General features: G+C 60.7%; 52 protein-coding genes and 4 pseudogenes (2 of these 56 only partly in view). 29 read left to right on the top strand and 27 right to left on the bottom strand.

Features of this window, described 5'->3' with window-relative positions; all coding sequences use genetic code 11:
* A protein-coding gene (locus tag FKV68_RS28675; RefSeq protein ID WP_180943883.1) for an aldo/keto reductase crosses the window boundary here: on the top strand, window positions 1-62 show its end. The gene continues 919 nt to the left of window position 1, outside the view; the window shows 62 of its 981 coding nt (coding positions 920-981); its start codon lies off the left edge, out of view; it ends in the stop codon at window positions 60-62.
* Between the two features lie 75 nt (window positions 63-137).
* Here the strand turns inward: FKV68_RS28675 and FKV68_RS28670 are convergent, their stop codons facing one another.
* Complete coding sequence (locus FKV68_RS28670; RefSeq protein ID WP_180943882.1) at window positions 138-1,034, bottom strand: SMP-30/gluconolactonase/LRE family protein; 897 nt, start codon at window positions 1,032-1,034, stop codon at window positions 138-140.
* Window positions 1,035-1,045: 11 nt separating this feature from the next.
* A complete protein-coding gene (locus FKV68_RS28665) occupies window positions 1,046-1,786 on the bottom strand; it encodes a ribonuclease activity regulator RraA (protein ID WP_180943881.1) in 741 nt (246 codons plus the stop codon).
* A 341-nt stretch (window positions 1,787-2,127) separates the two neighbouring features.
* On the opposite strand from FKV68_RS28665, the gene FKV68_RS28660 reads away from it, so the two are divergent.
* The 11 genes and pseudogenes from FKV68_RS28660 to FKV68_RS28610 all read left to right on the top strand — a co-directional run bounded on the left by FKV68_RS28660 (window position 2,128) and on the right by FKV68_RS28610 (window position 12,754).
* The gene (locus FKV68_RS28660) at window positions 2,128-2,916 is read left to right on the top strand and encodes an IclR family transcriptional regulator (RefSeq protein WP_180943880.1); all 789 of its coding nucleotides are present in this window, start codon (window positions 2,128-2,130) and stop codon (window positions 2,914-2,916) included.
* Between the two features lie 35 nt (window positions 2,917-2,951).
* Window positions 2,952-4,148 carry a mandelate racemase/muconate lactonizing enzyme family protein gene (locus FKV68_RS28655; RefSeq protein WP_180943879.1) on the top strand — a complete coding sequence of 399 codons (1,197 nt, stop codon included), beginning with the start codon at window positions 2,952-2,954 and terminating at the stop codon, window positions 4,146-4,148.
* A gap of 427 nt (window positions 4,149-4,575) precedes the next feature.
* A complete protein-coding gene (locus tag FKV68_RS28650; protein WP_245181480.1) occupies window positions 4,576-5,709 on the top strand; it encodes a mannonate dehydratase in 1,134 nt (377 codons plus the stop codon).
* Between the two features lie 37 nt (window positions 5,710-5,746).
* On the top strand, window positions 5,747-6,997 hold the full coding sequence (locus FKV68_RS28645) for an ABC transporter substrate-binding protein (RefSeq protein WP_180943878.1): 1,251 nt from the start codon (window positions 5,747-5,749) through the stop codon (window positions 6,995-6,997).
* A gap of 78 nt (window positions 6,998-7,075) precedes the next feature.
* Entirely contained in the window at window positions 7,076-7,936 is an 861-nt protein-coding gene (locus FKV68_RS28640) for a carbohydrate ABC transporter permease (protein ID WP_245181477.1), read from the top strand.
* Window positions 7,937-7,939: 3 nt separating this feature from the next.
* Window positions 7,940-8,767, top strand: a complete 828-nt coding sequence (locus tag FKV68_RS28635) for a carbohydrate ABC transporter permease (RefSeq protein WP_180943877.1) — start codon at window positions 7,940-7,942, stop codon at window positions 8,765-8,767.
* 28 nt (window positions 8,768-8,795) lie between these two features.
* Complete coding sequence (locus FKV68_RS28630; protein ID WP_180943876.1) at window positions 8,796-9,878, top strand: ABC transporter ATP-binding protein; 1,083 nt, start codon at window positions 8,796-8,798, stop codon at window positions 9,876-9,878.
* A 261-nt stretch (window positions 9,879-10,139) separates the two neighbouring features.
* Entirely contained in the window at window positions 10,140-10,514 is a 375-nt protein-coding gene (locus FKV68_RS28625; RefSeq protein ID WP_180943875.1) for a VOC family protein, read from the top strand.
* A 35-nt stretch (window positions 10,515-10,549) separates the two neighbouring features.
* Window positions 10,550-10,700 (top strand): annotated as a pseudogene (locus FKV68_RS28620) (fumarylacetoacetate hydrolase family protein); the annotation flags it as partial.
* Window positions 10,701-10,814: 114 nt separating this feature from the next.
* Entirely contained in the window at window positions 10,815-11,531 is a 717-nt protein-coding gene (locus FKV68_RS28615) for a FadR/GntR family transcriptional regulator (protein ID WP_180943874.1), read from the top strand.
* A 20-nt stretch (window positions 11,532-11,551) separates the two neighbouring features.
* The gene (locus FKV68_RS28610; protein ID WP_180943873.1) at window positions 11,552-12,754 is read left to right on the top strand and encodes a mandelate racemase/muconate lactonizing enzyme family protein; all 1,203 of its coding nucleotides are present in this window, start codon (window positions 11,552-11,554) and stop codon (window positions 12,752-12,754) included.
* A 320-nt stretch (window positions 12,755-13,074) separates the two neighbouring features.
* Here the strand turns inward: FKV68_RS28610 and FKV68_RS28605 are convergent, their stop codons facing one another.
* From FKV68_RS28605 to FKV68_RS28580, 6 genes are all read right to left on the bottom strand, one after another.
* Window positions 13,075-14,079, bottom strand: coding sequence for a TRAP transporter substrate-binding protein (locus FKV68_RS28605; protein WP_180943872.1), 1,005 nt, complete (start codon window positions 14,077-14,079; stop codon window positions 13,075-13,077).
* Between the two features lie 49 nt (window positions 14,080-14,128).
* Complete coding sequence (locus FKV68_RS28600; protein ID WP_180943871.1) at window positions 14,129-15,406, bottom strand: TRAP transporter large permease; 1,278 nt, start codon at window positions 15,404-15,406, stop codon at window positions 14,129-14,131.
* On the bottom strand, window positions 15,406-15,939 hold the full coding sequence (locus tag FKV68_RS28595; protein WP_180943870.1) for a TRAP transporter small permease: 534 nt from the start codon (window positions 15,937-15,939) through the stop codon (window positions 15,406-15,408). The genes FKV68_RS28600 and FKV68_RS28595 overlap by 1 nt, the downstream gene beginning before the upstream one ends.
* A 20-nt stretch (window positions 15,940-15,959) precedes the next feature.
* Entirely contained in the window at window positions 15,960-17,120 is a 1,161-nt protein-coding gene (locus tag FKV68_RS28590; protein ID WP_245181476.1) for a fumarylacetoacetate hydrolase family protein, read from the bottom strand.
* A 216-nt stretch (window positions 17,121-17,336) separates the two neighbouring features.
* Window positions 17,337-18,044 carry a FadR/GntR family transcriptional regulator gene (locus FKV68_RS28585; RefSeq protein WP_180943868.1) on the bottom strand — a complete coding sequence of 236 codons (708 nt, stop codon included), beginning with the start codon at window positions 18,042-18,044 and terminating at the stop codon, window positions 17,337-17,339.
* Between the two features lie 43 nt (window positions 18,045-18,087).
* Window positions 18,088-19,515: an FAD-binding oxidoreductase gene (locus FKV68_RS28580; protein WP_180943867.1), complete on the bottom strand. Its 1,428-nt coding sequence runs from the start codon at window positions 19,513-19,515 to the stop codon at window positions 18,088-18,090.
* 188 nt (window positions 19,516-19,703) lie between these two features.
* On the opposite strand from FKV68_RS28580, the gene denD reads away from it, so the two are divergent.
* The 3 genes from denD to FKV68_RS28565 are packed head-to-tail and all read left to right on the top strand — an operon-like array spanning window position 19,704 to window position 23,379.
* A complete protein-coding gene (gene denD / locus FKV68_RS28575) occupies window positions 19,704-20,687 on the top strand; it encodes a D-erythronate dehydrogenase (protein WP_180943866.1) in 984 nt (327 codons plus the stop codon).
* The gene (locus tag FKV68_RS28570) at window positions 20,687-21,598 is read left to right on the top strand and encodes an NAD(P)-dependent oxidoreductase (RefSeq protein ID WP_180943865.1); all 912 of its coding nucleotides are present in this window, start codon (window positions 20,687-20,689) and stop codon (window positions 21,596-21,598) included. The genes denD and FKV68_RS28570 overlap by 1 nt, the downstream gene beginning before the upstream one ends.
* Window positions 21,595-23,379, top strand: a complete 1,785-nt coding sequence (locus FKV68_RS28565; RefSeq protein ID WP_180943864.1) for an IlvD/Edd family dehydratase — start codon at window positions 21,595-21,597, stop codon at window positions 23,377-23,379. The genes FKV68_RS28570 and FKV68_RS28565 overlap by 4 nt, the downstream gene beginning before the upstream one ends.
* A gap of 147 nt (window positions 23,380-23,526) precedes the next feature.
* On the opposite strand, the pseudogene FKV68_RS28560 reads toward FKV68_RS28565, so the two are convergent.
* From FKV68_RS28560 to FKV68_RS28535, 6 genes and pseudogenes are all read right to left on the bottom strand, one after another.
* Window positions 23,527-24,317: pseudogene (locus FKV68_RS28560) on the bottom strand (hypothetical protein).
* Between the two features lie 164 nt (window positions 24,318-24,481).
* The gene (locus FKV68_RS28555; protein WP_180943939.1) at window positions 24,482-25,711 is read right to left on the bottom strand and encodes an alpha/beta hydrolase; all 1,230 of its coding nucleotides are present in this window, start codon (window positions 25,709-25,711) and stop codon (window positions 24,482-24,484) included.
* Between the two features lie 254 nt (window positions 25,712-25,965).
* A complete protein-coding gene (locus FKV68_RS28550; protein ID WP_180943863.1) occupies window positions 25,966-27,870 on the bottom strand; it encodes a mechanosensitive ion channel family protein in 1,905 nt (634 codons plus the stop codon).
* Between the two features lie 283 nt (window positions 27,871-28,153).
* Window positions 28,154-29,596 (bottom strand): DUF1254 domain-containing protein, encoded by a 1,443-nt coding sequence (locus FKV68_RS28545; protein ID WP_180943862.1) that lies wholly within the window; start codon window positions 29,594-29,596, stop codon window positions 28,154-28,156.
* A gap of 44 nt (window positions 29,597-29,640) precedes the next feature.
* The gene (locus FKV68_RS28540; protein WP_246452780.1) at window positions 29,641-29,910 is read right to left on the bottom strand and encodes a hypothetical protein; all 270 of its coding nucleotides are present in this window, start codon (window positions 29,908-29,910) and stop codon (window positions 29,641-29,643) included.
* 53 nt (window positions 29,911-29,963) lie between these two features.
* Window positions 29,964-30,601, bottom strand: a pseudogene (locus tag FKV68_RS28535) (DUF2092 domain-containing protein).
* 364 nt (window positions 30,602-30,965) lie between these two features.
* Between FKV68_RS28535 and FKV68_RS28530 the strand changes: the two are divergent.
* From FKV68_RS28530 to FKV68_RS28520, 3 genes are all read left to right on the top strand, one after another.
* Window positions 30,966-31,898 (top strand): AraC family transcriptional regulator, encoded by a 933-nt coding sequence (locus FKV68_RS28530; protein ID WP_180943938.1) that lies wholly within the window; start codon window positions 30,966-30,968, stop codon window positions 31,896-31,898.
* Window positions 31,899-31,994: 96 nt separating this feature from the next.
* Window positions 31,995-32,561 carry a TetR/AcrR family transcriptional regulator gene (locus FKV68_RS28525; protein ID WP_180943860.1) on the top strand — a complete coding sequence of 189 codons (567 nt, stop codon included), beginning with the start codon at window positions 31,995-31,997 and terminating at the stop codon, window positions 32,559-32,561.
* 52 nt (window positions 32,562-32,613) lie between these two features.
* On the top strand, window positions 32,614-33,582 hold the full coding sequence (locus FKV68_RS28520) for a quinone oxidoreductase family protein (RefSeq protein WP_180943859.1): 969 nt from the start codon (window positions 32,614-32,616) through the stop codon (window positions 33,580-33,582).
* A 351-nt stretch (window positions 33,583-33,933) separates the two neighbouring features.
* On the opposite strand, the gene FKV68_RS28515 is transcribed toward FKV68_RS28520, so the two are convergent.
* The 10 genes from FKV68_RS28515 to FKV68_RS28470 all read right to left on the bottom strand — a co-directional run bounded on the left by FKV68_RS28515 (window position 33,934) and on the right by FKV68_RS28470 (window position 43,474).
* Window positions 33,934-34,176, bottom strand: a complete 243-nt coding sequence (locus FKV68_RS28515) for a hypothetical protein (protein ID WP_180943858.1) — start codon at window positions 34,174-34,176, stop codon at window positions 33,934-33,936.
* 81 nt (window positions 34,177-34,257) lie between these two features.
* Window positions 34,258-34,719 carry a hypothetical protein gene (locus FKV68_RS28510; protein WP_180943857.1) on the bottom strand — a complete coding sequence of 154 codons (462 nt, stop codon included), beginning with the start codon at window positions 34,717-34,719 and terminating at the stop codon, window positions 34,258-34,260.
* A gap of 41 nt (window positions 34,720-34,760) precedes the next feature.
* The gene (locus FKV68_RS28505; RefSeq protein WP_245181470.1) at window positions 34,761-35,171 is read right to left on the bottom strand and encodes a glutamate acetyltransferase; all 411 of its coding nucleotides are present in this window, start codon (window positions 35,169-35,171) and stop codon (window positions 34,761-34,763) included.
* A gap of 326 nt (window positions 35,172-35,497) precedes the next feature.
* A complete protein-coding gene (locus FKV68_RS28500; RefSeq protein ID WP_180943855.1) occupies window positions 35,498-36,373 on the bottom strand; it encodes a hypothetical protein in 876 nt (291 codons plus the stop codon).
* Between the two features lie 135 nt (window positions 36,374-36,508).
* Window positions 36,509-37,228, bottom strand: coding sequence for a helix-turn-helix domain-containing protein (locus tag FKV68_RS28495; RefSeq protein ID WP_246452772.1), 720 nt, complete (start codon window positions 37,226-37,228; stop codon window positions 36,509-36,511).
* Between the two features lie 719 nt (window positions 37,229-37,947).
* On the bottom strand, window positions 37,948-38,790 hold the full coding sequence (locus FKV68_RS28490; RefSeq protein ID WP_180943854.1) for a phytanoyl-CoA dioxygenase family protein: 843 nt from the start codon (window positions 38,788-38,790) through the stop codon (window positions 37,948-37,950).
* A 51-nt stretch (window positions 38,791-38,841) separates the two neighbouring features.
* On the bottom strand, window positions 38,842-39,834 hold the full coding sequence (locus FKV68_RS28485) for an ABC transporter permease (protein WP_180943853.1): 993 nt from the start codon (window positions 39,832-39,834) through the stop codon (window positions 38,842-38,844).
* 11 nt (window positions 39,835-39,845) lie between these two features.
* Window positions 39,846-40,850, bottom strand: a complete 1,005-nt coding sequence (locus FKV68_RS28480) for an ABC transporter permease (RefSeq protein ID WP_180943852.1) — start codon at window positions 40,848-40,850, stop codon at window positions 39,846-39,848.
* A gap of 1 nt (window position 40,851) precedes the next feature.
* The gene (locus FKV68_RS28475; RefSeq protein WP_180943851.1) at window positions 40,852-42,345 is read right to left on the bottom strand and encodes a sugar ABC transporter ATP-binding protein; all 1,494 of its coding nucleotides are present in this window, start codon (window positions 42,343-42,345) and stop codon (window positions 40,852-40,854) included.
* 145 nt (window positions 42,346-42,490) lie between these two features.
* On the bottom strand, window positions 42,491-43,474 hold the full coding sequence (locus FKV68_RS28470; protein ID WP_180943850.1) for an ABC transporter substrate-binding protein: 984 nt from the start codon (window positions 43,472-43,474) through the stop codon (window positions 42,491-42,493).
* Between the two features lie 161 nt (window positions 43,475-43,635).
* Between FKV68_RS28470 and FKV68_RS28465 the strand changes: the two genes are divergently transcribed.
* The 6 genes from FKV68_RS28465 (at window position 43,636) to FKV68_RS28440 (ending at window position 49,450) form a co-directional block, all read left to right on the top strand.
* Window positions 43,636-44,730 carry a LacI family DNA-binding transcriptional regulator gene (locus FKV68_RS28465; protein WP_180943849.1) on the top strand — a complete coding sequence of 365 codons (1,095 nt, stop codon included), beginning with the start codon at window positions 43,636-43,638 and terminating at the stop codon, window positions 44,728-44,730.
* Between the two features lie 348 nt (window positions 44,731-45,078).
* On the top strand, window positions 45,079-45,630 hold the full coding sequence (locus FKV68_RS28460; RefSeq protein ID WP_180943848.1) for a TetR/AcrR family transcriptional regulator: 552 nt from the start codon (window positions 45,079-45,081) through the stop codon (window positions 45,628-45,630).
* A gap of 40 nt (window positions 45,631-45,670) precedes the next feature.
* Window positions 45,671-46,774 carry a mandelate racemase/muconate lactonizing enzyme family protein gene (locus tag FKV68_RS28455; protein ID WP_180943847.1) on the top strand — a complete coding sequence of 368 codons (1,104 nt, stop codon included), beginning with the start codon at window positions 45,671-45,673 and terminating at the stop codon, window positions 46,772-46,774.
* Window positions 46,775-46,790: 16 nt separating this feature from the next.
* Window positions 46,791-47,522, top strand: a complete 732-nt coding sequence (locus FKV68_RS28450; protein ID WP_180943846.1) for an SDR family NAD(P)-dependent oxidoreductase — start codon at window positions 46,791-46,793, stop codon at window positions 47,520-47,522.
* On the top strand, window positions 47,519-48,253 hold the full coding sequence (locus FKV68_RS28445; protein ID WP_269808478.1) for an SDR family NAD(P)-dependent oxidoreductase: 735 nt from the start codon (window positions 47,519-47,521) through the stop codon (window positions 48,251-48,253). Before FKV68_RS28450 ends, FKV68_RS28445 begins: the two co-directional genes overlap by 4 nt.
* Window positions 48,254-48,319: 66 nt before the next feature.
* Window positions 48,320-49,450 carry an alcohol dehydrogenase family protein gene (locus FKV68_RS28440; RefSeq protein ID WP_245181468.1) on the top strand — a complete coding sequence of 377 codons (1,131 nt, stop codon included), beginning with the start codon at window positions 48,320-48,322 and terminating at the stop codon, window positions 49,448-49,450.
* Between the two features lie 299 nt (window positions 49,451-49,749).
* On the opposite strand, the pseudogene proX reads toward FKV68_RS28440, so the two are convergent.
* Window positions 49,750-50,679 (bottom strand): annotated as a pseudogene (gene proX / locus FKV68_RS28435) (glycine betaine/L-proline ABC transporter substrate-binding protein ProX).
* Window positions 50,680-51,036: 357 nt separating this feature from the next.
* On the bottom strand, window positions 51,037-51,807 hold the full coding sequence (locus FKV68_RS28430) for a GlxA family transcriptional regulator (protein ID WP_245181466.1): 771 nt from the start codon (window positions 51,805-51,807) through the stop codon (window positions 51,037-51,039).
* Between FKV68_RS28430 and FKV68_RS33445 the strand changes: the two genes are divergently transcribed.
* Window positions 51,806-52,102 carry a hypothetical protein gene (locus FKV68_RS33445; RefSeq protein ID WP_245181464.1) on the top strand — a complete coding sequence of 99 codons (297 nt, stop codon included), beginning with the start codon at window positions 51,806-51,808 and terminating at the stop codon, window positions 52,100-52,102. The genes FKV68_RS28430 and FKV68_RS33445 overlap by 2 nt on opposite strands.
* 80 nt (window positions 52,103-52,182) lie before the next feature.
* Here the strand turns inward: FKV68_RS33445 and FKV68_RS28425 are convergent, their stop codons facing one another.
* Complete coding sequence (locus FKV68_RS28425) at window positions 52,183-53,733, bottom strand: trimethylamine methyltransferase family protein (protein ID WP_180943843.1); 1,551 nt, start codon at window positions 53,731-53,733, stop codon at window positions 52,183-52,185.
* Window positions 53,734-53,898: 165 nt separating this feature from the next.
* Between FKV68_RS28425 and FKV68_RS28420 the strand changes: the two genes are divergently transcribed.
* The 4 genes from FKV68_RS28420 to FKV68_RS28405 form a co-directional block, all read left to right on the top strand.
* Window positions 53,899-54,849, top strand: coding sequence for a LysR substrate-binding domain-containing protein (locus tag FKV68_RS28420; protein WP_180943842.1), 951 nt, complete (start codon window positions 53,899-53,901; stop codon window positions 54,847-54,849).
* A gap of 428 nt (window positions 54,850-55,277) precedes the next feature.
* Window positions 55,278-56,240, top strand: coding sequence for an ABC transporter permease (locus FKV68_RS28415; protein WP_180943841.1), 963 nt, complete (start codon window positions 55,278-55,280; stop codon window positions 56,238-56,240).
* A 10-nt stretch (window positions 56,241-56,250) separates the two neighbouring features.
* Window positions 56,251-57,276 carry a quaternary amine ABC transporter ATP-binding protein gene (locus FKV68_RS28410; RefSeq protein ID WP_180943840.1) on the top strand — a complete coding sequence of 342 codons (1,026 nt, stop codon included), beginning with the start codon at window positions 56,251-56,253 and terminating at the stop codon, window positions 57,274-57,276.
* Window positions 57,277-57,516: 240 nt separating this feature from the next.
* Window positions 57,517-57,671: the 5' end (the start) of a dihydrodipicolinate synthase family protein gene (locus tag FKV68_RS28405; protein WP_180943839.1), read on the top strand. It continues 739 nt past the right edge of the window; only the first 155 of its 894 coding nucleotides appear in the window; its start codon is at window positions 57,517-57,519; the stop codon falls past the right edge of the window.

Below are 57,671 nucleotides of genomic sequence, written 5' to 3'. Positions count from 1 at the left end.
CGGAAGACCTGAAGGAATTGACGGAGCACTATGTGCCCCACAAGATCATGGGCTTCGAATAGAAGAACGGCCGGCCACTCGGGTGGCCGGCCTTCCGCCAGATCGTGAAAGAAACCGGCCTCACGACCGGCTTTTCGTCAGATGTCTTCGTCGAAGAATGGCTCCGGCACGCCTGCAACCGGTGCCCGCATGGCAAACAGGCTGCCGGATGTGGGGAATTGGGCCATTTCCTCCGGAGGTCTGCGGCTCCCCGCTGTCGTCACGAACAGAGTGCGCCTGTCCGGGCCGCCGAAGGCAGGCATCGTGGGGCACTTCACCGGCACAGGATATTCGGCCATCAACTCGCCCGTCGGCGAGAAGCGTCGGACCAAGGCTGCGCCGAAGATCGCCACCCAATAGCAGCCTTCCGCATCTATCGTGCTTCCGTCCGGCCGCGCCGCCGGGTTGTCGGGTATTTCGATCAACACACGTCCGCCTGAAATCGCACCCGCCGATTTGTCGAAATCATGCGCCGTAACCTTCGAAACGGGAGAGTCTACATGGTAAAGCGTCCTGCCGTCCGGCGAGAACGCAAGGCCATTGGAGGTCATGAGCCCCTCCATCAGCGGCGCAAGTCCATTGCTGTCATAGCGGTATAGCTTTGCCGCTTGCTGCCTGCTCTCATCCACCGTGCCCGCATAGAACCGTCCGTCCGGACCGACGCGACCATCGTTGAAGCGGCTCGTTTCGGTGCCTTCCGGGTTATCCGCAAGCTTCAGGATCGGCTTGCCCCGAGAGTCGAGCCGCCAGATGCCGGATCGCAGGCCGGCAATGAACCCACCGCCACGGACAAGGCCGATACAGCCGATCTCTTCGGACTGCATGAAGCGCTGGAGTTCGCCGGTCGCGGGGTCGAAGCGATTGATCGACGGGCCGCGGATGTCGACGAAGTAGAGCACCTGTTCGGTCTCGCTCCAGACCGGGCTTTCACCGAGTTGCGACCGGCAGTCGCACACCAGGCTGAACGTCCCCTCATCGAGTGTCGCTTTTTCCATGGGAGACGGCCTCACTTCGCGTTTTTGTTGCGCAGCCACTCCTCGTATTCGGGCCGTGCGTCGTCATGTAGCGGGTAGTAACGCTTGAGCTCGCCGCCGGCGAGCAGCTTCTCCTTGGAGAATTCCTCCCATTCGTGGTGGGTCGATGCGCGTCTGATCAGCTCTTCCGCATGCGAAACGGGTACGACGACCGCACCGTCGTCATCGGCGATAATGATGTCGCCCGGCATGACGAACACGCCGCCGCAGGAGATCGGCACGTTGACGCCCCAGGGCATGAGATCCGTCTGGGTGTGGAAGTTCGGCGTCAGCCCGCGGATCCACATACCGAGATCGAGGTGCTTGGCGTTCGGATAGTCTCGCAGGCACCCGTCGATCACTACGCCGGCACCGCCCTTACCCTGGAAATAGGTGAGCATCATCTCCCCGAAGATGCCGCTCTTCATGTCGCCGCGCGCATCCACCACCACAACGTCACCCGGCTGGGTGTGGTATAGGACGTGCCTGTGCAACTGCTTTTCCGGCTGGGCGTACTCGTCCGCGTCCTGAAGGTCCTCGCGCTTGGGTACGAACTGCAGGGTGAGCGCCGGCCCACACATCACTTGCCCTTCCCGGCGGGAGATCGGGCCGCAGATATGCGTATTGCGAATGCCCATCTTGCTCAGCTGGCTGGAGGACGTGGCGGCGCCGATTTCCTTGATCGCCTCGACCCATTCGCGCGGCGGCCGTTTGATGTCCTGTGTCTGAATCATGGATGTTTTCCTGTGTTTCGTCTTCGCCGGTCCGGCGGAGAGGCTGAAAAATGTTCATGCGGTTGAAAATCTTGAAGCCGCGGCATCCCCCGCCGGCGCTCCAGCGGTCGGAACGGCAGGCGCGGCTTGGCGTCGCCATCGAACTATTTCAATGTCATCCCTCCTCCGGACTGGCCCCACCAGTCGCATCCGTTCATATTTAAACTGATATTATTCATTTAAGAATGAATGTTGACAAAGACGGTGTCAATGAGGGAATGGTGTCGGTGATGAAAAAATCGGGTATTGCTCCAAATAGGAATTTATTTCATTCGTAGCTGAATGACGGTGAAGGATATTTGATGAGCGACGAAAACAGCCAAGACGACAAGGACAAGAACGGCGTCCCGGTGCTCGAGCGGATGATGGAGATCCTGTCCTCGCTGGAGCTGCAGCCTGCCGGCGAAACCATTCGCGGTCTTTCCGAGCAACTTTCTGTGCCGCGTAGCACGGTCTATCGTATTCTGAACACGCTGCACGCCCACAACGTGGTCCAGCGCCGGCTCGATGGGACTTATGTCCTGGGGCCACGCCTGCTCAGCCTCGCCTCCAAGGTCCGCTCCGAAGCGACGTTCGATCTCTTGGCCGTAGCGCAGCCCGCCATGAAGAAGCTGGCCGACTTGACCGGCGAGGCCAACAAGCTCTCCGTACTCGACAACCAGGCGGTGGTCGTGGTCGCAGCCTTTGCCGGACAGGGCCAATACGCCCTCAATCCGGCAGTCGGACAGGCCTTTCCTCTTCATGCCGGCGCAGCCAGCAAGCTGCTGCTCGCCCATATGACCCCCGAGGCGATAGCCAAGTTCCTCGCAACGCCGCTCCAGAAGTACACGCCCCGCACCATAACGGACCCGGCCAAGCTTTCGACGGAACTCAACCGCATCCGCAAGCAGGGATGGGCAAGCGACCGCGGCGAACACGGCGGCAGCGTCTGGGCGATCGCGGCGCCCATCACGGCACCATCGGGAAGGGTGATTGCGGCATTGAGCATCCCCTACCTGGCTGCCGACAAGGAAAACGACGAGCGCGACAGGCTGCGCGACCTGGTGGTCGAGTCGGCCGCCGAAATTTCCAGCGGTATTCCGGATATCTGAGCATGCCACCGGCCGGTGGCAGGGGGAGGACGAATTTGAAGATCATCGATGTCAAATGCGCGCTTTTCGGGCGCCACCCGGTCGTGCGGCTTGTCACTGACGAGGGTCTGTCCGGCTATGGGCAAATCGAGTTCTGGAAACCCTACGCCAGGGAACACGTCCTGCTCCTGCGCGATATGATCCTCGGCATGGATCCGACCAACGTGGAGCGCGTCATGCTGCGCATACGCCACCGCGGCGCGTTCAAGCCATGGGGCAGCGCCATCAGCGCCATCGAGATGGCCTGCTGGGATCTCGCCGGCAAGGCCGCGGGCATCCCTGTCTACAAACTGCTCGGCGGCAAGGTGCGTGACAGGGTTCGGGTCTATAACGGTGGGGTCCGCTTTCCGATGGCCGGCTGGGGACCGGAGGATTATGCCGCCGACTGCAGGAAGATGATGGCTTCGCCCGAAGGCTTCACCATCATCAAGCAGCCGATCGCATTCCACAGCCCCATGGCTCGCCAGGTACCGGATTTTCACTACGGCGAGGTCACGACAAAGCCGATGCCTGGACTAAGGGATACTGGCTATCTCACGGAGAAGGGCTTTAATCATGTCGTCGCCTGCGTCGAGGCGATGAAGGAGGTTACCGGTGACAAGGTAGGGCTCGCTCTCGATTGCGGCCCAGGCTGGACGCTGCCGGATGCGAAGAAATTCGCAAAGGCCGTGGAGCCGCTCAATCTAATGTGGATCGAGGATATCCTCACCGGCGACCAGTCGCCCTACGTCGGCGCGCCGGCCTACCGCGATCTCACCACAAGCACGTCGACGCCGATCCATACTGGCGAGCAGATCTATCTGCGCCAGAACTTTCGCGAACTCATCGAAACCCGTGCCGTCAATATTCTCGGGCCCGATCCATGCGATGTCGGCGGCATCGCCGAACTGAAGCGCGTCGCGGAATATGCCGAGATCCATGGGCTGCTGTTCGCGCCGCATGGAACGGCCAACGGTCTGCTTGGACTTGCCGCGCTCGTGCAGGTGTCCGCCACCCTCCCCCAGAACTACATCGCCTTCGAAATACCGATGGGCGAACCGGACTGGTGGTACGAAATCGTTGAAGGCCTGCCGAACCCCATCGTCAGGGACGGATTTGTGGACGTCTGGGACAGGCCGGGAATGGGCGTCGACTTTATCGTCGACAAGGCTGTTGTCTATCTCGCGGACGAGGACCGCAACTTCTTCGAATAGAGCGCCGTGCGTTCGACATAAACGCAAGAAAGTGGCTCTAGCGCTTTGATTCTAAGCATCTTATCGGCTTTCATCGACCCGATTTGAACGCGGGATGCCGTACTGCATGTCCCCTTTGACCGTAGCCGATCAAGGGACAAAAACATGCAGAAAATCAAAGTGCTACAGACCTTTGCGTGTCTGACAAGACGGGCGGCGCTGTAGCGCTCGGGGCTTATGCACAACTCCGCATTTACGTGGTGTCGGTTGGCGCCGCGGCAATCCTCCCTTTGCCCGCGAGGACGAGAACGGTCTCGGGTTTTACCGCAGCCTTTTGCGCCGTCACTTTCTCGCCCGATACCGCTTGACAGATCATAAATCGCAACTCATTCTTATTAGAACAGCAAAAGTTCATATTTGAACGATACGGGGTGCAAAGGAGGAATGCATGCCCATCCGAGTTGGGATGACGCTATCGGGCGAACGGCTGAACCGCGACAACGCCAAGTTTGCGCAGCAGCTCGGCATAGAGGACGTCGTCGTTCATCTCGGCCGTTACAGTCGCGTCGAAGACCCGGCTCCCTATCTTGCCGGTGGCCGACCGGGACCAATCCTCGGCGATTGCAGCGCTGAGACGCTCTGGAGCTACGACTACATGAAGAGCGTCGCCGACATGCTCGGCGAGTACGGCCTGAAAATTGCTGCGATGGAGAATTTCGCGCCGAATTTCTGGTCCGACATCCTGCTGGATGGACCGAACAAGGTGCGGCAGATGGATGGACTGAAAAGGCTCATCGAGGATGCCGCCCGCGCCGGGATCAAGATCATCGGCTATAACTTCTCGATTGCCGGTGTCTGGGGCTGGCGGCGCCTGCCAGTCGGCCGCGGTGGTGCCGTGACGTCCGTCTTCGATACGTCGAGCTTCGACGCGCAGGCGCCGATCCCGGACGGCATGGTGTGGAACATGCGCTATCGCCAGGCCGTCGCGGGTGCGCCACCGCTGACGGTTTCCGACGCGGAACTTTGGCAGCGGCTCGAATGGTTCTTGAAGGAACTGGTGCCGGTGGCCGAAGCGGCGGGCGTGCGGCTGGCCGCCCATCCCGACGATCCGCCGGTGGAGACGCTGCGTGGCACCGCGCGCCTCGTCAACCAGCCATCGAAATACGACCGGCTGGCTTCGATTGTCGACAGTTCCGCGAATGCACTGGAATTTTGCATCGGTTCCCTTCAGGAGATGACGACGGGCAACGTCTACGAGGCGACGCGCCGCTTCGCCCGTGCGAAAAAGATCGCCTATGTCCATTTCCGCAACGTGCGCGGCAAGGTTCCCCATTACGAGGAGACCTTCATCGACAACGGCGACGTCGATATGGCCGAGATCATCCGTATCCTGCGGGACGAGGACTTCGACGGCATCATGGTTCCTGACCACGTGCCGGATGTTCACAGCAACGCGCCCTGGCACGCCGGCATGGCCTACACCATCGGCTACATGCGCGCGCTCGTCGCCCAGGCGCATCTGCTCGGCGCGTCGAAGACGCCGGTTTCCATCTCGGACGCGATGACCAGGGAGGCGGTTTGAGCGTCCGTTTCTGACGAATCTAGGGAGGAGAATAACCATGAAACGCATGAGGACGACACTGGCAGCCGGCTTTGCCCTGCTGCTTTCGCAGGCAAGCCTGGCATGCGCAGCAGACCTCGTCTGGTGGACGATGAACTGGAACGAGCAGAAGGCGAAGGATTACGCCGCCGAATTCATGAAGGAGAACCCCGACGTGAAGATCCGCGTCGAGGCGAACGTCGCAGGCGGTCTTCAGAGCCGCATCCTCGTCGCGCTGCAATCCGGCAGCACGCCGGACCTGATCGACGTTCAGAACGGCGCCAACGTTCCGCTCGCCCAGACCGGTAAGCTCGAGCCTCTGCGCGACAAGTTGACGGCGGCCGGCGTTCAGTTCGACAACATTCTCCCCGCAAGCCTCGATACGGCAACCTATGAAGGCCAGCTCTACGGCCTGCCTTTCCAAGCGGAAGCCCATGCACTGATCTACAACAAGGGCGCATTCAAGGAAGCAGGCCTCGACCCGGAAACGCCGCCGCAGACCTGGACGGAGTTCGTCGACTACGCCAAGAAGCTGACCCGTACGAACAGCAAGGGCCAACAGGTCTTCGGTTATGGGGTTTCGGGCGGTGGCGCGGACCAACCCGGCAATGCGTTGTTCCGTTCGCTGCCGTTCATGTGGATGAACGGTGGCGGCATACTCAGCCCGGACAACAAGGATGTCATCGTCAATTCGCCGGCCTCGGTGGAGGGCGTGAGGCTGTATGTCGATCTCTTCACGACCTACAAGGTATCGCCGCCATCGACCCTGGAAAACGACTCCAACGGCCTCCGCCGCCTCTTCCAGGTCGGCAACGTAGCGATGATCCCGGGTGCGACCTCCGACATCGAGCGCATCCGCGCGGCGGCACCAGACATCGAGATCGGTGTCGGTCTGCTCCCCCATCCAGAAGGAAAACAGACCGCCGCCATACTCGGCGGCTGGAACTTCATCATTCCAAAGGATGCGCCGAACAAGGAAGCCGCCATCAAGCTCGCCGCCTTCATGTCGAAGCCCGAGCGCCAGGCCCTCTATACGACGACGTTCCCGGCCGCCATGTCAGGCCTCGACGACAAACGGTTCGCCGACCCGATTATGAAAGCGCATAAGGAGATGCTGAAACAGGCCCGCCCGCAACCGACCATCCCCCAATGGGGACAGATCGGCCAGATCTACTACAACCACCTCCAGGAAGCGCTGCTGCAGAGCAGCACGGTCCAGGAGGCCATGGATTCCGCCGCAAGCGAGATCGAGACGCTGTTGTCGCAGTGAAGCCTGCCAACGGTCCACATGAACTGAGGTGGAGCGCCCTGGCCGATCTGGTGGGGGCGCGCAACATCCGGAATCTCCATGACAATCCGAAATATCAGCCCCGGCGTCTGGTTCATCCTGCCAACCATGCTGCTTCTTGCAGCGCTAATCGTCTATCCGATGCTGTCGACCGCCGAGCTCAGCGTAACGGACGCGAACGGCGCTTTCGCGGGCATGCGGAATTTTAACGTCGCGATCAGCGCGCCATCGACGAGGCTGATCCTCTTCAACACCGCCTACTATGTGATCGGTTCGGTCGTATTCCAGCTTCTGCTGGGCATTCTAGCCGGCATCCTGCTCAATCAGCATTTTGCCGGCCGCTCACTCGTGCGCTCTCTCATGCTGATTCCCTGGGTCGTGCCCGGCATCGTTGCAGCCATGACCTGGGCTTGGATGTTCCATACCGACTACGGCATCATCAACTATATAATGACCCAGGTCGGCGTCATCTCCGAGCCGATCGGCTGGCTGACCAATCCCAACACCGTCATGCCTGCGCTCATCGCGGTGAACGCCTGGAAGATGTTCCCTTTTGTGGCGGTCATGGTACTCGCCGGCCTGCAATCCGTGCCGGAGGAACTTTATGAGGCGGTCCGTGTCGACGGCGCGAATTTCTGGCACGAGATCTGGCATATCATGCTGCCGCAACTGCGGCCGGTGCTCGTCTCGATCACACTGCTCCTGACGATATGGGCGCTGGATGGCATCACGATCATTTACTCCATTACCGGTGGCGGCCCCGCCAACCGCTCGATGATCTTCCCGATCCAGATCTACGTTCAGGCCTTCGAGTATTTCGAATTCAACCGGGCGGCCGCACTTTCGGTGCTCTATTTCCTGTTCATCTCGGTGATCATCGTACTCTACATGCGCGTCTTCGCGGCGCAGGAAAAGGACTGAGCCATGCGCGACAGACGCCGCACACTTCTTATCTCGCTGCCGGTGGCGATGCTGGTTATCGTCGCGGTCTTCCCGTTCCTCTGGATGGCAGTCTCGGCGTTCAAGCCGCTATCGCAGCTTTATACGATCCCGCCGCAATGGCTGCCCGACCCACCGACGTTCGAGAACTTCAAGAACGTTGTCTTCCAGTCGAATATCCCGCGGTATTTTATCAACAGCCTGATCATCTCGATCGGCTCTACCTTCCTGGCGCTCGTCTTCGCGATCTTCGCCGCCTATGGGTTCGCGCGCTTCGATTTCCGCGGCCGGTCGGCGGCGCTAGCTTTCGTGCTGATCGGCCAGCTCCTGCCGACGGCGACCGTTATCGTGCCGCTTTATATCGTCCTGAACTACCTCGGGCTCATCAATACCTATATCGGCCTGATCCTCGTCTATCTCATTCTTACACTGCCGTTGAGCGTCTGGATGCTTACGGGTTATTTCCGGGGGATTCCGAAGGAGCTGGAGGACGCGGCCATCATTGACGGCGCGTCCCAGCTCGGTGTTCTGTTCCGCATCTCGCTGCCGCTCGTCACGCCGGGCATTATCGCGGTGACGCTCTACTCCTTTGTCGCCACCTGGAACGAGTTCGTCTTCGCCCTCTCCTTCGCCACGGAAAAGGAAATGAAGACGCTGCCGATCGGACTGGCGGAGTTCTCGACCGAATTCGATACGGACTGGGGGGCGGTCATGGCCGCATCGTTCGTGATGACGCTGCCGATAGCGCTCATCTTCCTGGTGATGCAACGCATGTTCGTCGGGGGTCTCATGTCCGGCGCCACCAAGGGCTGACGGATAGCAAAGAATTGGAGGATTGATTTTGGCTCAGGTTGCATTGAACGGACTGGTGAAAAGGTACGGCGCCTATCAGGCTCTGCACGAGGTCGATATGACCGTTGAGGACGGCGAGTTCGTCGTGCTGGTTGGCCCCTCAGGCTGCGGAAAATCGACACTGCTCAGGATGATCGCCGGACTGGAGGAGATTTCGGACGGTACGATCAGCATCGGCGGCCGCGTCGTCAATACGGTCCGTCCCAAGGAACGCGACATCGCCATGGTCTTCCAGTCATATGCGCTCTATCCGCATATGACGGTCCGCAAGAACATGAGTTTCGCCCTGAAACTTGCCGGCACGGCCCAACCGGAAATCGACAAGGCAGTGGAGCGGGCGGCCTCGATTCTCGGTCTCGAGCCTTTGCTCGACAGAAAGCCGAAGCAGCTTTCTGGCGGCCAGCGCCAACGGGTCGCCATGGGGCGCGCAATCGTCCGGAACCCTCGGGTCTTTCTGTTCGACGAACCGCTGTCCAACCTAGATGCCAAGCTCAGGGTGCAGATGCGTGCGGAGATCAAGGAACTGCACCAGCGGCTCGGCGCCACCACCGTCTATGTCACTCATGACCAGATCGAAGCCATGACCATGGCGGACAAGATCGTCGTCATGCGTGACGGCCATATCGAACAGGTCGGCCACCCGCTAGACCTTTACGACCGTCCGGCAAATCGCTTCGTGGCCGGCTTTATTGGTTCGCCAGCCATGAATTTCATCGACGGGCGAATAGGTGATTCCGGTACGACCTGCTTTGTCGCATCCGATGGCACGACAATTCCGATTTCCGGCCGGTCAGGCCCATCGAAGGGCGTCGAAACTGTTCTGGCGATCCGTCCGGAGGATTTGACCATCGTACCGGAAAACCATAGTGGGGCCTTTCCCGCTCTTGTGTCGGTCGTGGAGTCCACGGGGCCGGAAACCATCGTAATCATGGCAAGTTGCGGCACGCGTCTCTCCGTCGTCGTGAAGGAACGCTCCCGCCTGAAGATTGGCGAGAAAATCTGGCTGCACGCTGAGCCGAAGAAAATACATTTCTTCGAATCCACGGCAGATGGCCGTAGGATGAATATTTGATACCAAATTAATGTTCGGTAAGGGCGGATGCTTTCCACCATGGCCGGCTCACGCTGCGGGCCAGGCGGGCTCACCCAAAGGCGCGCCGCCACTGGACCCCGCCTCCTTGCCATTAATGGCTGAGACATGCCATTAACGTCTGACCCGCAAAGCGGCCGCAAAGGAGGCGTTGCAGCGCACGCAGACATTGCAAGGTGGGCAGCAGGGAGCATGCGCCGGTTGTCTCTCCGTTAGGTCGGCCCACACACGTCAGGAGAACTCATGTTTGACCACGTCAAATTCGGCGTCAGCGACTATGAAGCCAGCAAGGCGTTCTTCCTCAAGGCACTCGAACCGCTCGGCGTAGCTGTTGTCTCGGAGGGGCCGCCGACGTACGGTGTCGAGCTTAGCTCTGACGGTAAGGTTTCATTGTGCCTATACCAAACCGAGGAGAAGCCTGCGCATCTTCACGTGGCGTTCACGGCCGAGACTCGCCAGCACGTCGAAGCTTTCTATCGCGCGGCTCTGGAGGCGGGTGGCAAAGACAATGGTGCGCCTGGTCTGCGCCCGCACTACCACGCGAACTACTATGCAGCTTTCGTCATTGGTCCCGACGGGCACAACATCGAAGCGGTTTGCCACGAACCTGAGGCCTAACCCTTCCATCGAGGACCTCTGCTTCCAGCGGGAAAAGCCAGCTCATGTCGCTGCGGCCTGGCGACATAGTCTCCACCGGCACGCCTCCGCGGATCGGCATGGACATGAAGCCGCCCCCGCCAGCTGGTGCCCGGCGACGTTGTTGAACTCGGCACACAGAAGCAGACCTTCAGGGCCGACGTCTGATCGAGATGAGATTTGACGGAAGGGGTGGCGCGTCGCCGCCCCAGCCCCTATCCCATTGCTATTGGCTTTTGCGCAAACTTATAATACAGGTTTCCAAAAGTCATAGGATAGAGAATGAGCGAGACGTTACCGACTACTCCGTCTTCCGGCGACCTCGTCGCGGGCGCGGTCTCGCAGATATCCGCCTTCATCCGCGAAAGTCAGCTGAGGCCGGGGGACCGCCTGCCCTCCGAGGCGGCCCTGACGGAGAGCCTCAACGTTTCCCGCACCGTGGTTCGCGAGGCTCTGCGTTCGCTCGCCGCGATGCGACTGATCGATCTCGGCGCCGGCAAGCGGCCCACTGTCGCCGAACTCGACGACAGTTCCATCGCCATGACCTTCCGGCACGGCCTGTTCACCGACCAGATCGATACCCGCCAGATCTATGACGCGCGCCGCACAATCGAGGGACGGACAGCCGCGCTCGCTGCCCTGCTGCGCACCGATAAGGAGGCGGACGAGATCCTCGGACTTGCTCGCGCCATGCAGAACCGCCTCGACCAACCGGCCGTCGTCATGGAAAACGACCTCGCATTTCATCTGGTGATCGCGCGCGCCTCGAAGAACCCCGTCTTCGCCCTCATGATCGGCGCCTTTCAGGGCGTGATCGTCGAGAGCTGGCCGATCGGCTGGAAGGCCCGCGCGACCGACGACGAACGCGAAGCCATGAACCGGCTGCACCTCGACCTCGCCGAGGCGATCGCCGCCGGCGATCCTGAGGCGGCCTCGACCCTCATGGACCGGCATTTCGACCAGAGCCTCAGGGCTCTCGCCCGTGCCGGCCTGACCTGAACCAACAAAGTGGAGTTCACATGAAAATCACAGGTCTCGAAACCGTGCGCGTCGCCGAGCGCGCCAATCTCCTCTGGCTGCTCATGCACACCGACGAAGGCATAACCGGCCTCGGGGAAACCTTCTTTGGCGCGGAGACCGTCGAAGCCTACGTCCACGAATACATCGCGCCCCGCGTGATCGGCCGTGATCCGCTGGAGATCGACCGCCTCGCGGCCGACCTCGTCGGCTATATCGGTTTCCGCTCCTCCGGCGCCGAAGTACGCGGCAACTCCGCCTTCGACATCGCGCTCTGGGACATTTTCGGAAAGGTAACCGGGCAGCCGATCGCCCAGCTTCTCGGCGGCTTCACGCGCCGCGAGATCCGCACCTACAACACCTGCGCCGGCACCGAATACATCAAGAAGGCGACCGGTCAGACGACCTCCAACTACGGTCTTTCGACCGGCAAGGACTATGACGACCTGAACGGTTTTCTGCACCGCGCGGACGAACTGGCGTTGTCGCTGCTCGAAGATGGCATCACAGCCATGAAGATCTGGCCGTTCGACGCGGCCGCCGAAAAGACGCGCGGCCAGTACATCTCGGTCCCCGACCTCAAGCAGGCGCTCGTTCCGTTCGAAAAGATCCGCGCGGCCGTTGGCGACAAGATGGACATCATGGTCGAATTCCACTCCATGTGGCAGTTGCTGCCGGCCATGCAGATCGCCAAGGCGCTCGCTCCCTTCAACACCTTCTGGCATGAAGATCCGATCAAGATGGATAGCCTTTCGAGCCTGAAGCGCTATGCCGAGGTCTCCCCGGCCCCGATCTCGGCGTCCGAAACGCTCGCCACCCGGTGGGGTTTCCGCGACTACCTCGAGACCGGCGCGGCCGGCATCGTCATGCTCGACATATCGTGGTGCGGCGGGCTCTCGGAAGCCCGCAAGATCGCGTCGATGGCCGAAGCCTGGCACCTGCCCGTCGCTCCGCATGACTGCACCGGCCCGGTGGTGCTCTGCGCCTCGACCCATCTGTCGCTCAATGCACCCAATGCGCTGGTCCAGGAAAGCGTGCGCGCCTTCTACAACACCTGGTATCGCGATCTGGTCACCGCACTGCCGGAGGTGAAGAACGGAATGATCACGGTTCCCCCGGGTCCGGGGCTTGGCATGGAGCTTCATCCCGAGATCGAGAAGACGTTCACGGTCAGCCGCCGCATGTCCGACGCCTCGAGCATCTGACGACGGCAAGCCAGTGGAGCGTCGGCGGCAGCTCTTGCTCGCCGCCTTCGCCAGCGCTCCGCTGCTCGGAAGATGCTGTTCAGGCTGAACGACGCGATAGGTATGCCAAAGCCGGCGCCGGCCTCTTCGGGAGATACAACATAAGAAAGAAGCCCGCAGCGGTCTCCGCTGCGGGCTTCTCTATTTGGCGCGGTGCCGAAGACCGCCGCTACAGCGCCGCGCGTCTTATCAGACGCGCCAAGGACGCTGTAGCACTTTGAATTGCCGCATGTTTCAAATCTTAAATCGGCTACGATTTAAGGAGCCATGCAGTAGGGAGACTACTTGCGGATCTCGGTGAGTTCGGCAAGGACTGCGTCCACCACATCAGCACCGATCTCGTCCATGTGCTTCTGGTAGACAACCATCGACTTCTCGCGGATGCGGGCCTGTTCTTCCGGAGACAGGACGTTCACTTCGAGGCCGGCAGCCTTGATCTTCTCCAGCGACTTCTTGTTCAGGTCGGCGATGACCTGACGCTCGACGTCGCGGCCGACGACCGCGCATTCACGAAGGGCCGCCTGCTCTTCCGGGGTGTAGGTGTCGAAGATGGCCTTCGAGAACAGGAAGAGGAACGGCGTGTAGGCGTGGTTGGTCTCGGTGATGTACTTCTGCACTTCGAAGAACTTCGAGGTGTCGATCGTCACATAGGGGTTTTCCTGGGCGTCGATCGTTTTGGTTTCGAGAGCCGAGAACACTTCGCCGAAGGCCATCGGCGTGGCGTTCGCACCAAGGTTCTGGAAGGTGTCGAGGAAGATGTTGTTCTGCATGACGCGAACCTTCAGACCCTCGAAGTCTTCCCACTTGGTGACCGGACGAACGGAGTTCGACAGGTTACGGAAGCCGTTTTCCCAATAAGCAAGGTTGACGAGGCCGACGGCTGCCAGCTTCTCGTCCATCATCTTGCCGAACTTGCCGTCGAGAACCTTGTAGGCTTCCTCGGCATTGGCGAAGAGGAACGGCAGGTCGAAGACGCCGAGGGCCGGCTCGATGCCGACGAGCGGCGACGACGAGGTCACGACAGCTTCCTGAACGCCCGAACGGAGCGCCTGGGTTGCCTGCAGGTCGCCGCCGAGCGCGCCGCCCCAGAAAGCGGTCAGCTTGAGCTTGCCGCCGGACTTTTCGTCCAGGCACTTCTGCATGGCTTCGATGCCGTTGCCGACCGGATGATCGGCGTTGATGCCGTTGGAAACACGGATGTTGCGGTCATTGAATTCCGCGAATGCCGGAGCCGAAGCCGTGCAGGCGAAAGCGATGGCAGTCGTGGCGAGTAGAAGTTTTCTCATATTTTCCTCCCAATGGATTGCTGAGTGAGAAGGTTGGACGTTCCGGCTGTCAATGCAGCCAGCGCGCCGGTACGATGACCAGGTCCGGGAACAGGACCAGGAGAAAGAGTACAATCGCCTGCGCCGCGAGGAACGGCCACACACCCACCGTGACCTTTCCGAGCGGGATACGGCCGACGCCGCTGACGACATTGAGAACGACGCCGACCGGCGGGGTCAGAAGACCAATGCAGTTGTTCATGATGAACAAGACGCCGAAGTAGACCGGGTCGATGCCCGCCTGCTTGATGATCGGCATGAGTACCGGCGTCAGGATTAGGATTGTCGGCGTCAGGTCCAGAGCGGTGCCGACGATCAGCACCAGGATCATGATTACGAACATTAGCAGGATCGGACGGTCGATCAGCGGTTCGATCAAGCCGGTGATCTCGCCCGGAATGTTCGCGGCGGTGATCAACCAGGCGGAAACCAGCGCGGCGCACACCAGGAACATGATCACGGACGTCGTCTTCGCTGCCTGCAGGATCACGCGCGGAAGCTCTTTCCACGTCAGCTCACGGTAGATGAACAGGCCGACGAAGAGCGCGTAGGCCGCGGCGATCACGGCCGCTTCCGTGGGGGTGACCATGCCCGCCTTGATGCCGCCGAGAATGATGACCGGCATGCCGAGCGCCCAGAGTGCCCGGCCGGTCACATGGAGGCGTTCCTTCATCGAAGCGCGCGGAAGCGCCTCGACCTTGTCCTTGCGCACCACGATCAGCCAGGTGGCGATCAACGCAAAGCCCATCATGAGGCCGGGAACGATGCCCGCCATGAAGAGTTGCGTGATCGAAACGTTGGCGGCGACGCCGAAGACGATGAAAGCCATGGACGGCGGAATGACCGGGGCAATGATGCCGCCGGCGGCGATGAGGCCGGCGGAACGCGGGACATTGTAGCCCGCCTTGGCCATCATCGGAATGAGGATGGCGGCGAGCGCGGCGGTGTCCGCGGCCGCGGAGCCGGAAATGCTGGCCATGATCAGCGCGGCGACGATCGCCACGATGCCGAGACCGCCACGAATGTGGCCAACGCAGGCGATGGCGAAATCGATGATGCGGCGCGACAGGCCACCGGCGTTCATCAGTTCGCCCGCCAGAATGAAGAAGGGAATCGCGAGCAGGGTGAAGGTGTCAGCCCCGGCGATCATGTTCTGGGCGATGATCTGGGTGTTGAACATCCCCATGTACCACATGAGCACGACGCCGCAGAACATTAGCGAAAATGCAACCGGCACCCCGATCGCCATGGCTCCGAGCAGGGAACCAACAAAAACGAAAAGGGTCATCAGCTACGCTCCGCCATCTGTTCGAGAGTGAGGTTTTCGCCAGCGAAAGCCTCAATTTCTTCCTGGGTCACGCGACCGGTGAGGAGACGAACAAGACGTTCAAGCGCTATGATCACGCAGCCGGCGCCGCTAAAGAAGCCGATGCCGTAGACGAAGCCCATCGACAGGCCGGTCACAGGCGCCTTCATGCTCCAGTTGATCGGCAACTGCTTCCAGGTGCCCCAGAAGAAGATCGCCGAACAGCCGATGATCACCAGGTTGCTCAGGATCATGCAGACGATGCGGCCCTTGCGGCCGAGAACCGCGACCAGCGTTTCAACGCCCAGGTGCCCGTGTTCGCGGAACGTCACGACGGCGCCTATGAAGGTTACCCAGACGAAGAAATAACGCGCCAGCTCGTCCGACACCGTAAGGCCGGAATTCATCGCGTAACGCATGACGACGTTCACGAAAACCATGATCGCCATTCCTGACATGAGGACGATCAGCAGGATTTCGAGAACCCTGTAGAATAGATCAATTGCCTTTTGCACTCGTTCCTCTCCCGGTTGCTTTACAAGAGGCCGCGCTTGGCAAGATTTCGAATGAGGGCGCCGACCCCGAAGGTCCATTCCGGGCAGGCATCGCAGCGATCAACCCAGTTCACCAGACGCCCAAGCTTCGGCGTCGATATTTCCACCCGATCGCCCAGTTCGTGCGTGAAGCCCTGTCCGGCGCCACGGCGATCCTTGACCGGCGCGAACATCGTGCCGAGGAAGAGCACCGCTCCGTCCGGATACTGGTGATTGCGATTGCGCAGTTGCGACACCAGGTTTTCCGGGCTGCGGCTGATCGCTTCCATCGGGCTTTCGCCGGCCATCTCGAAACCGTCCTCGCCCTTGACCAGCAGCGAGACGCGAACCTTGCGCAGGTCGTCGATGGTGAAGCTCTCGTCGAACAGGCGAATGAACGGGCCGATCGCGCAGGACGCATTGTTGTCCTTCGCCTTGCCGAGCAGCAGGGCAGAACGGCCTTCGACATCACGAAGGTTCACGTCGTTGCCGAGCGTCGCGCCGAGGATCGTGCCGTCAGAACGGACTGCGAGCACGACTTCGGGCTCGGGATTATTCCACTGCGAGATCGGATGAATTCCGACCGTGTCGCCACAGCCGACTGACGACATGGGCTGCGACTTCGTAAAGATTTCGGCGTCGGGGCCGATTCCGACTTCGAGATACTGCGACCAGAGGTTCATGTCCTGCAGCAGCGCCTTGACCTTCGCCGCCTGCTCCGAACCGGCGACGAGACCGCGCAAGCTGTCGCCGAGCACCGGCGCCAGCCGTTCGCGGATTTCGAGTGCCCGGGAGGAATCGCCCTTGGCCTGCTCCTCGATCACGCGCTCGAGCATGCTGTCGGCGAAGGTGACGCCGGCCGCCTTGATCGACTGAAGGTCGATCGGCGCCAGAAGCTCGCCCGCCTTGCCGGAGAGGAAATCATCAAGAGAGCCTAGATCGGCAAGACCGGTCGCGGATTTCAGCCTGCCGACCAGCCCATCCTGCTCGAACAGGAAGGAAACGGTGGCGGCGATCGTTGTCAGGTCAAGCAAGCGCCCCTCGCGCAGCAGCACCGGGCAAGGGCCATCGACGGCCTTCGACCACACACGCCCGACCAGAACGGCCTGCGCTGCGTCTTCCGGCAAGATTGCGGCCGCGGATAGTGAATGCCTGGAAACCAAGTCCATCCTCCCTTTTCGAATGTCTCCCAGGCAGCGACCTCCCGCTGCCTTGCCTTATTGTCTGGATGTCTGACAACATCGCTCAATCGTTTTAATCGGACTCCGTCGCACTGTCCAGCGTCCAAATGACGGCTTGTTCAGAAAGCCACCACGATTGAGATTCTCACCACCGAAGACTCTCGACCGTTCGGGGCTCGATATTGATAAAATGCGTCCTTAATAGGCCTCAAGCGTCAGGTCGAGTCGCCTCGCCGCCCCCAGTATATGCATCCTCATTGCCTCCCTCGCCCGCTTCGGATCCCGGCTGGCAATGGCATCGCGCACGACGATATGCTCCTCGATCGTCACCTCGACGATCTCCTCAAGAACTGCGACCGCCCGCGCTGCGTCGATCGCCAGACTGATCCGCTCCGCGATGAAGCCAAGGAAGACCGAGAAGTACTCGTTTCCAGTGGCGGCCGCGACCGCGCGATGAAACGCAAGGTCGGCGACGATGCCTTCCGCCGTCCACTTTTCCGCGCCGCTCATACTGGTTAGCGCATCGTCGATACGCGCGAGATCGTCGGCCGTATGGTGCAGCGCGGCCAGGCCCGCAGCCTCGATCTCCAGCGGCACCCGCAACTGAAAAAGGTCGCGGAAACTTTGGCGGTTGGCCAGATCATCCTGCTCGATGCGGATCGGCCGTGCGTGGGGCTCGGTGACGAAGGCGCCGACACCCTGGCGCGTCTCGACCAGTCCTTCGTTGCGCAACTGGGCAATCGCCTCGCGCACCACGGACCGGCTCACGCCCAGTGCCTTGGCCAGAAAGTGTTCGGTCGGCAGCTTTTCGCCGGGGCGCATCCGGCCTTCGGTGATGTCGCGCGCAATCTGAGCCGCAATGCGTGCCGGCAGATGCTCGCTTCGCCTGATATGTCCGAATTCCATCGTCTTTACGCCCGCCTCCTCCGCGTCACGTGGGGTTTGTCTCTCAATCCCTCGCGAAACTCAATTGGCAACCGGGATTCATCCGAAGATCCGGATCGATCGCCGTCTTCGCCGCGGTCAGCAGCTTGCGCCGAACCTCGGACAGACGCGTGTCGAAGTCGGACTTCTTCAAGCGACCGATGCCGTGCTCGGCGCTGATCGAGCCGTGATAGCGGTCGAGCACTTCGTTGATGATCTTCTTGGCCTTGTAGATCCGCGTATCGATCTCACTGCGCGGCAGGTCACCCGGCGGCAGCACATTCAGGTGCACGTTGCCGTCGCCGACGTGGCCGTAGGAGACGCAGACGCATTCCGGAAGCGCGTCGTAGACGGCCTTCTCAGCATCACGCACGAAATCGGCGAGCCGCGAAAGCGGAACAGAGACATCGGTGCGCAAGTGCGGACCGCGCTTCGCCTGCCCCTCGTTCATGCCCTCGCGGAAAAGCCACAGATTGCGCGCCTGCGCCTTCGACGTGGCGACCACGCCGTCGACCACGAGACCGTCGCCCATGACACCTTCGAGGAAACGTTCCATCAGATCCGACACGTCGACCAGCCCCGAGCCCGAGATTTCGAGCAGCGCATAGGCGGTGTGGTCCCCCGACATCGGCATGGCAAGGTCCGGCATCGCCTCGCGCGCAAGTGTGAATGCGAGCGGCGGCATGAACTCGAAGGCCGACAGAAGGTCGCAGCAGTCGCGACGGGCGCGGCGGTAGAGCGCGATCACGTCGTCGAGCGCATTCAATCCCAGGAGCGCGGTGGCCGCCTGATCCGGCATCGGCGTAAGTTTCACCGCGACTGCCGTGATGATCCCGAGCGTACCTTCAGCGCCGATGAACAACTGCTTCAGATCAATGCCGCGATTGTCCTTGCGCAGCGTCGACAACCCGTCGAACACCGAACCGTCGGGCAGGACGACTTCCAGCCCCAGCACCAGTTCGCGCGTCATGCCGTAGCGCAAGACATTGATGCCGCCGGCATTAGTGGAGACATTGCCGCCGATTCGGCAGGACCCCTGCGCACCGAGCGCCAGCGGGAAGAACATTCCAGCTTGCTCGACCTTGTCCTTGAATTCGGACAGAATGGCGCCCGCCTCGACGACAGCGGAAAAATCGTCGACGTCAAGCCGGCGGATGGCATTCATGCGCTCGAGGCTGAGCACGACCTGGGTTTCCGGCGCATCCGGCGTAGCTCCCAGCACGAGGCCAGTGTTGCCGCCCTGCGGCACGATCGCGACGCCGAGTTCGGCGCAGACGCGCACCGCCTTCGAGACGTCGTCGGTGGAGCGCGGACGAAGGACCGCGATCGCTCCGGTGGTCACATCGCCGTGCCAGTCGCGACAATAGCGCGCTATCTCTTCCCCGAGGAGAACCAGGTCCGCCCCGAGGGCTTCCACGAATCTCTCCTGATATGACTGGATGCTCACGCTCACGTGTCCCTCCCGGCCGCGGCGCTCCAGGGACCCAGCCGAAACTGTGACGACCTGTGCGGGATGCCAACTATTCTGTTTTCAAACGCATCATATAAGGTTATCCGACAACCTTACAATGTCTTTTTTTCGGCTGAATGGTTCGCATCTTTGTCGGAGGGTGGGAACGAAAGCATGGAGGAGGTAATCACATGCACATTCTGATCATCGGCGCCGCCGGCATGGTGGGTCGCAAGCTCGCGGCACGGCTTGCAAAGGACGGAAACCTCGACGGCCGCGCCATCGACATGATGACGCTGGTCGACGTCGTCACCCCGGAAGCCCCAGCGGCTTTCACCGGCAAGGCCGTCCTCGAAACCGTCGACCTTTCGTCTGTCGGCGAAGCCGAGCGCCTCGTCGCCAGACGACCGGACGTGATCTTCCACCTCGCCGCCATCGTGTCGGGCGAAGCCGAACTCGACTTCGACAAGGGCTACCGAATCAACCTCGACGGGACCCGTTACCTGTTCGACGCGATCCGCATCGCCCACGGCCAGGACGGCTACAAGCCGCGCGTCGTCTTCACCTCGTCGATCGCCGTCTTCGGCGCTCCCCTGCCCTATCCGATCCCGGACGAGTTCCACACCACGCCGCTGACCAGCTACGGCACCCAGAAGGCGATCTGCGAACTCTTGCTGTCGGACTATTCGCGTCGCGGTTTCTTCGACGGCATCGGGATCCGCCTTCCGACTATCTGCATCCGTCCGGGTAAGCCGAACAAGGCTGCCTCCGGCTTCTTCTCCAACATCCTGCGCGAGCCGCTGGTCGGTCAGGAAGCCGTACTTCCGGTGTCCGAGGATGTCCGCCACTGGCACGCCTCGCCGCGCTCGGCCGTCGGTTTCCTGATCCACGGCGCGACCATCGACGTCGAAAAGGTCGGCCCGCGCCGCAACCTTTCCATGCCGGGCCTCAGCGCCACCGTTGGCGAACAGATCGAGGCTCTGCGCCGCGTCGCCGGCGAGAAGGCCGTGTCGCTCATCCGCCGCGAGCCCGACGAGATGATCATGCGCATGTGCGCCGGCTGGGCGCCCGGCTTCGAAGCCAAACGCGCGATCGAACTCGGCTTCACCGCTGAAAAATCCTTCGACGAGATCATCAAGGTCCACATAGAGGACGAACTGGGAGGCAAGTTCTGATGACCGCGGACAGAGGGACTGCATCCCGCCGCATTGCCTTTCTCGGCACCGGGCTTATGGGCGCGCCGATGGCGCGTCGCCTGCTGAAGGCAGGTTTTCCCGTCACGGTCTGGAACCGTGACGCCTCCAAGGCCGAAGCCCTGGCGGCCGACGGTGCGAGCCTCGCGGCCACGGCCGCCGACGCTGCACGTGATGCCGACATCGTCTTCACCATGCTGAGTGACGGAAACGCGGTCGGCCAGGTTCTGTTCGAAACCGGCGTCGCGGAAGTCCTGAAGGCCGGCGCGATCGTCGTCGATTCCTCGTCGATCGCCCCGCCGGTCGCCCGCGATCACGCCGCCCACCTCGCTGAGCTCGACGTCGCCCACGTCGATGCGCCGGTTTCCGGCGGCGTCGTCGGGGCCGAAGCCGGGACGCTTGCCATCATGGCCGGCGGCCAGGCCGAGGTTATCGCCGGCCTTACGGACGTCTTTGCCGCGCTAGGCCGCGTCACGCATGTCGGTCCTGCCGGCGCCGGCCAGATCTGCAAGCTGGCCAACCAGCAGATTGTCGCCATCACGATCGGCGCGGTTGCCGAGGCGATGATCCTCGTGGAAGCCAGCGGCGCGGATCGCGGCAGGTTCCGCGACGCCATTCGCGGCGGCTTCGCCGAGAGCCGGATTCTTGACCTGCACGGCGCCCGCATGGTCAACCGCACCTTTGCTCCCGGCGGTCCCTCCCGGCTGCAATTGAAGGATCTGGATGCGGTTGCCGCCATGGCCGACCTCCTGGATCTGGAATTGCCGTTGACGGCCATGGTACGCAACGAATTCCGTGACTTCGTCGCCGATGGCGGCGGCGAAAAGGATCACAGCGCGCTTCTCTTGCATCTGGAGAAGGTCAACGGGAGCGAACGGAAGGAAGATCAATGACCGACGACAACAAGGCCACCCGACGGCTGCGCTCACAGGACTGGTTCGATAACCCCGAGCACCTGGACCTGACCGCGCTCTACCTGGAGCGCTTCATGAACTACGGCACCACGCCGGAAGAGCTGCGGTCCGGCAAACCGATTATCGGCATCGCGCAGTCGGGCAGCGACCTTAATCCCTGCAACCGCCACCACCTGGAACTGGCGAAGCGCCTGCGCGACGGCATCCGCGATGCGGGCGGCATTCCGATCGAATTCCCGACCCATCCGCTGTTCGAGAACTGCAAGAGGCCGACCGCCGCGCTCGACCGCAATCTCGCCTATCTCGGACTGGTCGAGATCCTCTACGGCTATCCGCTCGACGGCGTGATCCTGACCACCGGCTGCGACAAGACCACCCCGTCTGCACTGATGGCCGCCTCGACTGTCGACATTCCGGCAATTGTCTTCTCCGGCGGACCGATGCTCGACGGCTGGAACGACGGCGATCTCGTCGGCTCCGGCACCGTGATCTGGCGTTCGCGCCGCAAGTATGCCGCCGGCGAAATAACCCGCGAGCAGTTCCTCGAAGCGGCCCTCGATTCGGCTCCCTCGGTCGGCCATTGCAACACCATGGGCACGGCGTCCACGATGAATGCCATGGCCGAAGCGCTCGGCATGTCACTGACCGGCTGTGCGGCGATTCCGGCAGCCTACCGCGAGCGCGGCCAGATGGCCTATCGCACCGGCCGCCGCGCCGTCGAGCTCGTATTGGACGACGTCAAGCCGTCCGACATCCTGACGCGCGAGGCATTCCTGAACGCGATCAAGGTCAACTCCGCCATCGGCGGCTCGACCAATGCCCAGCCGCACCTGATGGCAATGGCCAAGCACGCGGGCGTGACGCTCAAGCCGGACGATTGGCAGGTTCATGGCTATGACATACCCCTCCTCGCCAATGTCCAGCCGGCGGGTGCCTATCTCGGCGAACGTTTCCACCGTGCCGGCGGTGTGCCCGCCATCATGTGGGAACTGCTCAGGGCCGGCAAGATCGACGGCGGCTGTCCGACGGTGACCGGCAAGACCATGGCAGAAAACCTCGAAGGCCGCGAATCCGACGACCGTGAAGTGATCAGGGCTTTTGGCGAGCCGCTGCGCGAACGCGCGGGCTTCCTCGTCCTCAAGGGTAATCTCTTCGACTTCGCAATCATGAAGATGAGCGTCGTTTCTGACAGCTTCCGCCAGCGCTACCTGCAGGAGCCGGGACGCGAGGGCGTGTTCGAGGGTCGCGCCATCGTCTTCGACGGGTCAGAGGACTACCACAAGCGGATCAATGACCCCTCCCTCGACATCGACGAGAACTGCATCCTGGTGATCCGCGGAGCCGGTCCCAAGGGCTGGCCGGGCTCGGCCGAAGTGGTCAACATGCAGCCGCCGGATCACCTGCTGAAACGCGGCATCATGAGCCTTCCGACGATCGGCGACGGCCGCCAGTCCGGCACGGCCGACAGCCCGTCGATCCTGAACGCCTCGCCCGAAAGCGCGGCCGGCGGCGGCCTCGCCTGGGTACGCACAGGCGACACCATCCGCATCGACTTCAACGAAGGCCTCTGCGACATGTTGGTGGACGGTGCCGAGATCGAGCGCCGCAAGGCCGAGGGTATTCCGAAGGTACCGGGTGACGCCACCCCCTGGCAGATGATCTACCGCCAGACCGTGACGGAGCTCGCCGACGGCGCGACGATCCGGGATGCGGAGGCTTTCCGCCAGATCTCCAAGACCCCGCCGCGGCACAACCACTGACGATCTCGCGATCGCACGGGGCACCCCCCCGTGCGATCGCCACTTCCAATCGACACCTTTTTTTGCTGTTTGTCTTGCCCGGTGGACACCCCATCTGCCAATGGCGCCTCAAGCATGAACAGCGCCGGGCGAGGATACGGGTAATTCCTAAAAGCGTAGCACGAGCCCGAGAACAGGTCCCTGCTGGACGACATCGAAGACGAATCCGTCATCGCTGTAATCCACTCCTAATGCACGGTAGCCGGCAACGGCGGATACGCTGTTGCTGAACCGATAGCCGACCGCTGCGGCTACGTCCCAATCGAGATCGGCGCCACCGGCACCGACGAGCCCCCATCCGGTGAGGTAGATTCGGGTGTGAGCGAATAGGTACCGCGAAAGCCGGCCAGACCGTCCACCCAGGTGGCATCGTCTTTTCTGGAGCGCCCATCGAGAATACCGCCGTGGAAGGAAAGCTCACTCTCAACGGACCACACGCGCAGGCCACCGACGATGTCAAACTGCGCTGCACCGCTCTCGAAGACAGAGTATCCTGCGCCGAGCAGCCCGGCGAAGGTCTCGGATGTGAGCTCGACGTCCGCGGCAAGAACGCCTGTTGGTGTTCCGTCCTGCCCTGAAATCTTCGTATAGATCACATCACCGAAGATGCTGTACGGACCGTTGCGGGCTTCGCCTGTCGCCATCGCACCGAACTCGAGATGGTCGAAGAGGTCGCTGAAGCTGGCATCGACATCCACCGCCGGCAGCCCGAACTGCGCTACGTCTCCTGACAATCCGGCCGCCCAGAAATAGGGAGCAAAGGAAAAGCTCCATCCGCTTTCGGTGGTCGTCTGCTGAACCTCCGGCGTCATCGGGGAATAGATGTCCGCGGCCCTGGCGCTTCCGGCAACGAGGCAAGTTCCAATTGCGGCGAGCGTACGAATGACGCAAATCTTCATGATATCTCCCAATAGCGGTCGCTGTCGCGACCGATCTCGCTTCGCGGCCCCGGTTCAGACCCGGTTGAGGACCGCCGGTTGGTCAAATGCACAATGGATGCCGTTTGCTGTCGGGCTATCGGCTACAGTCTCCAGACGTCGCACTGCTTCTTTTCCGGCACTCGCTAGCGGCCATGTTTGCTCCCATCGGCGGGGCCGACGAGTGCCTCGATATGGTGAGCGTAGTTCTGCCGGGTGTTTTGATCGACTATTGCAGCCGGCGCCGAAACCACCAGGCCCGCGGCGGTTCCAACGGTCTGCGCAGCCCCGGCTGTCGCGGCCACGATGTGATCGCCAAGGCCGAGCCTGCTGTCGGTCAAAGTCTGGCCGTCGGAGAGACGGTTACCAATCAGTTGGACGATCTCAGGCGATTCCGCGAACTTGGTGTGATGGAGACTGTCACCCTCCTTGATCTTGGTGAGATCGATGACGGAGATGTTGTTCGCCGCCAGTTCCTCTTTGTAGGGCGATTGCTCCGGATCGATCGCTCCCAACCGGGAGACATTGCCCCAGACGCGACGAGAAACTGCGAGCGCACGGTCGTCACGAGAGACGAAGAGCGTAAAGCGCGGTCGTCGCTTGCCCATGTCGGCAATCTGCGATCTGAAAACGTCGACGTCGACGTCAGGCGCTGCCAACATGACGTTCTTGAACTTGGCCGGAAGTCCGTCATTGCGGATGGCCATCTGGCGCAAGGATTCCAGCGCCAGCCAGTTGCCCATGGAATGGGCCAGAATCGAGACTTCCTTGACCTCGGAATCATGAGCCAGGTACTGGAACAAACGTTCTACCGCGTTTCGCGTATAGTTGGTGCTCTCGCGATCGTAGCCATAGGCAAGCAGACTCCCGCGTGACGGCCACGTCGCGAGCACCGGCACACTGTGCGCGCCCGAATCGTGCATGATCTGCGCGAAACGGAAGACTGCATCCTCGAAATGGTTGTTGAACCCGTGGATAAAGACGAGGACGCTGCCGTCCGGGCTCTTGCGCACATGACTGCTCAACCACTTCTCGGCGGCAATGCGCTCGATCTCCTCGGCCTTGACCGTCGCGAAATCCGTCGCGGCATTAGGCGGCAGCTTGCGTGGCCAGGCGACTTCGCCCGCCTTACGGACGGTGCCTGGCGGAATCGACACCGTGATGTCCGCGAAGGTCGGGCTGGGCGCGCGCTCGCCGCTGAACATCTCGCCCGGTGTTTCTGCCCGGCCTCGGGTCGTCGTGACCAGCATCTCAACTTGTGCGGCTGATGGAACGGCCGCTACCGGCTCCAGCACCCCAGTCGGTCGACCTGCGCATGCAGCGAGCAACGCCAGGCTCAAGCCCACGACACCCGGCAAGTGCAGCCATGCCCCCATAGAAGAGGCTCGGCAAGCGGTGAAGATCGTGCCTACGCGGGTGCGTTCGGCAGCGACTGTTTCCGAAGTCGATTCCAGAGTCACGCTTCCCCCTGACCCTCACGGCCACAACGCTCGATTACAGCGTTACAGGAAGCGCAATCGCGTCGCTTGCCATTTGATGCCACGCCGGCTTCCGAAATCCGCCAATTCAAATCATCTGCCCAACCGTGGATAATCGCAGGAGCCGATCGCTGCAGTTCTCCCCGCCTTCGTCAGCCCGGACTTGGCGTTGCGGTCGTTCCTGGAAGCTGACGCGCCGCGAGAGCGGCGGCTGTGTCCTTGTCATCTCCGCTGACTTGGACCGTCGGCTGGGCGAAGTCGATCCCGTTGTCACGGAAGGCCTGCATCAGCATTGCGTAAGCCTTTCGACGGATCATCGTCTGTTCTCCTGGCTTGCAGGTAAAGGCTACGCCGAGTTCGATGCCGTATTCGCCGATCTGCTCCACGCCCTTGAGCTTGAGTGGCTCGATAAAGAACGAGCCGAATTCCGGATCCCCCTGCAACTGCCTGCCGATATCCTTGATGAGTTGGCGCACGCGATCGAGGTCGGTTTTGAAGGGGACACGGATGCGGAACTTATCGACGGTCCAGTCGCGGCTCGCATTCTTGATCGCACCAAGCGAACCGAAGGGTACGGTGAAGATGGGGCCACGGTGGTGTCGCAGTCGCACGGAACGAAGGCTGAAGGATTCCACGACACCCGTGTAGCTTCCCGCCTCGATGTATTCGCCGACGCGGAATGCATCATCCAGAAGGTAGAAAATGCCGCTGACAATGTCCTTGACGAGGGTCTGTGAGCCGAAGCCGATTGCAACGCCGAAGACGCCCGCGCCTGCGATTAATGGGCCGATTTCAACCCCCATCTGCGAAAGCACTGTAAGAACGGCTACAGAGAGAAGCCCCGCCGCCAGGCCGTTGCGGAAAACGGGCAGCAAGGTGCGAAGCCGGCTTTGTCGTGCGGCCTCATTCGGTGTGAGCGCTGCTTCATCGCCGCGATCACTGAGCTTGCGGGTAATATAAGCATTCGCCAGTTGCCAAGAGAGGTCGATGAGCAGCAGGATGACGATGCTGTTGAATGCCCCGCCGATGATCGTCTGGGCCAGGGTCATGTGACCGGCGAGGAACTGGAAATTATGTCGCCAGACGAATCCGACCCAATCGACCGCCGCGATAATAACGATCGCCCGCGTGCCCCGCGCGAGCAGCACGGTCTTAGGGTCTGAAGCACGCTCTCCATCTCCGCGTGATGCCGCCCACACATGGACCACACTGTCGGTTGCCGACAAGGCGCGCGGCACAACGATGAGCATTATTCCAAGCCAGAACAGCGCCACGAAGCCACCGCACCAGAGCAGCCAGAGCAAGACGGCTCCGGTGATCCCGATTGCACGGGCGGCGCGGCTCTGCGGGGGCTGTCCGTCGTCCGGGCCGTTGCGCCAAATTCCGTCGATGGAGATCAGCAACAGCAGGACCGAAAATCCAATTGCCAGAACTGAACGGACATCGGGGTCAACGCTGAGTCGCTCGCACACAGCCGAGAACGCCACCGCCACGAAGGCCACCGCAGCGAACATGCGGACTCGTGAATAGGCCCGAGCCGATAGTACCGACATAAACAATGCGAGCCGGCAAAGCACGATCACGAATCGATAGGCGATCATTGCGAGGAGAGCATGGAACACGACCACGCGTGACAGCGGCGGCCACGCGAAAAGGAGAAAGAGGACGGCAACTGTCGCCGTGAATGCCAATAGCGGCAAGAACTCCGCGTGGACTCGCGTCAAAGGGCGCTTGGGCAAAGGGGAGTCTCGCACTGCGCGGCGGACGAACCACTCAGCGCCAAAAGCAATGCCTGCAATGATGCCGAGCATGAGTACTGCAGGTGCCAGACCGCTGCTGCGCGCCTCTTGCCGTAGCCCGGACGCGACGCGGGAGAGTTCATTGCCTACGCGCGGCACTGCAGAGAGCAGTGCGTTAAGACGGCTACGCGAGCGCCCTTCCCACTCTTCGATCAGCAGCACTGGAGCCGCATTCTCGAGAGCTTTCTCTGTCGTTACTTGTGCACGCAATGTTGCCGCACCAGACAGACAGAAACACAAGACCAGCAATGGCAACAAGAACCGAACGAAGGACATAGAGCTTCACCGCAACGGGATGGCAGACCTGGAGATGCCAAGGTTGATTCAAGCTCGACTCGCCAGTGGCGCAAGCTCGATATTCCGAGACTCTATAGGTAATCCCTTCCTCTTGGCAGCCGGTGAGGCATGTGACCTGCGGCAGAGACATGATCTACCGCGTTCGCCGGCGCGCAGAAAAGCCCGCGAACGAGGCGGTTAGGAGCCGCCTCAGTTCCCGGGTGCAACTGATCATCCAGAGTGGATGCGGACCTTCTTAGCGATATCAGCTCACCTTTCTGACTGGCGGTATCGTCCAGGACCCATCGATGATGGAGGGATTGCTCTCGTTAGGCCAATACAGGCGCATCATGAGGATAAAATTTCCCTTGGGCGCTGGCAGCCAGTTTGATTCCATGTCCGGTCCGGGGGATTCATGCTGGATCAACAGGTCGATCGAGCCATCCGGATTGGCCTTGAGCGGTTGCCTTGCGCTGATCGAGTAACGATTCAGGGGATTGTCGACAAAGAAGTAGTCCGCATCATACATGGTCAAAGACCAGAAACCTGCGACCGGCGGTGTAAGACCCTTCTTGAATGTCAGTGCGTATTTCTCGGATCCATTGTATGCCCGCTTGATCACGCCGCTGTCGGCTTTCCGCGAGGTGGGGTAGATCGCATCCTGCGGCCGGTTTGCCCCGAGTCCGATCGCGGTGATCAAGGCGCGCTGGACATAGTTGGTGCCGTAGATACCGGTCTTCGTCGTGAAGCCCCAGCCATCGATGTCCTGAACGTCGCCATCGCTGAATTTGAAATGCATCATGATGCGGGCAAAGCCGACCTGCGGCACGCGCTTCGCAAAGGCTGGATCGAACTTGGTCCTGTCGAAGTCCTGGCCAGGAACAATGCCCAATTCCGCGAGCTTGGCGACCACAGGCGCATCCGCTGCGGTAGGCGGATTTCGTTTCAGGAGCTCGGCGAACAGCGTAAAGTATTCGATGGCATCCATATTGTTGACTTGCTCGCGAACGGCGGTCTTCATGTCGATCGCCGGATCTGCCTTGCCCTTGGGTGCCGTCCAGTCCTTCCCCCATGCGCTCAAGGGATAGAGCTTCACTTCATCCTGCAGCTTGTGGACTTCGGCGTAGTCTTCCGGGGTACCAGTGCAGTAGATGCGCCCAAGCAACCAGACGATGCTTGTCGGAGACTTGTATTGCTTAACACCCTCCGGGAGCGTGCCTTCCCATCCGGGACCTGTGACCACGAAAGTCTGCGCCCCTGTGCCCGTCGTCCGCTTTCCGGGAACGTCGAACACGGTCGTCCAGCCATCGAGCATCGGAAACAAGGCATAGCGATCTTTCAGGTCTGGCAGGCTAACCACCCAGGGCTCATCACCCACGTCAAAGAAGGCGGTCGTGTAGAGCGTATCGGCATTGGGCGCCGTCACGTCACGGAACTTGGCGTCCGGGTATTGGCGCAGCTTGATGACGTGCCCCATCGGGCCGCGGCTTCCTTCCGGCTCGGCGACGTTGGTGATCACGCGTCTGGTGATCTCCATTGTCACAAGAGGATAGGCATAGATGTAGGCCTCCACGGCCAATGCGAACTCGTCGAGACCCTCTGGCAAATTCGCTACCAGCCCATCGCGGGCGGTCGCCGGCGAAACTATGGAGCCAGCTGCCATCAGGCCGAGACCGGCCACCGTCAAGTCACGGCGCGTAATGTTCATTCTATCCCTCCGAAAAAATCGATTTGTGACGAAATGCGTCCAGTTCAGTCGATGTAGACGACGACGTAACGGTCGCCATAAGGTTGGTAGTAAGCCCCGCCACAACGCCACACGACAGCGCCGCTGACGCTGGTCCTGACGCAGCCGGCAGGAAGAGCGGCGACATACACCGAGGAGCGGCGGATGACGCGGCGCGTGGTACGGCGGGCGACACCAGCAACGCTGCCGGGTGTTAATGGTCGCCCGACGATCGCCTGCGCCTCGGATACGAACGAGCCGAATTGCATGGGAATGAGATCGCCTGCCGCGAGCATGGCTAGACAAGCTATTACAACTGAAAGGGCTTTGCGGTGCAGCTTGCGCATCTTCATTGGTCAGCCTCCAGCGAAAGTTCGCCGGTTACATCGGCGTGACCGTGTTCGAGCTTGGCGGCGTCCGCTGGCGGCGTGAAGTTAAACTGGGCGGCTTCGAGCCCATCCCACTTCCAGTTGCTGAGCCGCAGCGAATACTGCGGCGCCCCCGTCACCCATTTGGTCGTGATGACATATTTGAGGGGCAACGGTTTACTGCCTTTGCTGATCCAGATTTGCCAGTCGACGAGATCCGCTCTGAAGGCGAGATGGTCACATTCGACCCGTTGACGAAGGCCGTTCCAACTACGGTTCCGTCGGTCACGCCGTCGCTGAGGACGGCATAGGGGTCGCTCGCCAACAGATCGGCCCCCGGAGCATCAAGTCCGGTAGCGGCGCGAAGCTCCTCCGTCGCGTCTTCAACGCCGGGACCGGGACTTTGCAGTTGCGCGTAAGCGTTCCCGACTTTGTCATGGAGCGATATGGTCTTGCCGTCAAATATCACCTCCGCCTCGGCAAAAGGCCCCATGCGCTTCATCCGGAAACCCTTCGCGCGGTCGAGTACAATGGAGCCGGATGCGCTGTACTGGATCTTCTGGCCCTGAAGGTTGAGGACTTCCTGATCCGCATCGTAGTCGACCCGAAGTGTCGGCATCGATTTGAGATTTTCGCTCATCGCAGCCAGAATCCGATCGGCCTCCGGATCGATCCTGTCTTGCGCGGCAGCCGTCCACGCAGCCGCGCTGACTGCGACCGTCAGAACTAGCATGCACCGGCGCCGTGCCGCACCAGACCATCTCGGTATGGGTCCACTCATCTGCTCACCTAAAGAACCAAGTTCTCGCACCGACCCAAACGCCGGAGAACACTTGCTAGCTACGGACAACTTTATCGCGAAGACCTTCCAAAGAAGTTGCATACTGCTATAGTGCGCGAACTTCGTCTTGCCTTTTCATGCCAACTTTGTTCCCCGGATGTTGAATCCCGCACCCTCGATCAGAATCAGGACGTTCCTGACAATTGCGCCCTATCTGGCTAAACGCGACGTCTCGGCGATCGAGTTCTGCGAACGCGTCGGCATCTCGCCAAACGTGTTCCAGAACGCGGATGGCTGGCTTCCCCGCGCCGAGTGTTTTCGTATGGCAAACGAGTTGGCGAATGTTGCGGGGGACCCGTTCGCGGGCGCGCATGTCGGCTTCATGACCGAACTCTGCGATCTCGGCGTGTGGGGGCAATCCGTTCTGGCAGCAGAGAACGTGGCCGCTGCATGCGCGGTCGCAACCGCCAACGCGCCGACGATTCACCGCGGATCGGAGGTGCGCTTGCTTGCAGAAGGCAAAACGGCTCGAATCGTCTTCCGCTTTGCTGACCGTTACGAGTTCGATCCCCGGCAGTTCATCTTCGGGAGCCTCGCGGTACTACGAAAAGTGCCGCTCATGGCGGGCGAACCCTCCGGAATAAGGGTTCGATTGACGGCGTCGAAGACGCAAGAAACCCAAGCGCTTGAGGAATTTCTGGGACCCAACATCGAACTGGGATGCGAGCATGACATGATCGAATTTGACCGTGAGTTGCTCGATCTCCCTCTCAAACATGCAACAAATCGGCCTTCGAAGGTGACAACCGCGTTAAACACGACGGTCGAGGCGGCAAAGCTGCTCAGCAGCAGGCTCTCCGATGATCAGGAACTTAAACTGGCTGCACTTGCACGAAGCGTTGGAGTATCGACCCGGACCTTGCAGAGGCGCCTGAAGTTTTGCGGCGTCGATTTCGAGGAGTTGCTCGACGAGACTCGTCGCAGTGAGGCGATCCGATTGATCGGCGAAGGCGTTCATAGCATGACCGAGATCGGCTTCAGGGTAGGCTACAGCGATCCCGCCCATTTCACGCGCGCGTTCAAGCGCTGGACGGGAATATCGCCATCCGGCTTCCGAGCAATGAAACGTCGGTAGCCCGATTCTCCGGTGCATTCCGCTGATGTCACAGCCTCCTCCGCAAATCGTAACTCTATTCTTGACAGATCAGTCCAATATTCCTAGATGACGTCCATGGCACGGACCAAGGAATTCGACAGAGATCGCGCACTGGATGCAGCAATCGGCGTGTTTCGCGAACATGGCTTCGAAGGCACGTCCACGGAGATGCTCGTCCGGGCAATGAAGATCGGCAGGCAGAGCCTCTACGACACCTTCGGCGACAAATGGAAACTCTATTGTCTTGCCGTGGAACGCTATTCGGCCGGAGAGGTCAACGCTCACATCGCCATGCTGCGCAGCCAACCACACGCCCTGGATGGTTTAAGGGCGATGATGGAGCGCGTCGCCGAAATTGCCGCGCAGGCCTGCCTCGGTGTCAGCTCGATCTGCGAATTCGGCCAGAGCCGGCCGGAACTGACGGCACTTCAATATGCCGCAGACCGTCGACTGAAGGAGGCCGCGCGCGAGCGTATAGGCGAGGCCCAGGCGACGGGGGATGTGGAAAAAACACTGTCTGCCGAGGAGGTCGCGAATTTCCTCTTTGCTAGTATCGCTGGCATGCGGATCGCCGCTCGCGGCGGGGCAAGCCGCGAGCATTTGCGATCCCTTGCGCGGCTGGCCCTTCGCGCAATCACATAGGCGAAAAAATTTTGACCGTTTTTGGAATGATCCGTCAAGAAAGGAGTACGCAATGAAGGCCGTGGTTATGAATGAGATCGGCGGACCCGACACGATGAAATATGTCGATCAGCCGGAGCCGTTAGTGACACCGGGACATGTCCTGGTCGACATCGCCGCTGCCGGCGTGAACTTCATGGACATAGGTGTGCGCCAGGGCATGGCCTGGAATGACATGCCGAATCCAAAGATTCTCGGTGTTGAAGGTGCCGGTCGGGTGCTCGCCATCGGCGAGGGGGTGAACGACTTTACAGTCGGCGACCGCGTCGCTTGGGTCTATGCGCCGGGAAGCTATGCGGAGCGCCACTCGATACCGGCGACGTCCCTTGTGAAGGTTCCCGATGCCATCGATGATAGGACAGCCGCGTCGGTGATGATGCAGGGACTGACGGCTAGCCATTTCGCCACCGATTTCTATTCCGTGCAGCCGGGCGACATCGCTCTTGTTCATGCGGCCGCCGGTGGGGTTGGCCTGCTGCTAACGCAGATCATCAGGATGCGTGGCGGTCGCGTGATTGGTCGGGTTTCGTCCGAAGACAAGATCGCGGTCGCCAAGCACGCCGGCGCAGAGCATGTCATCGTCGATATCAAAGGGCAATTCGCCGATCAGGTTCTGCGGCTGACCGGTGGCGAAGGAGTTAACGTCGTCTATGACGGCTCCGGCCCCACAACCTTCAACGGATCGCTGGCCGCAATTCGCCGCTCCGGCACGTTTTGCTGGTATGGGCCGGTGCTCGGCGGTCCAGGACCGCTCGACATCATGAGCCTGCCGAAGAGCATCAAAATTGGATATGCGACCTTCTTCGATCATATCCACACGGCCGAACTCTTCCGCGCTCGCACGCACCAACTTTTCCGCTGGATCGAGGAAGGGTCGCTGAAGGTGAGCATCGGCGGGATTTACCCTCTTGCCGACGCTGCTCGCGCCCATGCCGACATGGCCAGCCGCGGGACGACCGGCAAGTTGATCTTAACCCCGTGAGACGGGGCTATGCCAAGTCGCCTGCGGCCGCCCCTTTAACCGGTCAGCGGTGCGCGAACTGGTTCCGGCTACGCCTTCGCCTCGTATGCCCATTGGTTGGGTCGGGGCTCGGCCCTCTCCCCTCTAAAGGGAAAATCCAGCCTCCCCGCCCTTCCGTCGCTTGCCTTCAGTTCACTCGTGCAGTATCGACGCGGATCCTCATGCGCGGAGGTTGAGCCGGGCTAAGCGCCACTGTGCAGAAGCAGGTAGCAATAAACAGGCGCATGTAAGCATCGAGGAGCCGCGCGGAGACAACTCCGCGCGGCCGAGTGGAATGCCGACCGTGGCGGGTCGGCACGTCGGTTGAATATTCTAGTCCTGGACTTTGAACGCGGACGTCTCTCCCGAGAACGTGCAGGTGGCGGTCCAATCCATCGCAAAAGTTCCTTCTTCAGGCGTCGCCGTGATATGGTATTTGTCGCCTTTCTTCGGGCGCTTCTCCGAGCCGAATTTTCCGCAGGCGAAATCTTTCTCGCCGCCGCTTCCGGTCCCATCTTTCAGCAGTTCGTCTCCGCCGTTGGCAGTCTTAACGGAGACGTTTTCCCAATTGGGCATGATTCCTACCTCCATCTGGTATCGACTATGACGTGGATTTGCAATGCCGTGGACCCCCGGCAGAAACGGTCTTGGTGCGCCCTATTTTCCGTCGCGGGCTTCGACCCAGGACCTGTCCGTCGGCGGCGGCAAGGGACCTTTGGGTTTGCCGGTCTGGCCCCAGGCGGTCATCTTCGGAAAGCTTGGTCCAATCAGCTTCTTATAGGACTGGACAAAGCTCAGGCCGCTGGCGCCCGGAGCCGCCGAAAGGCAGGCATAGACGTAGACGCCGCCGGAGTACCCTTCGGAAAAGATCGTCAGGTTCTTGTTTAGATCGCGCGCGGTCAGGTAGAAGTCGTCACCCTTGCTGCCAATGACGGGCTGGCCTTCGTCCCCGAAGGCTGCGCCGTGGGCCACGATGAACAGATCCTCGGTCGGGTGAAGATCAGGAATGTCCTTGTCGAATACTTTGTACCATTCGCCGAAAACATGGTGATTGCCTTTGGCGGCGTCACGGGCAATGTCCTCGACCATGGGATCGTCAGTGCAGGCTGCAATAATCATCGGTATCCTCCATTGACTTGGATGTTGAATGGGTCTGCGGCTCAGAGGGAGATGCGCAGGTAGTAGGGCTGGTCGCTCGGTGGGCCGTAGCCGCCGAAAAGCTCTGCGATCCTGGATGCTGCTTGCTTGTCCGACAGGTTCAGTGATGCCGAAAGGAAGGTCGAAGCGATGCTGAAATTCTCCGAACCTCGCCCCTCAGCCACGTTCAGGCAGGTCAGGTAAAGGTGGATCTCGGCGGGGTTGCCTTGATCCAGGATGAGGCAGTTGAATGCCGTCGGTTCCCCATACTTGCTGAGATAGGAACTGATCGGCTTCGCCAGACCGGCCTGGGCCTTACCTCCACCTGCGGCATTGGCGCAGATCGACGCAAGGGCGCCGGGCAAATCGCCAACGGGCATTGTGCGGTTCAGCGTTTGCGACGTCGTCGCGCTTTCCACCTGGTTCGGTACCATCTGCACGGCATTCTGCCATGTGCGAGGGTCCAGGTTTCGAGACGGGTCTTCAGACAGTTTTTGGATCAGGGCAGAGCAGATCCTCTCCGCTTGGAGTGGATCGCTGCTCTTGGGTCCGATCACCGAAAAAAGACCCGCAGCTGTTTTCGCGAATGGGTTCATGTCGGTTCCTTCCGGGGACGGCAGCGAAGAGCACCAGGCAGCGCGACAGAGCATCGGCACCCAGCAGAGTTTTGCCGGATAGCCTCATCGCCTTGGCGAAGCGGGGGCGCTTCGAACCGCACCGTGGTTCGATGAGCTGCGTTAATCGCGATTGAGGTCCGAGCTCAGACCTGCGGCGTGATGTCGTTCTGCGGAGTCGAGCCGCCGTTGAAGAAGTTCTTGGCCTTCTTGAACTGCTCGGTGGAGTTCTTGTTCACGAGCTCCTGGAAGTTCTTGTAGTCTGGGCCGTCCTTGCGGATGCGACGGGTTTGAACGATGTTGGTGATCTCGGTATAGTCCATGTCGACATTGACGTATTGTGTCGACGAGCAGGAGGATTTCAGCTCGAGGAAGTACTCCTTGAACTCGATCTGCCGCAAGACGATCGCGCCGTAGTCGAAGTATCCGCCGGCCCCGTTATCGAGAAGATAGCTTTGATAGGTGCATGTCAGCGCCTTGTATTGCTGCGCCTTGCTGCTGGCACTGAAGGTCAGGTTGCCCATTTGCGTCAGGAAGGACTGGAAGTCCGTCAGCAAAGATGCACCGTCCGAGATGAGCGCCTTGGCAATCAGGGACAGAAACGTGCCCGAAACAGACGTGCCGACAAATTTGTTCGAGTAGGCTTTCTGCTTCTGCGCTCCGATCGAGAGATCGGGAATGTTACCGACGACGTCCGACCAGGTGTTTATGTCGAGTTTTTTCGAGTCGATATTGGGATAGTGGGTATGCATATAGTCGTGGATGAGGCCGCCCATCGCCAGCAGATTGTCCTGGTTTTCATTCATGATGCTGCTCCACTTCGAGTCATTGGTTTTCTGGCCAATGAGGTGGAACTGGACTGTGCCTTGGTCGTTGGCGATCTGCTCGTCGCTGGGCGCCTGAGCATCGGTCTGGGCAAGCATCAGAGGCTTGGCATAAAAGAAGGTGCGTGCTGCGTCGTAGCTCTTGTTCGAATAACTCTGTTCATGTTCCTGGACATTCACTGCGGATACGCTCGGCATACTTGCCTCCTACGGTGAGATTTGAACGTTGCTCCGAGAGTCTCCGGGTTTCCCCCATAAAACTAATGGGTGTATTAATCCCTTCGAATGCTCTCATTAGCTGTATATCAGGTTGTTTCGGTCTCCACCTTTGCCTCAGACAGGCTTTTCTCTGCGGAATGCCATTTTGCGGTAGAGGAGCGGCGGGAGGCCATGAACGGACTTGAACGCCGTCGAGAAGTTGTTGCTGTTCTCGTAACCCAGCGTTTCGGCAATCTTGCTGACGCTTTCGTTGCCGCTGCGCAAGCGCCTGGCCGCCTCGGCCATCCGATAGTGGCGTAGCCAGGTGATGGGCCCGCAGCCAAAGGAAGTTTCAAAGCGGTTAACGAGCGTTGTCCTGTTGGTGCCGACTATCCGCGCCAGCTCGCTCAACGGAATCTGCCGAGCGACGCGCTGCACCAGCAGATCACATGACTTCTGCACGAGCGGGTCGGCGGAGAAGAACAGCGCAGCAGACCGTCGCTCGATCTGAGCGACGCAGGCTCCAAGCCGGCTTACCACTTCCTGCTCTATCAGCGGCCACAGCAGGTAGTCCAAAAATCCGCTGGCGAAAATCGCGCTGCGATGCAGGCCGGTTTCAGAAACGAGTGCCAGTTGCATGAGTTCGGGAGGGAGTTTTAAAGGCTGGTGCTCGTGTTGATGCGGCTGGCGGCAATCGACGATAAGGATTTGGGCCGAACGCCCCGGTCGCAACATTCGGTGATCGATCACATCGACCTGCCGCAATGAATTTGCGATTTGCGACAGAGAATTTGCCGCTCCTGGATCCGAGCCAAGATACGCAGCCAAAAAGGAAGCATGCACCTCGAAGAGCACCTTGAGAATGTGGCCTGCCGAAGGCTTGACCCAGGGCTGATTGGACGGTCGGGGGCGCCGGAGCCCCAGCTTGCTTGGAGGGTGTAAGCGCGGAGATACGCCGGGATCTTTGCAATCGAAGCGTCTGAGATGGAAGAGAATATCAACCGTTGGGTGAACAAACCAATACGCTACTTGCGCGCCTGTCTCGGCGATGAGATTGGAGCCGCGTGGTAAGGGTGGGCAAAAGGTCCGGTAGCGCCGATTACGCGGAAGCCGTCAGCCAAGGCTCATCAGGCGTCACTACAGCGCCGCACGTCTTGTCGGACCTCCAAGGGCCGCTGTAGCACTTCGAATTTACTACCTGTTTTTGTCCTTAAACCGAGGTCGGCTTAAGGAGACATGCAGTAGAACTGTAATCATCGTATAGCGGCAACGAACTCCGCGCGCCGGCGCGGCCTCGCTCGGGGACGCGGGCAAGCGTCGTCGAGTTGCCCCTGAAAGGATACACCTTGAGCTGGGGACTGCAGCGCCGCCAGTGCCCAACGACACGCGCGACGATCAGTGCAACGCGCCGCAGCACCAGCGAAACCGCAGATGCGCCGTCCGGGCCTCCTGCATGTTTCCTTAAATCGTAGTCGATTTAAGGATAAAAACATGCAGCAATTCAAAGTGCTACAGCATTCTTTGCGCGTCTGATAAGACGCGCGGCGCTGTAATGACAGACATTACGAGGCGTGTCAGGTGGGCGTCGAACCCATGACCAAACCTTCAATATCATGCTTCTGCGTGACCGGGATCAATTCTTCGACAACCCTGCAGACCAGGTGTTTCTTCACCGTCTCCGGCAAGGTGTCGTAATAGTCCTTGGTCACCATCATGTCGTGCAATTCCGCGTGGCCTGCGCCGGGAGCATCGGCGCCGAGAACCAGGACGGGGCGGGCGATCGGGGAACCGTGTTCCGTCCCGCGATGGATGGTGAGAGCGGAGCGGCACGAAATATCGCCGAGCTTCGGGTATTTGCGGGCCGCGAGCTCCTGAAACTCCGGCCACCTCTCCTTGGGCGGAAACATCTCGTGTTTCCATTCCCGACCGTCGAGCCACTGTGTGCCTGGAGCGATCTCGAACGGGCCCATGTCCTCGGTGACGTCCACGCCCGTCAGATTGAAGGCAAGCGAGGTGATGCGGCGCTCGACATAGGTATCGGGCGGCGAAGGGAAGTCGCGATGCCACGGCTGGTATTTGGCGCCCTGAAACGGCACGTCGAAACCGATCTCGACGATCTGGTAGTCGGGGCCGAGGACCGTTTCGCACATACCGACGACCCAGGGATGGGTAACGAGATCGACGAAGCCGGAAAAATCCTGCGGATGGATCTCGACATACCAACGTCGCGGGCCGCGACCGACGGCGCCGCCTGGCCGCTGGATGGCAGACCAGAAAGCCGTCATCATGTCTTCGCGCATCGCCTCCGCCCATTCGCGCGAGAAGGCGCTCTTCAGCGCGGTGATGCCGTCCCGCTGCAGGGCCTCGACGCAGGCGGCGAGGTCATAGTCGGCGCCTCGTGTAATTGCCGTTTGCATTGTATCTCCTCTTCGTTTGGACCCACCCGACACGGGGGACATCGGTGCCGATTACATCTCAGGCCCTTCCTCGCGGCGCGACATCAATCGTGCCTGAAGCACGACGACGATGAGCAGGAACCCGCCACGGATGACGGATTGCCAATAGGCCGAGAGCGAAATCCAGCCGAGACCGTTCTCGAAATTCAGGATGTTGAACACCATCGCCAGCAGCAGCGCGCCGGCCAGCGTCGCTCCGACGGAACCGGATCCACCGGTCAGCAGCGTGCCGCCGACCACCACGGATGCGATCGCAAAGAGTTCCCAACCGACACCCTCAGTCGGTTGGCCGGCGCCGAACTGCGAGGCAAGAATGACTCCGGCAAGGCCGGCAAGCGCGCCGGAGCCGAGATAAACGGCGATGAGCGTTCGCCTGACCTTGAGACCCATCAGCGCCGCCGTCGCCTCGCCGTCTCCTATCGCCAGCACGTGGCGGCCGATGGGCAAGCGCTCCAGCACCAGCCACCCCGCGACATAGGCGAGAAGGCCAATCCAGGCCGGGATGGGAAAGCCCAAGAAATCGCCTTGGCCGATCTCCGTGAAGCCGCTGTCGTAGGAAACCGAAACCGACTGATTGCCGGCAAGCAGCAAGGCGGTCCCGTAGGCCGCGAGCATGGTCGCGAGCGTCGCGATGAAGGGCTGGATGCGCATGGCGGTGACGATGAAGCCGTTCAGCGCGCCGACAGCAAGACCCGCCGCGATACCGCCGACGAGACCTGTCGCCCAGTGATGGGGCGACAGAAGCGCCGCGATGACGCTCGCCATGGCCGCCGTTCCGCCGACGGAGAGATCGATGCCCCCGGTCATGATGACAAACGCCATGCCGAGCGCGATCAGGGCGAACATCGAATTGTAACGCAGGAAGCTCAGGATGTTATATAGAGACAGGAAATTGTCGTAGCGCAGCGCCCCGAACAGGATCAGGCCGAGCAGCGCCAGGACGACGCCGAGGCGGGCCATGTCGCCGGGGGACCTGAGCGCAAGAGCCTTGAGCAACGCGTTCACCCACTCCTCCTTCACGACTTGCCGGCGCGCTGCTGGATGAACACCGCGAGCACGATCAGGGCCGCCTTGACGATCAGTGCGGCGGCATCAGGGACACCGTTTGCAAGCAGGGTGTAGCGCACGAGCTGGATGACCAGCGCGCCGATCACCGTACCGATGATGTTCGCCCGGCCGCCGGTCAGTAGCGTGCCGCCGACGGCGACTGCGGCGACCGCATCGAGCTCCATGCCGAGGCCTACAAGGTTGGCGTCGCTTGCGGAATTGCGCGCGACAACGATCAGGCCGGCCACTCCCGCAAGCGCGCCGCTGATCATGTAGACGAGCAGCTTGACGCGGTGCACGGGCATGCCGGTCAGTCGGGCTGCCTTCTCGTTGCCGCCGACCGCGATGATCTGCCGTCCGAAGACCGTGTAGCGGATCGCCGCCCAGGCGATCGCCGCGATCGCAGCCATCAGGATCACCTGCGCGGGAATGCCGCCGATCCGCCCCATTGCGATGAACTGGAACCCTTCGTTTCTGAAGACCTGCAGGTTACCGTTGGTCATGACCTGGGCGATGCCGCGCCCGGCGATAAAGAGCACGAGGGTCGCGATGATCGGCTGGATTGCGAAACGGGTGACCAGGAACCCATTGAACAGGCCGAAGAGTCCGGTGACGGCGACAGGTAGAACGAGCGCAAGTGCCGCGGCGACCGGCATGTTGGAAACCGGAAAGAGCGTTCCCATGAAGATCATCGGTGCAAGGGCGCCGGCAATCGCCATCAGCGAGCCGACGGAGAGATCGATGCCGCCGGTCGCGATCACCAACGTCATGCCGATCGCGACGATCACGATGGTCGCGACCTGGGTGAGATTGACGTTGAGCGTCTGCAGCGACAGGAAGTTCGGCGTGAAGACGGCGTTGAACAGGATCAGCGCCAGGAAAGCGACGAACGTGCCGTAGCGCCCGGCCAAACTGAAGAAACGTTTGCCCGAGGGGACGGTGTTCGCGCCGGCCTGCGTCTCGATCGTCGTCATGCTATTCCACCTGGTGCGCCATGGCGGCGAAAAGCGCCGCCTCGCTCAAGTCCTTGCGTGGGAGGACGGCGACCGAGGCTCCGTCGCTGAGGACGGTGACCTGGTCGGCTGCGGCCAACAGTTCCTCGAGTTCCGACGAAATCATCAGGACGCCCAGCCCTTCATCGGCGAGCCGGCGTAAGAGGCGAAGGATTTCGGACTTGGCACCGATGTCGATGCCGCGGGTCGGCTCGTCGACGATCAGGAGCTTCGGATCCGTGCAGAGCCATCGGCCAAGCAGGACCTTCTGCTGGTTCCCGCCGGAGAGTTCCTTGATCGGCTGGTCGGGGGAGACGCATTTGATCCCGAGCGCGGAGATATAGCGCTCGACGATTGCTTCCTGGCGCGCACGGTCGATGATGCCGGCGCGGTTCAATTTCGGCAAAAGCGCGAGTGTCATGTTTTCGCGGATGCTCATGTCGGGGATGATGCCGTCGACCTTCCGGTCTTCGGAGACAAGCCCGATGCCATCGGCAATGGCGTCCGCGGGCTGGCGATACGAGCGCGGTTCGCCATTGTACCGGATTTCGCCCCGTTCGATCCGATCGGCGCCGAAGATCAGATTGGCGGTTTCTGTTCGGCCGGAGCCGAGCAAGCCGGCAAGGCCTGAGATCTCCCCTTCGCGAACGGTAAGACTGACATCCCGGACACGGACGCCTGAGCCGGCATGCTCCACCGACAATCGCACGGATCTCTGCGTGCTTTCGTCGGCGTCCTTCGCGATCGCTTCGAAAGCCGCGAGTTCTTTTCCAAGCATGTGCCGCACCAGGGCCAGCTTCGGCATGTCCGCCATTGCGCTCGTGGCGACGGTCTTCCCGTCACGCATGATCGTCACTCGGTCGCAGATCCGGTAGAGCTCGTCGAGGCGATGGCCGATGAAGATGACCGACACGCCGCTGCGTTTCAGCGTTCGGATCGTGTCGAAAAGAATGGCCACTTCCCGTTCATCGAGGGACGAGGTTGGCTCGTCCATGATGACCAGCCGCGCGTTTTGCGTGACGGCCCGCGCGATCGCCACCATCTGACGGGTGGCGGCGCTGAAGCGTGCGACTGGCGCCTCGACATCGATCTCCAGATTGAAGGTTCGCAGGACCGCAGTCGCACCCTCTCGCATCGCCCGGCGATCGATTAAGCCGTACCGGCGCGGTTCACGCGACAGATAGATGTTCTCCGCAACGGATCGTTGCGGAGCGAGGTTGATCTCTTGGTAGATGGTCGCAATGCCCTGGGCCTGGCTCTGCGCCGGCATGGAGAAGGAGACCTCGTTTCCGCCAAAGAGAATCGAGCCTTCGTCCCGCCGGTAGGCGCCGGTGAGAATCTTGATCAATGTCGACTTGCCGGCGCCGTTCTGGCCGACAAGCGCCATCACCTCCGCCTGCCCCACCTCGAGCGACGCCGAGCGTAGCGCGGGAATGCCGTTGAATGACTTGGAAATGCCCTGCATGGACAGAAGCATTAGTCCCTCCGGATGCCACTCTGTCTTCTGCCGCCGACCGTCGATAACTGCCGCCTGGGCATAGCTGATTGTATCACGCCGAGCTTCCATTACACCTCGCCAATGGCAGGAGCGGCGTTGCCGCCCCGGCCAGAGAAGGCATGTGTCAGTAAGCGTTGGCGAGTTCGGCAGCCGCGTTGGAGGAGTCGTAGAACTTGTCCTCGTTTATGACCCAGGGATCGATCTTCTCACCCTTGGCAAAGCGCAGCATCGTCTCGAAAGCCTTGGGTCCGAAGCGCGGGTTGCACTCGACGACCGCGGCGATCTTTCCGTCGATTACGGCTTGAACCGCCTCCTTGCCGCCGTCGATCGACAGGACCAATACGTCCTTGCCCGGGACCTTGCCGGCCGCTTCGATGGCGGCAATGGCGCCGATCGCCATCTCGTCATTATGTGCATACACGATATCGGCATCCGGGTGCGCCTGCAGCAGGGCTTCGGCGACCTGTCTGCCCTTGTCACGTGCGAAGTCGCCCGTCTGAGAGGCAACAATCTCGAAACCACCTGCCGCCTTGATGGCTTCGTCGAATCCTTTCTTGCGGTCATTGGCGGGTGACGAGCCGGTCGTCCCTTCAAGCTCGATGATCTTGGACTTGCCATTGGCATTCTTGACCAGCCACTCGGCAACGCGCTTTCCTTCCTCGATGAAATCCGAGCCGATGAATGTGACGTAGTCCTCGCCGGCCTTGGCAAGGGCCGGGTCGACGCTGCGGTCGAGCAGGATGACAGGAATGCCGGCCTTCTTGGCGGCCATAACCGCCGGGATCAGGGGCTTTTCTTCGCGCGGCGCGAGGAAGATCAGATCGACGCCTTGGGCGATCATCGAGTTGACGTCGGCCACCTGCTTGGCGGCGGATCCCGCGGCATCGGTATAGACCAGTTGATGGCCGAGCTTCTCAGCCTCCGCTTTCATGCTGTTGGTCTGGGCGATGCGCCAGGGATTGTTGGACTCCGTTTGTGCGAAGCCGACCTTGTAGGTCTCCTTCTGTGCCAGCATCGGCAGTTCAGCGAAGGCGACCGTGCCGGCAACGGCAATTGCGCCGGCCGCCGTAGCGGCAAGCATGAAGGCGCGACGTGAAATCCTGTTCATCGTGAGTTCTCCTCCCGGTTTGCCGGTACTCCTCTACCGGATGCGAGCACTTTGTGCTTCACATGGGCAAACCTTGCGCTAATAATATTAGCAGTCAAGGCTAAAGTTATTAGCACTTGCAAAAAATCAATGCGGCGCTGCAGCGCCGGCAGGGGACCGAAATGGCAAAAGACAACGGACGCAACGTGACGCGGAAGGAAACGAGCGGCGGCCGGCCGACGATGACGGACGTGGCGCGCATCGCCGGCGTGTCGCAGTCAAGCGTGTCCCTTGTCCTCAACGACATGTCTGGTGCCCGCATCTCGGCTGAAACCAGGGAGCGTGTGCGCGAAGCGGCACAAAAGATCGGTTACAGGCTGCCGAGTACCCGTCAGGACCCGGCCCAGGCACCGGCGATCGAGAAGGACACGATCGCCTTCATTGTCGACGAGATATCGACGAGCCCGCATCCGGTGGTCAGTCTCGACGGGATTCGCGACTATGCCTTCGAGCAGGGCCTGCTCGTCTCCGCCCATGCGACCCGATCCAATCCTGACCTGGAGAGCGCGGTGCTCCGCGCCGTCCTGCGCGACCCGGCGATCGCTGGCGTGATCTACGCAACCATCTTCACCCGCAAGGTGAGCGTGCCGCCCGAACTCGAAAACGTTCCGACAGTGCTGTTGAACTGCTACGCCGAGCCGCGCCAGCATATGGCGATAGTACCGGGCGAGGTCGCCGGCGGCTTCGCGGCAACGGCGCATCTGACGTCACTGGGGCATCGACGTATAGGCTTCATCAACGGCGAACCGTGGATGGACGCAGCGGTCGACCGCCTCAAAGGCTACAAGCAGGCGCTTGCCACGGCCGACATCGCCTTCAATGAGACGTTGGTGCGCGACGGCGACTGGCTGCCGCTGCGCGGTTACCAGGCGGGCCTGGACCTGCTCGCCATGGAAAATCCCCCGACCGCGATCTTGTGCGGTAATGATCTGATGGCGATCGGAGTCCTCGAGGCAGCTTCCGAGCGCGGCCTCCGCGTACCCGAGGACCTGTCGGTGATGGGCTATGACGATCAGGAACTCGCGCGCTACACGCATCCGCCGCTTTCGACACTGGTGCTGCCGAACTACGAGATGGGTCAGAGGGCAGCGGAAATTCTGATCGATATGGCGATCCACGGAAAAAGGCCGCGTCCCATGACGATCAAGGTCGATGGGCCGCTGGTCCAGCGGGGGACGACCGCGATGATCTCGCACGTGGCTGCACGCCGCCTCTGACGCAGCCGAGCCGGACGTCTGAGTCACGCACAGCTATCCTCCTCCAGGCCCATGACTGACGCACGGACTTTGCGGATTTCGGGCGCATGACGGTTTCGCTTCTTCCACCTTGGACGCGGACAACATCCGTGCCGGACGACCGCCGGCGGGAGTTCCCGCCGGCGTAAAGTTCCCTGGCAAAAATCGAAGCGGCAGTATGGGCCGGCAACACGGCCTTGCGCAGCGGGTGGCGTGACCGTTTCAAGTCGCCGAGTAAAAACCAAGCCGAATTCTGGAGTTCGTTTTTCCTACCGATGGGGGTCGTTTTTATATCCGGCAAGGTAGAGCGTTCACTCTACCATTGGCGGCATGAACACGACCAAACAGAAGATCGCAAGTGACCTCGACCGGCAGTTTGCCGAACAGGGTTTTGCCGAGCAAGGCGTGGAAGCGCTGCGGGCGGGAGCCGACGTGTCCCTGAGGACGCTCTACAAGTATTTTCCAAGCCGCGAAGCCATGGTGGTGGGAGCGCTGGAGCACCGTGACAAGACCTATTTCGATTGGCTCGCGGGTGGGCCTGAGAACGGCATCGATCATGTCCTTTATCCGATCATCCGTCTCGGAGACTGGTTGAGCGAAGTGGCCAACACCGGTTGTCTTTTTCTGAATGCCTTGGCAGAGCATCCCGACAGCGTCGCAATCCGCGCGATCGTCACGGATCACAAGGCACGGCTCGCCGATGAGTTTCGGGTACGCCTCCAAACCATCGCGCCCGACAGAGATATCGAGCAACTCGCCGAAACACTGTTCCTTCTTCACGAAGGCATGACGCAGACGGCACGCCTGCACGGGCGGGATCGGGCAACGGCCGCGGCCCTTCGAGCGGCGAAAGCAGCCCTTGCGGCCGAAGATATCGCCTGAATTCCTTTCCACCAACTCTGAGACCGTGGGAGCCAGACATATGAAGATCAAGGAAATCCATATCTATAGTCACGACCTGCCCGTGAAGAACGGCCCCTATACGATGGCGAATGCAAAGGTCTGGTCGTTGAAGACGACACTGGCCCGCCTCGTGGGCGAAGATGGAACGGAAGGTTGGGGTGAAACCTGCCCTGTTGGCCCGACCTACGCCGAATCCCATGCCAGTGGTGCGCTCGCCGCACTCATAGAAATGGCTCCGGGACTGGTAGGCTCGGAAGTCTGGCCGCTGTCTCTCCAGCGCAAGATGGACAGCCTGCTGAACGGGCATAACTACGCCAAGGCAGCGATCGACATGGCCGCCCACGATCTCATCGGTAAGAAGCTCGGTTTGAGTGTTGCCCAGCTGCTGGGCGGTGTGGCAACCGATAAGGTGCCTTCCTATTACGCGACAGGTGTCGGCACTCCGGATGACATTGCCCGCATTGCCCGCGAAAAGATGGAAGAAGGCTATCCGCGTCTGCAGGTTAAGGTGGGCGGCCGTCCGGTCGAGGTTGATATCGAGGTCGTCCGCAAGGTGTGGGACGTTATCAAGGGATCGGGCATGCGCTTGGCGGTCGACGCCAATCGCGGCTGGACCACGCGCGACGCGCTTCGCATAAGCCGTGAATGCCCGGATGTTCCGTTCATCATGGAGCAGCCGTGCAACACGATTGAAGACCTCCAGAAAATCCGGCCGCAGGTGCACCACGGCATCTACATGGACGAAAATAGCATCAACCTGAGCACCGTGATTACAGCGGTCGGCACCGGCCTTGTCGACGGCTTCGGCATGAAGGTGACACGCATTGGCGGGCTGCACAATTTCGCGACTTTCCGTGACATCTGCGCTGCCCGCAACCTTCCGCACACCTGTGACGACGCCTGGGGTGGGGACATTCTCGCTGCCGCCTGCGTACAGGCAGGTGCAACCATTGCCCCCAAACTCTGCGAGGGTGTGTGGATCGCGGCTCCTTATATCGAGGGCAATTACGACAGCAAGAACGGTATCCGTATCGAAGGCGGTCACATTGCGCTTCCGAAGGGCCCGGGCCTCGGAGTGACACCCGATGCAGGCATCTTCGGTAACCCGGTCGCAAGCTTCTGAACCAGTGGAGTGTAAGATGAGATTTTCTGGGAAGATCGCTCTTGTAACCGGTGCCGCCGGTGGCATCGGCGCTGCCATCGTGAAGCAACTTCGAGCCGAGGGAGCTCGAGTGGCCGTTGCCGACCGGGATGTGTCTGGCGTTGAGGCCGATGCCAAATTGCCGGGCAACCTGCTGGAAGCAGCCTATGCCGACGGCTTGCCGCAGGCGGCCTTCGACGCGCTCGGCGGCCTCGACATCGTCATCAACAATGCCGGCGTGATCACCCGCGGCAAAGTGACGGAAACGGCCGATGCCGACTGGGACCTGTCGGTGGGCGTCAATGTCCAGGCGCCGTTCCGGATCTGCCGCGCCGCGATCCCGCTGCTTGCCGCCCGTGGCGGTGGCGCAATCGTCAACACCGCTTCCTGCTGGGGCCTTCGCCCCGGCCCGAACCATGCGGTCTATTGTATGACCAAGGCGGCAATCGCCTCCCTGACCCAGTGCATGGGCATGGACCACGCGCACCAGAATATTCGCATCAACGCCGTCTGCCCGAATGAGGTCAATACGCCTATGCTGCGCACCGGCTTCATCAAGCGCGGCTTTGATCCGGATACAGCGGTTGCGGAACTCGGCAAAACCGTGCCGCTCGGCCGCATCGCCGAGCCGGATGATATCGCCGATGTCGTGCTCTTCCTTGCTTCCGATGCCGCGCGCTACATGTGCGGCTCGCTGGTTGAGGTCAACGGCGGAAAGGCGGTGGCCTGATGCGGTTCGAAGGTAAGGTTGCGCTGGTTACGGGTGGCCGTTCCGGCATCGGCCGGGCGATCGCGTTCAGGCTCCGGGACGACGGCGCTCGCGTATTCACCGCCCAGCGGGGAGCGGACGTGGAATTCGAGGGCATTCCGGCGGATTTCGCCGATCCGGGTTCCGCCGGAATGACCGTGGAAGCTGTGGTGGCCAAGGCCGGGCGGCTTGATGTGCTCGTCAATAATGCGGGCATGATGCAGGAAGCACTGGTCGAGGACATGTCGCTTGCCGACTGGGAGCGGAACATCGCCGTCAACCTCACCACTCCCTTCATGCTGATCAGGGCCGCGATGCCGCATCTCAAGGCGTCAAAAGGCGCCATCGTCAATATCGGCTCCATCGAAGGGCTGGGATCGAACCCGAAGCACGCAGCCTATTGCGCGTCGAAGGCGGGCCTGCATGGGTTGACCCGCGCTGTTGCTATCGATCACGGGGTCGAGGGCGTCCGCTGCAATGCAGTCGCCCCCGGCTGGATCGACACGGACCTGAACGTAGATTTCATCGAGAGCATGCCGGACCCGGCGGCCTTCCGTCGCGAGATCGGCCGGATTCATCCGGTCGGACGCACCGGCAAGCCAGAAGAGGTCGCAGCGCTTGTCGCCTGGCTCGCCTCGCCGGAGGCAGGCTTCGTCACCGGCCAGGTCTGGACCATCGATGGCGGTCGCCTGGCAAAGCTCAGCCTGCCCTGAACGGATTATGGATGACAGCGAAAGCCATCATCGTCTTGAACGAATTCAACGCAGGATATCAGTGACATGAATGAGCTCGGCAAAGAGGGTGCGGTCAGCAGCAAATCCGAAATTCCCACCACCATGAAGGGTGTGGTTCTGGTTGGCCATGGTGGTTTCGACAAACTGGAATTCCGCACCGACCTCCCGGTTCCGACACCTGCTGCGGGCGAAGTGCTGATCCGGGTTTCTGCCGCAAGCGTCAACAATACGGACATCAACACCCGCATCGGCTGGTATTCGAAGGCGGTCACAAGCGGCACCGATTCCGGTGCAAGGCAGGGCTTTGCGTCTGCCCAGAATGATGACGCGAGCTGGTCAGGCGTTCCGCTTGTGTTTCCGCGCATCCAGGGCGCTGATTGCTGCGGACATATCGCCGCCGTCGGCGAAGGCGTGAGCCCTGATCGCATTGGCGAGCGGGTCATTGTTCGAAATCTTCTCCGCACCTATGTCGATTACCGGCCCTTCGAGTGCTGGACATTCGGCTCGGAATGCGACGGCGGGTTCGCCCAGTACACCAAGGCCCCATCGCGCGAGACGTTCAAGGTCGATTGCGACTGGAGCGATAATGAACTCGCGACGATGCCTTGCGCCTATTCCACGGCTGAAGGACTGCTGCATCGGGCAAACGTGCAGGCTGGCGAGCATGTCGTCATCACCGGCGCTTCCGGCGGTGTCGGCTCCGCAGCCGTTCAACTGGCCAAGCGGCGTGGTGCCTATGTGACTGCAATTGCAGGACGAGAGAAGGCACGGTTGTTGCTGGAACTCGGCGCGGATCAGGTCGTTGGGCGTGACGAAGACCTGGTCGCCAACCTTGGCAAGGAGACGGTGAATGCAGCGATCGATGTCGCGGCTGGCCCCGGCTTCCCGGCTTTGCTGGATGTTCTCAAGAAGGGTGGCCGTTATGCCGTTGCTGGCGCGATTGCGGGCCCACTTGTCGAACTCGACATTCGCACTCTTTATCTGAAGGACCTGACCTTCTTCGGCTGCACTTTCCAGGAGGACATCGTCTTCGAAAACCTCGTCTCCTACATCGAGCGTGGTGAAATCCGTCCCATTGTGGCGAAGACCTATCCGCTGGAGCAGATTGCCAAGGCTCAGCAGGAATTTCTATCGAAATCCATCGTCGGTAAGATCGTGCTGGAAATCCCTGCCTGACGGTCGAATTGCTGGCTCGCCGTTCGCCACGGAAAGATTGAGACAAGCATGATTGACGTGCGACGGAGGCGCAGCCAATTCCGGGACGCGCGAGGGGTCTCGCCTCGAAGGATATCTTTGAGAATTCTCCGGTTACGACACTGAAGCGTGAGAGCGGGAATTGGACCTGCAGTATCACTGCGCGGCAGCGTCACTGTCCCAAAGCTATCCTTGCCTCATACCAGTGCGGAGCTACCCCCGTTGGGACCGCCAAATAAGGACAGTGACGCTGCCGCACGAATGCGACAGCGTTTAGGCCATTAGTTCGTGGCTTTGGCTTCCGCGATCCACTTGTCCCAGTCGGCCTTGTGGGCGGCGATCCAGTCCGTGGCATGCTTCATGATCTGCTCGTTGGATTTTTCACCGTCGGCCACCAGCTTGTTCTCGGCGTTGATGTCCTCGACTGGGATATGAACCAGCTCGAAGAACCTCTTGGCCGACGGATTGGCGTTCACGAAGGCAGTGTTGGCGATGACCATCTGGTCATTGACAGGGAAACCAAGGTTACCAAGACCTTCGACCGTGGTATTGCCAGTCTGGCCATCGGGAAGCGACGTTTCCTTGACATTGAGCCACACGACATCCTGACCCGGCTTCAGCACCGCCGAGACCCAGAGGGGCGTCCACGTGTAATACAGCACAGGCTTGCCTTCCTTCACCCGCTCGATCGCATCGGGGATGATCGTGAAGTAACCACCCTGCTGGTGTTCCACCGTGTCTCGAAGACCGTAGGCGTCGAGATGGTGTTCGATGACGCGCTCACAGCCTCAGCCGGGCTCACAGCCGTAGAGGTCTGCCTTGCCGTTGCCATTGGTGTCGAAAAGCTTCGCTTTCGCCGGGTCTTTCAAGTCCTCAAGGTACTTGATGCCCTCAGCATTTGCCGTCACCTTGTCGATCAGGTAGCCCTGGAGACTGTTGGATGAGAGCTTTCCGAGCCGGACAAGCTTCTCGTCGCCGCCGGCTTCCTTCCAGAAGGCTTCATGCAGCGGCTCCCAGTGGGCGGCATAGAATGAAAGGTCGCCGTTGCCGACGGCAATATGCGCGAGCTGGACCTGGGTCTGGGTCGGCTCGGCCACGTCGTAACCGAGTTCTTTGAGGCCCTCCGACACAACAAAGGTCTGAAAAAGTTCTTCCGTGATGCCGTTCCAGGCGGGTTTCACTTGATCAGCCGCCGACGCGACGCTCGTCATCGCCAGTAACGATGCGACAAAAGCGGCATTAGTCTTAATCGCCATGATGTCAGTTCCCCTTTTTGATTGACGTTCACCTCCGAAGCCGCACAGCGCTCACCGTCTCAACGCCCTGCGTCAAGCCTATCCTCCCGAGGAATGTTGAGATTGGTAACACATGTATTTCAAACGCCACGCCGCAAAAAAGTAGACCGTCGGGTGACTTTAATGCACTGATCCGATTGAGTTGTTGCGCCCGAAATCACGCAAGGCGACAGCCTCGCGCATTCGCCTCGCGGCTGCCCTCGGACAGGCATTTTCATTGCACTCGCAACCAAGTGCCCCCGCGGCCGTTACCTAGCCGTGGTCCACGCGTTTTCACACAGACTCCGCGTGCCGCGCTTTCTTCGGTGACCACATTCGCTTCATACGTGAAAGCCTCGTTCGGGTGGGGCTGCACCCGAATTGAAGGCGGTAGCATTTTGCGAAGTGAGTGGCCGAAACAAAACCGCAGGCCACGGCGATTTCGACGATCGGTTTGTTCGTCGACTCCACGAGCTGCCTGCCGCGGTCAAGTCTCAACTTGACATAATACTTGTGGGGAGAGGTACCGAGATAGGTATCGAAAAGGCGCTCCAGCTGCCGCCGGGAGATCCCTAACGTATCGGTTATTTGCTCGAGTGAAAGCGGCTCCTCTAGATATCTCTCCATTAACTTGATCGCCTGGGGCAGCTTGTCGCTCGTACAATATGCGTTCCAGGGAAACCAGCCGGTCTGACGATGCGTGCGGTCCCTGGCTCCTTCCGCAACATTGCGTTTGCAGATCTCCGTTGTCAGGTGTGGACCGAGGGTCCGCTCGAGAAGCGCTATCGCGAGATCGAACGACGAAGTTTCGCCGGCACAACTCCAAATGCCGGCATCACCAGTATAGATGGCGTCAGTCACCCGCGGCCCGTTGAAGGTCTCTGAAAAGGCAGCCATCCTCTCCCAATGGATCGTGCACTCGGTATTCTTGAGCGCACCCATTTCGGCGAGAAGCCATGATGCCGTGCCAATGGCGACCACCGGAATGTTCTGCCGGATGCAAAGACGTATCGAGCCAGCCAATTCCCGCGGCGCGCCAGGCTCGACGACGCCGTCAGCAACCATGACCACCATCTTCGTGCTGTCGGAGAGCGGTATTTTCGGCATGACCTCCGAAAAGCTTAGGGGGGCAGGCATCGCCAGTCCAAGGCTGCAGATTTCGGAAACACCTGACCTGCTGGCAAACGTCCAGCGAAACCTCTGCCTGCCCAATATCGCATTCGCCTTCTCGAAGGGCGCGAGAAAGGAAGAAAGACTTAAGAGCGAGAAGCCGGGAAACAGAAGTATCGCGATCGCCCCCGTTTCGTCGCGGTCGACCGAAGTGGATTCGCTTGGGGTGATCGCCCGGTCCGCCGAGTGAGCAAACACCCCTTCCGTCCATTCCTCATATGCCATTTCTCTCCTCACCAGTCACAGCGCAGCAGGGGTTTGGGCGACGCTTCAGTGATCCTCATTCAGCGCGTCGACAGCGGGGATCTCGCGACTCCGGCGTTCGATGTAGGCGCGCAGCTCTTCGTCGACAGCTTGATCGAGCTTGGGTTCCTGGTACTCGGATAGCAGATAGCGGGCCTGCTCAAGTGCGCGTTGCTTAATGTCCTTGGAGCCGTCGGCGATCCACTGTTCGATCGAGTTGTTGTCGAAGAGCTTCGGGATGAAGAACGCTTTTTCGAAGTTCGCCTGGGTGTGCGGATGACCGAGGTAATGGCCGCCGGGACCGACATCACGAATGGCGGCGAGCGCTTCATCGAAGTCATCCCACTTGATGCCTTCGGCCATGCGGTAGCCCATCGCGCAAACTTCCGAGTCCACCATGAATTTTGCGATGGAGCAGTGCATTCCGGCCTCGTTCCATCCAGCCGAATGCCAGATGTAGTTCGCCCCGGACATCAGGACGGCCATCATCGTCATGGCACTTTCATAACCCGACTGCGCGTCGAACATTTTCGCGCCGCCAAGCAGGTTCGAAGTTCGCCAGGGAACGTTGTAGTGCCGGGCCATCTGGCCAATCATGAAGTTCATGAGAGAAATCTCTGGCGTTCCGGCCATAGGGGCACCCGACTGCATCGAAACGGTCGACAAGTAGTGCCCATAGATCGCGGGGCAGCCGCGGCGCACGACTTGGGTATATGCGAGCGCGGACAGGGCTTCAGCGTTGAGCTGCGCGACGGCGGCGGCCGTGGACGCAGGCGTGTTTGCGCCACCCAAGACGAACGGAGAGCAGAGAACCGGCTGGTTGCGGCGATTGAACGCGCGCATGGCTCCCAGCATGGTCTGGTCCCACACCAGCGGAGAGTTGCCGTTGCAGTTGCCGGTGGCGACGGCATGCGTTTCCAGGAAGTCCGCGCCGAACAGGATGGCGCACATGTCGAGCACGTCCTCGGCATTCTTGGGCGACGTCGTCATCCCCATGAACATCTTGTCCGAGTACTTCATCGATGAATAGGTGATGTGAAGATGGCGGTGAGCCACCACGATGTCCATCGGCTCGACAATGTGATGTGCGGACGAGTGCAGCGCCGGCATCATGTGCGCCAGCTTGTGGAAGGTGCCGAGGTCGGCGATCGTCGGCCCGCGGCGGACATCGTCGAGGTCCCGCATATACGGCGCGCCTGTCATTGGTACAAAGATCGACTCCTTGCCTCCCAGTTCAACGTTGTTGTCGGGGTTGCGGGCATGATATTTGATCTCCGGCGGGATCGTTTTGATGAGATCCATCACGAGCGCCCGGTCCAGATGGACGCGCTCGCCACGGACGTCCGCGCCGGCGCGCTTCCAGTCCTCCAGCGCGATCGGATCGCGGAATACGACGCCGATTTCCTCGAGGATGTCCATGGACGCGTTGTGAATGCGCTGGATCTGCTCCTCGTTCATGGGCGCCATATCGGGAAGCCCACGTTTCAGGGTTGGCAACATCTGGAATTTCGGGGTGGTCCGAAGTACACGACGGGCGTCTCGACCGCCCCTTCTTGCCGCGTTCGCTTGCACGTTCATAGCGCCTGTTCTCCCTGCAATGTGTGATGTGCGGAAAGGTCGACGTCGCGCACGGACTAGACTAATGACCGAGCGGTCTGGAATAACCAAATGCAAAAGTCTCACGCGGCAGTTGACTATTATGCTAGCGTGCGGCGTTCCTGCCGATCCGGGAGTTGGGCCAAAATGGTTCGTAGGTTCTACGACCTGCCGTCACTAACAACGCTTGCCGTCTTCGAGGCGTCGGCGCGCCATTTAAGTTTCAAGCTGGCCGCAAGCGAATTGAACGTGACGCCTGGCGCGATCAGCAGGCAGGTGAAGGCGATCGAAGAAGAGGTTGGCGTGCCTTTGTTCGCGCGGAACGCAAAGGGCGTCGCGCTCACCCCGGCAGGGGAAGAGCTCTACAGTGTTTTGGCGAGCGGTTTCTCCAAAGCATCGGACGTCGTACGCGCCATCAAACGCGGCGACCAGGTCCGCAATGTAACGATTGCCTGCAGCGATGCGTTCGCGACCATGTGGCTGATCCCGAGAATGCCCGACTTCTGGCGGCGATACCCGGACATTGCTGTCGACCATCTGATTTCCGACAATTCCAAGGATTATCGGCGCGCCGAGGTGGAACTGCGGATACGCTACGGTTTCGGTGCATGGCTTGACGAGACGGCCGAGCTTCTGTTCGACGATGTGATTTACCCGGTCTGCGGGCCGGGATTTGCGGCGGAACATGAGGGCGTGACCGCCGTAGAGCTCGGGGAACTGCCCCATTTGCATGTGGATTGGGTTGATCCGGATTGGGCGGGATGGGAAGAGGTGCTGTTGCGTGCTGGGATTCCACATGCTCTGAGCAGCGGTCGCAGGTTCAGCAAATTCAGCGTCGCGGTGCAGGCTGCCATGGCAGACCAAGGCGTCGCTGTAGGTTGGGATCGTCTGGTCCGCCACCTCATTGACGAGGGGAAGCTGGTAAGGCTCACGGAGTTGGTGATCCCGGCACCAGGTGCGTACTACCTGACGGCGAACAACAACCGCGAGCTATCGGCCGCGGCTTGTGTTCTTCGGGATTGGCTCGGTGAGATGGCCGCGCAGGAACGTAAGATCGCGCCCGACGAAATGGCGCCGGCCAAACGACAGGGTTGGTGAGCCAAGCTTCGACACGTCAGAAGTGGCTCTTAGGCTCGACCGATTGGCACCTTGATACACCCTTCATGTGGACCGGATTTTGTTGTCATCGTTGCCGTCGATGTAGGCGCGGCGATCCACGTTCCCTCGAACCTGGTCGGAGCGACGGTCGCACCGCCGGCATCGCAAAAATCTCGGACGGTCCTCGATGCCGAGACGCCAACGACGTGAAGAGAGTCGAGCACCCGCAAGTGTCATGTTGTGATGTTGACTGCGGTCAGCCTCATCTAAGTCCTCCATCTTCACTCGACGGTCCGAACTTAAAGCGCCGCCATCGCGCGATGGCAGCCGAAATTAAGTCACCTGGGACGCTACTTTTTTGCGCCAGGTAACGTGGTTTCGCTGTGATATTCAGGACCATAAGCAAAAACTAACAAACGAGGGAACCGATGGCAGAATGCGGAATTCTCGATCCCTTCGCGTGTGGAAAGCTTCCGCTTGCGGATTGGATGACCGACGGCCTGCGATGGGCCGTCGACAACTACCGCCCGTTTTTCCAGGCTGTGAAGGCACCAGTCGATTCAATGTTGCTGTCCTTCACTGCCGCTTTGGGGGCCGTGCCTCCGATGGTGGTGATCTTGATTGTTGCGCTCGTGGCTTGGCAGATAGCCGGGGTCCGGCTCGCCCTCGGACTTGCCGCCATCTTGTTCTTTGTAGGCTTCATTGGCGTGTGGCCGGAGACGATGCTCACTTTGGCTATCGTACTGACGTCACTGATTTTCTCGCTCGCATTGGGGATCCCGCTCGGCATATGGGCCTCAAGGTCGGACGTCCTTTACGCGATCCTGCGGCCACTCCTCGACGGTATGCAGACCATTCCGGCCTTCGTCTACCTGGTCCCGGTCGTGATGCTGTTCGGCATCGGCAATGTGCCCGGCGTTATCGTTACCGTCATTTTCGCCATCGCACCTGTGATCCGCCTGACATATCTCGGAATGAAGCAGGTCCCGGGAGACGTGGTCGAGGCAATGCGCGCCTTCGGGGCCACGGAATCCCAGCTCTTGTGGAAGGCGCAGTTGCCCCTGGCCATGCCCACCATCATGGCGGGCGTCAACCAGACCCTCATGATGTCCCTTTCGATGGTGGTGATCGCTTCAATGATCGCTGTCGGCGGGCTTGGGCAAATGGTGCTTCGCGGCATCGGTCGGCTCGACATCGGCATCGCGACTGTCGGCGGCGTCGGGATCGTCGCCCTCGCGATCGTGTTGGACCGCCTGACACAGGCGCTCGCCAAGCCGCAGAAGAAAGGCGAATGGCTCAGCAGGGGGCCCATCGGGCTCGTGCGCTCGGTAGCCAGAACGTCCCGAACGGATACGGCACAACAATTGCCGTCGTCGGCCATCAAGAACTGAGGAGTCTGGCATGACTGAGCCCGTCATCGAATGCAGGAACGTATGGAAGATTTTCGGTGATAAATCGAAAGAGGCGCAACTGGCGGTCACCGAACGCGGCTTGAGCAAGAAGGAAATCCTCGAACAATATCGCTGCGTCGTCGGCGTTGCAGACGTCTCGTTCACCGTCGGACAGGGGGAGATCTTCTGTATCATGGGCCTTTCCGGATCCGGAAAGTCTACGCTTGTTCGTCATATCAACAGACTTGTCGAACCGACAGCGGGCGTAATCCGCGTCGCCAACCAGGACGTCAATGCTCTGCAAGGCCCGCAACTGAGACAGTTGCGCTCCCAAAGCGTTGGTATGGTGTTTCAGAATATGGCTCTGCTGCCGCACCGGACCGTCATCGACAATGTCGCACTGAGCCTCGAACTGCGCGGGATGGCGGTCGCTGATCGCCATGATATCGCGGCCGAAAAGCTCCGTATGGTGAGCCTGGACGGCTGGGGTGACCGTTACCCCGATGAGCTTTCTGGCGGAATGAAGCAGAGGGTGGGACTGGCCCGTGCGATGGCTGCCGATCCCGAGATACTTCTCATGGATGAACCATTCTCGGCGCTCGACCCTCTCATCAGGCGGCAGCTTCAGGAGCAATTTCTCGACCTCTCGAAAGTACTCAAGAAGACGACGGTCTTCATCACGCATGACCTTGACGAGGCAATCCGATTGGGAACGCATATCGCCATCATGAAAGATGGTCGGTTCGTGCAGGTGGGAACCGCCGAGCAAATCGTGACCGAACCCGTCGACGATTACGTCGCCGATTTTGTGAAGGGAATCTCCCGATTGGAGCTGATTTCCGCCGGGAAAGTGATGCAACCCCTTGCCGCCGGACAGACCTCAGCTGTCTCCGGTCCCTCCGTGCTTGCGACAGACAAACTGTCAAAGCTCCTGCAGGTCGCGAAAGAACACGATGGAGTCATCACGGTCTCCGATGGCAAACGACCCGTCGGCGTAATTTCACGATACGATCTCCTAAATGCGGTCAGCGGGTGAACGTAGCGAACTACACGCTGCACATGAGCCATTCTCCAACTTGTTGGGTCACTCCCCCGGCAGGTACCTCGCTGGCAATGACGGCATCATTGCCAGCATCTTCTCCAGATCAAGCTAGCCGGAAGCCGCTTCCAGGCTTTGAAGGCAACGGTCTGCTCTGGGGGACGACGCGTGATCGAAGTACCCAACATATCACAACCTGGCTGGACCTTTCCGACGCCGAAACTGCGGAGCTCCGAGATGACGAACTTCCCCTTCCCTGGCCTGAACCTCGCAATCACTACGCCTTTCGACGCGGAAGGGCGCATTGATTTTCTCCGGCTGGAAGAAAACATCGAGCGGTATCTGGCTGCCGGCGTCCCCGGCTTTGTCCTCAGTTCCGGAACCGGCATGCA

The organism is Sinorhizobium mexicanum (assembly GCF_013488225.1).
GTDB classification, from domain to species: Bacteria; Pseudomonadota; Alphaproteobacteria; order Rhizobiales; family Rhizobiaceae; genus Sinorhizobium; species Sinorhizobium mexicanum.
Note: the sequence above shows the minus strand (reverse complement) of the source record. Positions and strands in the feature narration are given on the sequence as shown.

Coding starts and splice junctions, on each gene's coding strand:
- FKV68_RS28670 (WP_180943882.1), bottom strand. CDS start 1,034: ATGGAAAAAGCGACACTCGATGAGGGGACGTTCAGCCTGGTGTGCGAC.
- FKV68_RS28665 (WP_180943881.1), bottom strand. CDS start 1,786: ATGATTCAGACACAGGACATCAAACGGCCGCCGCGCGAATGGGTCGAG.
- FKV68_RS28660 (WP_180943880.1), top strand. CDS start 2,128: ATGAGCGACGAAAACAGCCAAGACGACAAGGACAAGAACGGCGTCCCG.
- FKV68_RS28650 (WP_245181480.1), top strand. CDS start 4,576: ATGCCCATCCGAGTTGGGATGACGCTATCGGGCGAACGGCTGAACCGC.
- FKV68_RS28645 (WP_180943878.1), top strand. CDS start 5,747: ATGAAACGCATGAGGACGACACTGGCAGCCGGCTTTGCCCTGCTGCTT.
- FKV68_RS28640 (WP_245181477.1), top strand. CDS start 7,076: ATGACAATCCGAAATATCAGCCCCGGCGTCTGGTTCATCCTGCCAACC.
- FKV68_RS28635 (WP_180943877.1), top strand. CDS start 7,940: ATGCGCGACAGACGCCGCACACTTCTTATCTCGCTGCCGGTGGCGATG.
- FKV68_RS28625 (WP_180943875.1), top strand. CDS start 10,140: ATGTTTGACCACGTCAAATTCGGCGTCAGCGACTATGAAGCCAGCAAG.
- FKV68_RS28615 (WP_180943874.1), top strand. CDS start 10,815: ATGAGCGAGACGTTACCGACTACTCCGTCTTCCGGCGACCTCGTCGCG.
- FKV68_RS28610 (WP_180943873.1), top strand. CDS start 11,552: ATGAAAATCACAGGTCTCGAAACCGTGCGCGTCGCCGAGCGCGCCAAT.
- FKV68_RS28605 (WP_180943872.1), bottom strand. CDS start 14,079: ATGAGAAAACTTCTACTCGCCACGACTGCCATCGCTTTCGCCTGCACG.
- FKV68_RS28600 (WP_180943871.1), bottom strand. CDS start 15,406: ATGACCCTTTTCGTTTTTGTTGGTTCCCTGCTCGGAGCCATGGCGATC.
- FKV68_RS28585 (WP_180943868.1), bottom strand. CDS start 18,044: ATGGAATTCGGACATATCAGGCGAAGCGAGCATCTGCCGGCACGCATT.
- denD (WP_180943866.1), top strand. CDS start 19,704: ATGCACATTCTGATCATCGGCGCCGCCGGCATGGTGGGTCGCAAGCTC.
- FKV68_RS28570 (WP_180943865.1), top strand. CDS start 20,687: ATGACCGCGGACAGAGGGACTGCATCCCGCCGCATTGCCTTTCTCGGC.
- FKV68_RS28565 (WP_180943864.1), top strand. CDS start 21,595: ATGACCGACGACAACAAGGCCACCCGACGGCTGCGCTCACAGGACTGG.
- FKV68_RS28555 (WP_180943939.1), bottom strand. CDS start 25,711: ATGGGGGCATGGCTGCACTTGCCGGGTGTCGTGGGCTTGAGCCTGGCG.
- FKV68_RS28545 (WP_180943862.1), bottom strand. CDS start 29,596: ATGAACATTACGCGCCGTGACTTGACGGTGGCCGGTCTCGGCCTGATG.
- FKV68_RS28540 (WP_246452780.1), bottom strand. CDS start 29,910: ATGCTCGCGGCAGGCGATCTCATTCCCATGCAATTCGGCTCGTTCGTA.
- FKV68_RS28525 (WP_180943860.1), top strand. CDS start 31,995: ATGGCACGGACCAAGGAATTCGACAGAGATCGCGCACTGGATGCAGCA.
- FKV68_RS28520 (WP_180943859.1), top strand. CDS start 32,614: ATGAAGGCCGTGGTTATGAATGAGATCGGCGGACCCGACACGATGAAA.
- FKV68_RS28515 (WP_180943858.1), bottom strand. CDS start 34,176: ATGCCCAATTGGGAAAACGTCTCCGTTAAGACTGCCAACGGCGGAGAC.
- FKV68_RS28510 (WP_180943857.1), bottom strand. CDS start 34,719: ATGATTATTGCAGCCTGCACTGACGATCCCATGGTCGAGGACATTGCC.
- FKV68_RS28505 (WP_245181470.1), bottom strand. CDS start 35,171: ATGGTACCGAACCAGGTGGAAAGCGCGACGACGTCGCAAACGCTGAAC.
- FKV68_RS28500 (WP_180943855.1), bottom strand. CDS start 36,373: ATGCCGAGCGTATCCGCAGTGAATGTCCAGGAACATGAACAGAGTTAT.
- FKV68_RS28490 (WP_180943854.1), bottom strand. CDS start 38,790: ATGCAAACGGCAATTACACGAGGCGCCGACTATGACCTCGCCGCCTGC.
- FKV68_RS28480 (WP_180943852.1), bottom strand. CDS start 40,850: ATGACGACGATCGAGACGCAGGCCGGCGCGAACACCGTCCCCTCGGGC.
- FKV68_RS28475 (WP_180943851.1), bottom strand. CDS start 42,345: ATGCTTCTGTCCATGCAGGGCATTTCCAAGTCATTCAACGGCATTCCC.
- FKV68_RS28470 (WP_180943850.1), bottom strand. CDS start 43,474: ATGAACAGGATTTCACGTCGCGCCTTCATGCTTGCCGCTACGGCGGCC.
- FKV68_RS28465 (WP_180943849.1), top strand. CDS start 43,636: ATGGCAAAAGACAACGGACGCAACGTGACGCGGAAGGAAACGAGCGGC.
- FKV68_RS28460 (WP_180943848.1), top strand. CDS start 45,079: ATGAACACGACCAAACAGAAGATCGCAAGTGACCTCGACCGGCAGTTT.
- FKV68_RS28455 (WP_180943847.1), top strand. CDS start 45,671: ATGAAGATCAAGGAAATCCATATCTATAGTCACGACCTGCCCGTGAAG.
- FKV68_RS28450 (WP_180943846.1), top strand. CDS start 46,791: ATGAGATTTTCTGGGAAGATCGCTCTTGTAACCGGTGCCGCCGGTGGC.
- FKV68_RS28440 (WP_245181468.1), top strand. CDS start 48,320: ATGAATGAGCTCGGCAAAGAGGGTGCGGTCAGCAGCAAATCCGAAATT.
- FKV68_RS33445 (WP_245181464.1), top strand. CDS start 51,806: ATGACCACCATCTTCGTGCTGTCGGAGAGCGGTATTTTCGGCATGACC.
- FKV68_RS28430 (WP_245181466.1), bottom strand. CDS start 51,807: ATGGTTGCTGACGGCGTCGTCGAGCCTGGCGCGCCGCGGGAATTGGCT.
- FKV68_RS28425 (WP_180943843.1), bottom strand. CDS start 53,733: ATGAACGTGCAAGCGAACGCGGCAAGAAGGGGCGGTCGAGACGCCCGT.
- FKV68_RS28420 (WP_180943842.1), top strand. CDS start 53,899: ATGGTTCGTAGGTTCTACGACCTGCCGTCACTAACAACGCTTGCCGTC.
- FKV68_RS28415 (WP_180943841.1), top strand. CDS start 55,278: ATGGCAGAATGCGGAATTCTCGATCCCTTCGCGTGTGGAAAGCTTCCG.
- FKV68_RS28410 (WP_180943840.1), top strand. CDS start 56,251: ATGACTGAGCCCGTCATCGAATGCAGGAACGTATGGAAGATTTTCGGT.